Annotated in this window: 55 protein-coding genes and 2 tRNA genes (1 of these 57 cut by a window edge); 32 read left to right on the plus strand and 25 right to left on the minus strand. The window is 63.7% G+C overall.

The annotated features are described in order from the left end of the window. The coding region (locus QZ501_RS02710) for an aminotransferase class III-fold pyridoxal phosphate-dependent enzyme (protein WP_295716949.1) at positions 1 to 798 on the plus strand (798 nt) is incomplete at its 5' end. Between the two features lie 27 nt (positions 799 to 825). Continuing rightward, entirely contained in the window at positions 826 to 1,746 is a 921-nt protein-coding gene (gene argF, locus QZ501_RS02715) for an ornithine carbamoyltransferase (RefSeq protein WP_151441321.1), read from the plus strand. Positions 1,747 to 1,753: 7 nt separating this feature from the next. Here argF and glpK read toward each other — a convergent pair whose 3' ends face one another. From glpK to QZ501_RS02745, 6 genes are all read right to left on the minus strand, one after another. Continuing rightward, positions 1,754 to 3,235 carry a glycerol kinase GlpK gene (glpK, locus tag QZ501_RS02720; protein WP_295716952.1) on the minus strand — a complete coding sequence of 494 codons (1,482 nt, stop codon included), beginning with the start codon at positions 3,233 to 3,235 and terminating at the stop codon, positions 1,754 to 1,756. After that, entirely contained in the window at positions 3,232 to 4,824 is a 1,593-nt protein-coding gene (locus QZ501_RS02725) for an ATP-binding protein (protein ID WP_151441323.1), read from the minus strand. The genes glpK and QZ501_RS02725 overlap by 4 nt, the downstream gene beginning before the upstream one ends. Before the next feature lie 6 nt (positions 4,825 to 4,830). Next, positions 4,831 to 5,601: a response regulator gene (locus tag QZ501_RS02730; protein ID WP_192497387.1), complete on the minus strand. Its 771-nt coding sequence runs from the start codon at positions 5,599 to 5,601 to the stop codon at positions 4,831 to 4,833. Between the two features lie 105 nt (positions 5,602 to 5,706). Beyond that, positions 5,707 to 6,165 carry a peptidylprolyl isomerase gene (locus tag QZ501_RS02735; protein WP_151441324.1) on the minus strand — a complete coding sequence of 153 codons (459 nt, stop codon included), beginning with the start codon at positions 6,163 to 6,165 and terminating at the stop codon, positions 5,707 to 5,709. A gap of 26 nt (positions 6,166 to 6,191) precedes the next feature. Then, positions 6,192 to 8,384, minus strand: coding sequence for an acetyl-CoA hydrolase/transferase C-terminal domain-containing protein (locus QZ501_RS02740; RefSeq protein WP_295716957.1), 2,193 nt, complete (start codon positions 8,382 to 8,384; stop codon positions 6,192 to 6,194). 7 nt (positions 8,385 to 8,391) lie between these two features. After that, positions 8,392 to 9,426, minus strand: coding sequence for an NADP(H)-dependent aldo-keto reductase (locus tag QZ501_RS02745; RefSeq protein ID WP_295716960.1), 1,035 nt, complete (start codon positions 9,424 to 9,426; stop codon positions 8,392 to 8,394). A gap of 155 nt (positions 9,427 to 9,581) precedes the next feature. Between QZ501_RS02745 and QZ501_RS02750 the strand changes: the two genes are divergently transcribed. Further along, entirely contained in the window at positions 9,582 to 10,772 is a 1,191-nt protein-coding gene (locus QZ501_RS02750; protein ID WP_295716963.1) for a glycosyltransferase family 1 protein, read from the plus strand. After that, a complete protein-coding gene (locus tag QZ501_RS02755; RefSeq protein ID WP_151441328.1) occupies positions 10,732 to 11,307 on the plus strand; it encodes a phosphatase PAP2 family protein in 576 nt (191 codons plus the stop codon). Before QZ501_RS02750 ends, QZ501_RS02755 begins: the two co-directional genes overlap by 41 nt. On the opposite strand, the gene dinB is transcribed toward QZ501_RS02755, so the two are convergent. Further along, positions 11,206 to 12,405 (minus strand): DNA polymerase IV, encoded by a 1,200-nt coding sequence (gene dinB, locus QZ501_RS02760; RefSeq protein ID WP_151441329.1) that lies wholly within the window; start codon positions 12,403 to 12,405, stop codon positions 11,206 to 11,208. The two genes, QZ501_RS02755 and dinB, sit on opposite strands and share 102 nt — an antisense overlap. Before the next feature lie 98 nt (positions 12,406 to 12,503). Here dinB and minC point away from each other — a divergent pair, with 98 nt between their 5' ends. From minC to QZ501_RS02790, 6 genes are all read left to right on the plus strand, one after another. After that, positions 12,504 to 13,259, plus strand: coding sequence for a septum site-determining protein MinC (gene minC, locus QZ501_RS02765; protein WP_151441330.1), 756 nt, complete (start codon positions 12,504 to 12,506; stop codon positions 13,257 to 13,259). A gap of 33 nt (positions 13,260 to 13,292) precedes the next feature. Continuing rightward, on the plus strand, positions 13,293 to 14,102 hold the full coding sequence (minD, locus tag QZ501_RS02770) for a septum site-determining protein MinD (protein ID WP_151441331.1): 810 nt from the start codon (positions 13,293 to 13,295) through the stop codon (positions 14,100 to 14,102). Position 14,103: 1 nt separating this feature from the next. After that, positions 14,104 to 14,370: a cell division topological specificity factor MinE gene (minE, locus tag QZ501_RS02775; protein ID WP_095617666.1), complete on the plus strand. Its 267-nt coding sequence runs from the start codon at positions 14,104 to 14,106 to the stop codon at positions 14,368 to 14,370. Between the two features lie 104 nt (positions 14,371 to 14,474). Next, positions 14,475 to 15,218, plus strand: a complete 744-nt coding sequence (locus QZ501_RS02780; RefSeq protein WP_160898562.1) for an START domain-containing protein — start codon at positions 14,475 to 14,477, stop codon at positions 15,216 to 15,218. A gap of 3 nt (positions 15,219 to 15,221) precedes the next feature. Then, positions 15,222 to 15,731: a CBS domain-containing protein gene (locus QZ501_RS02785; RefSeq protein ID WP_151441333.1), complete on the plus strand. Its 510-nt coding sequence runs from the start codon at positions 15,222 to 15,224 to the stop codon at positions 15,729 to 15,731. Between the two features lie 33 nt (positions 15,732 to 15,764). Then, positions 15,765 to 17,150, plus strand: a complete 1,386-nt coding sequence (locus QZ501_RS02790) for a PhoH family protein (RefSeq protein ID WP_151441334.1) — start codon at positions 15,765 to 15,767, stop codon at positions 17,148 to 17,150. A gap of 10 nt (positions 17,151 to 17,160) precedes the next feature. Here the strand turns inward: QZ501_RS02790 and QZ501_RS02795 are convergent, their stop codons facing one another. From QZ501_RS02795 to QZ501_RS02815, 5 genes are read right to left on the minus strand one after another with little or no spacing between them, the layout of a single operon-like run. Then, on the minus strand, positions 17,161 to 18,255 hold the full coding sequence (locus tag QZ501_RS02795) for a succinylglutamate desuccinylase/aspartoacylase family protein (RefSeq protein WP_095617662.1): 1,095 nt from the start codon (positions 18,253 to 18,255) through the stop codon (positions 17,161 to 17,163). A 2-nt stretch (positions 18,256 to 18,257) separates the two neighbouring features. Beyond that, the gene (gene rimK / locus QZ501_RS02800) at positions 18,258 to 19,166 is read right to left on the minus strand and encodes a 30S ribosomal protein S6--L-glutamate ligase (RefSeq protein WP_095617661.1); all 909 of its coding nucleotides are present in this window, start codon (positions 19,164 to 19,166) and stop codon (positions 18,258 to 18,260) included. 3 nt (positions 19,167 to 19,169) lie between these two features. After that, positions 19,170 to 19,628 (minus strand): ATP-dependent zinc protease, encoded by a 459-nt coding sequence (locus QZ501_RS02805; RefSeq protein ID WP_151441335.1) that lies wholly within the window; start codon positions 19,626 to 19,628, stop codon positions 19,170 to 19,172. Beyond that, positions 19,625 to 20,455, minus strand: coding sequence for a mechanosensitive ion channel family protein (locus QZ501_RS02810; protein WP_295716973.1), 831 nt, complete (start codon positions 20,453 to 20,455; stop codon positions 19,625 to 19,627). Before QZ501_RS02810 ends, QZ501_RS02805 begins: the two co-directional genes overlap by 4 nt. An 8-nt stretch (positions 20,456 to 20,463) precedes the next feature. Next, positions 20,464 to 21,300 carry a hypothetical protein gene (locus QZ501_RS02815; protein WP_295716975.1) on the minus strand — a complete coding sequence of 279 codons (837 nt, stop codon included), beginning with the start codon at positions 21,298 to 21,300 and terminating at the stop codon, positions 20,464 to 20,466. 93 nt (positions 21,301 to 21,393) lie between these two features. On the opposite strand from QZ501_RS02815, the gene QZ501_RS02820 reads away from it, so the two are divergent. Then, complete coding sequence (locus QZ501_RS02820) at positions 21,394 to 22,785, plus strand: FAD-binding domain-containing protein (RefSeq protein ID WP_295716976.1); 1,392 nt, start codon at positions 21,394 to 21,396, stop codon at positions 22,783 to 22,785. Between the two features lie 15 nt (positions 22,786 to 22,800). On the opposite strand, the gene moeB is transcribed toward QZ501_RS02820, so the two are convergent. The 4 genes from moeB to hemA are packed head-to-tail and all read right to left on the minus strand — an operon-like array spanning position 22,801 to position 26,840. Continuing rightward, entirely contained in the window at positions 22,801 to 23,553 is a 753-nt protein-coding gene (gene moeB, locus QZ501_RS02825; protein WP_295716979.1) for a molybdopterin-synthase adenylyltransferase MoeB, read from the minus strand. 4 nt (positions 23,554 to 23,557) lie between these two features. Next, positions 23,558 to 24,406: a peptide chain release factor N(5)-glutamine methyltransferase gene (prmC, locus tag QZ501_RS02830; RefSeq protein WP_295716981.1), complete on the minus strand. Its 849-nt coding sequence runs from the start codon at positions 24,404 to 24,406 to the stop codon at positions 23,558 to 23,560. Then, the gene (gene prfA / locus QZ501_RS02835) at positions 24,403 to 25,494 is read right to left on the minus strand and encodes a peptide chain release factor 1 (RefSeq protein WP_095617655.1); all 1,092 of its coding nucleotides are present in this window, start codon (positions 25,492 to 25,494) and stop codon (positions 24,403 to 24,405) included. Before prfA ends, prmC begins: the two co-directional genes overlap by 4 nt. Then, positions 25,491 to 26,840, minus strand: coding sequence for a glutamyl-tRNA reductase (gene hemA, locus QZ501_RS02840; protein ID WP_295716983.1), 1,350 nt, complete (start codon positions 26,838 to 26,840; stop codon positions 25,491 to 25,493). Before hemA ends, prfA begins: the two co-directional genes overlap by 4 nt. Positions 26,841 to 26,984: 144 nt before the next feature. Between hemA and QZ501_RS02845 the strand changes: the two genes are divergently transcribed. The 18 genes from QZ501_RS02845 (at position 26,985) to QZ501_RS02930 (ending at position 43,720) form a co-directional block, all read left to right on the plus strand. Further along, positions 26,985 to 28,793, plus strand: a complete 1,809-nt coding sequence (locus QZ501_RS02845; RefSeq protein WP_295716985.1) for a tetratricopeptide repeat protein — start codon at positions 26,985 to 26,987, stop codon at positions 28,791 to 28,793. Further along, entirely contained in the window at positions 28,793 to 29,428 is a 636-nt protein-coding gene (lolB, locus tag QZ501_RS02850) for a lipoprotein insertase outer membrane protein LolB (protein WP_160898570.1), read from the plus strand. The genes QZ501_RS02845 and lolB overlap by 1 nt, the downstream gene beginning before the upstream one ends. After that, the gene (gene ispE / locus QZ501_RS02855; protein WP_295716988.1) at positions 29,425 to 30,273 is read left to right on the plus strand and encodes a 4-(cytidine 5'-diphospho)-2-C-methyl-D-erythritol kinase; all 849 of its coding nucleotides are present in this window, start codon (positions 29,425 to 29,427) and stop codon (positions 30,271 to 30,273) included. The genes lolB and ispE overlap by 4 nt, the downstream gene beginning before the upstream one ends. A gap of 19 nt (positions 30,274 to 30,292) precedes the next feature. Further along, positions 30,293 to 30,367, plus strand: a tRNA-Gln gene (locus QZ501_RS02860). A gap of 55 nt (positions 30,368 to 30,422) precedes the next feature. Beyond that, entirely contained in the window at positions 30,423 to 31,379 is a 957-nt protein-coding gene (locus QZ501_RS02865; RefSeq protein WP_151441344.1) for a ribose-phosphate pyrophosphokinase, read from the plus strand. Positions 31,380 to 31,492: 113 nt separating this feature from the next. Then, on the plus strand, positions 31,493 to 32,149 hold the full coding sequence (locus tag QZ501_RS02870; protein WP_295716991.1) for a 50S ribosomal protein L25/general stress protein Ctc: 657 nt from the start codon (positions 31,493 to 31,495) through the stop codon (positions 32,147 to 32,149). A 21-nt stretch (positions 32,150 to 32,170) separates the two neighbouring features. After that, on the plus strand, positions 32,171 to 32,761 hold the full coding sequence (pth, locus tag QZ501_RS02875; RefSeq protein ID WP_151441346.1) for an aminoacyl-tRNA hydrolase: 591 nt from the start codon (positions 32,171 to 32,173) through the stop codon (positions 32,759 to 32,761). Between the two features lie 38 nt (positions 32,762 to 32,799). Then, positions 32,800 to 33,891, plus strand: coding sequence for a redox-regulated ATPase YchF (gene ychF, locus QZ501_RS02880; protein ID WP_295716993.1), 1,092 nt, complete (start codon positions 32,800 to 32,802; stop codon positions 33,889 to 33,891). 185 nt (positions 33,892 to 34,076) lie between these two features. Further along, positions 34,077 to 35,192 (plus strand): alanine dehydrogenase, encoded by a 1,116-nt coding sequence (gene ald, locus QZ501_RS02885; protein WP_295716995.1) that lies wholly within the window; start codon positions 34,077 to 34,079, stop codon positions 35,190 to 35,192. 40 nt (positions 35,193 to 35,232) lie between these two features. Beyond that, positions 35,233 to 36,588, plus strand: coding sequence for a sodium:alanine symporter family protein (locus QZ501_RS02890; RefSeq protein WP_151441349.1), 1,356 nt, complete (start codon positions 35,233 to 35,235; stop codon positions 36,586 to 36,588). Positions 36,589 to 36,690: 102 nt separating this feature from the next. Further along, positions 36,691 to 36,767 (plus strand) — tRNA-Met (locus QZ501_RS02895). 53 nt (positions 36,768 to 36,820) lie between these two features. Continuing rightward, positions 36,821 to 37,618 (plus strand): undecaprenyl-diphosphate phosphatase, encoded by a 798-nt coding sequence (locus tag QZ501_RS02900; protein ID WP_160898692.1) that lies wholly within the window; start codon positions 36,821 to 36,823, stop codon positions 37,616 to 37,618. A 97-nt stretch (positions 37,619 to 37,715) separates the two neighbouring features. Continuing rightward, the gene (locus tag QZ501_RS02905; protein WP_160898574.1) at positions 37,716 to 39,365 is read left to right on the plus strand and encodes a fatty acid--CoA ligase; all 1,650 of its coding nucleotides are present in this window, start codon (positions 37,716 to 37,718) and stop codon (positions 39,363 to 39,365) included. A gap of 71 nt (positions 39,366 to 39,436) precedes the next feature. Continuing rightward, entirely contained in the window at positions 39,437 to 40,237 is an 801-nt protein-coding gene (locus tag QZ501_RS02910; protein WP_151441676.1) for a dienelactone hydrolase family protein, read from the plus strand. A gap of 23 nt (positions 40,238 to 40,260) precedes the next feature. Then, positions 40,261 to 41,382, plus strand: a complete 1,122-nt coding sequence (locus QZ501_RS02915; RefSeq protein WP_160898575.1) for an MlaE family lipid ABC transporter permease subunit — start codon at positions 40,261 to 40,263, stop codon at positions 41,380 to 41,382. Then, positions 41,376 to 42,173 (plus strand): ATP-binding cassette domain-containing protein, encoded by a 798-nt coding sequence (locus QZ501_RS02920; protein WP_192497413.1) that lies wholly within the window; start codon positions 41,376 to 41,378, stop codon positions 42,171 to 42,173. Before QZ501_RS02915 ends, QZ501_RS02920 begins: the two co-directional genes overlap by 7 nt. After that, entirely contained in the window at positions 42,174 to 43,115 is a 942-nt protein-coding gene (locus tag QZ501_RS02925; protein ID WP_295717003.1) for an MlaD family protein, read from the plus strand. Then, positions 43,112 to 43,720, plus strand: coding sequence for an ABC-type transport auxiliary lipoprotein family protein (locus QZ501_RS02930; protein WP_295717006.1), 609 nt, complete (start codon positions 43,112 to 43,114; stop codon positions 43,718 to 43,720). The genes QZ501_RS02925 and QZ501_RS02930 overlap by 4 nt, the downstream gene beginning before the upstream one ends. Here the strand turns inward: QZ501_RS02930 and QZ501_RS02935 are convergent. From QZ501_RS02935 to dauA, 4 genes are all read right to left on the minus strand, one after another. Next, positions 43,717 to 44,799, minus strand: coding sequence for a hypothetical protein (locus QZ501_RS02935; protein ID WP_151441680.1), 1,083 nt, complete (start codon positions 44,797 to 44,799; stop codon positions 43,717 to 43,719). The two genes, QZ501_RS02930 and QZ501_RS02935, sit on opposite strands and share 4 nt — an antisense overlap. Before the next feature lie 7 nt (positions 44,800 to 44,806). Beyond that, entirely contained in the window at positions 44,807 to 45,244 is a 438-nt protein-coding gene (locus QZ501_RS02940) for a DUF488 domain-containing protein (RefSeq protein ID WP_295717009.1), read from the minus strand. Continuing rightward, positions 45,241 to 45,912 carry an META domain-containing protein gene (locus QZ501_RS02945; RefSeq protein WP_295717011.1) on the minus strand — a complete coding sequence of 224 codons (672 nt, stop codon included), beginning with the start codon at positions 45,910 to 45,912 and terminating at the stop codon, positions 45,241 to 45,243. Before QZ501_RS02945 ends, QZ501_RS02940 begins: the two co-directional genes overlap by 4 nt. A 68-nt stretch (positions 45,913 to 45,980) precedes the next feature. Beyond that, on the minus strand, positions 45,981 to 47,723 hold the full coding sequence (gene dauA, locus QZ501_RS02950) for a C4-dicarboxylic acid transporter DauA (RefSeq protein WP_151441683.1): 1,743 nt from the start codon (positions 47,721 to 47,723) through the stop codon (positions 45,981 to 45,983). A gap of 147 nt (positions 47,724 to 47,870) precedes the next feature. On the opposite strand from dauA, the gene QZ501_RS02955 reads away from it, so the two are divergent. Beyond that, complete coding sequence (locus tag QZ501_RS02955) at positions 47,871 to 48,101, plus strand: hypothetical protein (protein WP_151441684.1); 231 nt, start codon at positions 47,871 to 47,873, stop codon at positions 48,099 to 48,101. Between the two features lies 1 nt (position 48,102). Here the strand turns inward: QZ501_RS02955 and QZ501_RS02960 are convergent, their stop codons facing one another. From QZ501_RS02960 to QZ501_RS02970, 3 genes are all read right to left on the minus strand, one after another. Beyond that, entirely contained in the window at positions 48,103 to 48,288 is a 186-nt protein-coding gene (locus tag QZ501_RS02960; RefSeq protein WP_095617633.1) for a ribbon-helix-helix protein, CopG family, read from the minus strand. 119 nt (positions 48,289 to 48,407) lie between these two features. Then, positions 48,408 to 50,114 carry a diguanylate cyclase gene (locus tag QZ501_RS02965; protein WP_295717014.1) on the minus strand — a complete coding sequence of 569 codons (1,707 nt, stop codon included), beginning with the start codon at positions 50,112 to 50,114 and terminating at the stop codon, positions 48,408 to 48,410. A 291-nt stretch (positions 50,115 to 50,405) separates the two neighbouring features. Then, the gene (locus QZ501_RS02970; protein ID WP_295717016.1) at positions 50,406 to 51,284 is read right to left on the minus strand and encodes an alpha/beta hydrolase; all 879 of its coding nucleotides are present in this window, start codon (positions 51,282 to 51,284) and stop codon (positions 50,406 to 50,408) included. Between the two features lie 317 nt (positions 51,285 to 51,601). On the opposite strand from QZ501_RS02970, the gene QZ501_RS02975 reads away from it, so the two are divergent. Then, entirely contained in the window at positions 51,602 to 53,320 is a 1,719-nt protein-coding gene (locus tag QZ501_RS02975) for a diguanylate cyclase (protein WP_295717019.1), read from the plus strand. Positions 53,321 to 53,350: 30 nt separating this feature from the next. Here QZ501_RS02975 and QZ501_RS02980 read toward each other — a convergent pair whose 3' ends face one another. Beyond that, positions 53,351 to 54,376: a Fe(3+) ABC transporter substrate-binding protein gene (locus tag QZ501_RS02980; RefSeq protein ID WP_160898583.1), complete on the minus strand. Its 1,026-nt coding sequence runs from the start codon at positions 54,374 to 54,376 to the stop codon at positions 53,351 to 53,353. A gap of 188 nt (positions 54,377 to 54,564) precedes the next feature. Here QZ501_RS02980 and QZ501_RS02985 point away from each other — a divergent pair, with 188 nt between their 5' ends. Further along, on the plus strand, positions 54,565 to 55,710 hold the full coding sequence (locus QZ501_RS02985) for an ABC transporter ATP-binding protein (RefSeq protein WP_237416516.1): 1,146 nt from the start codon (positions 54,565 to 54,567) through the stop codon (positions 55,708 to 55,710). 20 nt (positions 55,711 to 55,730) lie between these two features. Here the strand turns inward: QZ501_RS02985 and QZ501_RS02990 are convergent, their stop codons facing one another. Then, positions 55,731 to 56,422: the 3' portion of an iron ABC transporter permease gene (locus QZ501_RS02990; protein WP_295717028.1), read on the minus strand. The gene runs 958 nt beyond the window's last position; 692 of the gene's 1,650 nt are visible here — the last part of the coding sequence; its start codon lies beyond the right edge, outside the window; its stop codon occupies positions 55,731 to 55,733.

Genomic DNA, 56,422 nt, shown 5'->3' on the forward strand with positions numbered 1-56,422 from the left:
GCGACCCTGACAGCCACCGGTAACCGCCGCGTCCAGGCCGGCTTCGAGCCACTGGTCAGCGGCTTCGTGCGCGCCCCTTTCAATGATCTGGCAGCAATCGAGGCCATTGCAGAGGCCAACCATGATGTCGTCGCCATTCTGGTCGAGCCCGTTCAGGGCGAAGGCGGCGTGACCATTCCGGACCCGGACTACCTGCCCGGACTCCGTGACATCTGTGACCGCAACAACTGGCTGCTGATGCTGGACGAAGTCCAGACCGGCAACGCCCGCACCGGCACCTACCTGGCCTGCCAGCAGGCAGGGGTTGAGCCGGATGTGGTCACACTGGCCAAGGGTTTTGGCAACGGTTACCCGATCGGCGCCTGTCTGGCCCGGGGCGACGCCGCCCGGGTTTTCGGCCCCGGCAGCCACGGCTCCACCTTCGGTGGCAACCCCCTGGGCTGTGCCGCCGCCCTCGCCGTGCTGGATGCGATTGAACAGGATGCGCTCACGGATCGCGCCCGCGTTCTGGGTCAGCGGCTGCTCGACCGTTTCCGGGAACACCTGGAAGGAGCCGAATACATACACGACATCCGGGGCCAGGGACTGATGCTGGGCATTGAGCTCACCGAACCCTGCTCGGAACTGGTGCTGCTGGCCAAAGTCCAGGGCATCCTGCTCAACATCACCCGGGAGCGGGTGATCCGGCTGCTGCCACCACTGACCATGACCGACGACGAAGCGGATTACCTGGCGGACCAGGTCATCCGGATCATCAAGCTGTACGCCGCCGATGACCGTGACCGCCCGCGCCAGTAACGCTGCCTGCTATAAAGGGAAAACAGCATGACCGTCCGACACTTCCTGACACTGCTGGATCTGGACAACGATGAACTGACGCGTGTACTGGATCACGCCTCGGCCCTGCGCCGGGAGCGTGACCAGGGCATCCACCGGGACACCCTGCACAATCGCAGTCTGGGGATGATTTTCGAGAAATCCTCCACCCGGACCCGTGTCTCCTTCGAAGCGGGCATGACCCAGCTCGGCGGAGGTTCCATCTTCCTCTCGCCCCGGGATACCCAGCTGGGCCGCGGTGAGCCCGTGGAGGACAGCGCCCGTGTGATCTCGCGCATGGTGGATGCGGTCATGATCCGCACCTTCAGTCACGAGACGCTCGAGCGCTTTGCCACCTTCTCCCGTACGCCGGTCATCAACGCGCTGACCGACGATTTCCATCCCTGTCAGCTCCTGGCGGACATGCAGACATGGCGCGAGCACCGGGGCTCCATCCAGGGCGCAAAAGTCGTCTGGGTAGGCGATGGCAACAACATGTGCAACTCCTACATCAACGCGGCACTGCAGTTCGATTTCGAGCTGGTGGTGGCCTGCCCGGAGGGCTATGAGCCCAACAGCGCCCTGGTGGCAGCCAACCAGGACCGGGTGCGGATCGTGAACGACCCGCAAGAGGCCGTACGCGACGCCAACCTGGTGGTGACCGACGTCTGGGCCTCCATGGGCCAGGAAGAGGAACAGCAGAAACGCATCAGGGACTTCAGCAGCTACCAGGTGTCACCGGAGCTGATGGAGCACGCCGACCGGGATGCGCTCTTCATGCACTGCCTGCCGGCCCACCGTGGCGAGGAGATCTCGGAACACATGCTGGAGCACCGCAGCAGCGTGGTCTGGGACGAGGCGGAAAACCGGCTGCATGCCCAGAAGGCACTGCTTGAGGGGCTGATCCTCGGCTTCGACCGGCTCGACTGAGCACCACTCAGCGCGAGCGCGTCACCTTCTCAACCGCATCCAGCCAGCCCTGGTAGGCGCGCTCACGCACCGCCGGGGCCATGGCCGGTTCGAACCGGCGGTCCACATGCCAGCGCTCGCGGATGCGGTCCAGCCCGTCGTACACACCGGTCTGGAGCCCGGCCAGACAGGCCGCGCCCAGCGCTGTGGTTTCGGTGATCGCGGGCCTGTCCACAGCCACGTTGAGGATATCGGCCAGGAACTGCATCAACCAGTTGTTCACCACCATGCCCCCATCCACGCGCAGCTCCTCCAACGGCGCGCCGTCGTTCTGGATGGCCCGGACCAGGTCCTTGGTCTGGTAGCACACCGACTGCAGGCCGGCGGTCACGATGTCCTCGATGCCCGTATCCCGGGTCAGCCCCAGAATGGCGCCGCGGGCGTGGGGATCCCAGTAGGGCGCGCCCAGCCCGGTGAAGGCGGGCACCAGGTAGACCGGATTCTCCACGCCCACGGATTCCGCCATGGGTTCGCACTCGTCCGCACTCTGGATCAGCTTGATGCCATCCCGCAGCCACTGGATGGCCGCACCGGCCACAAAGATACTGCCCTCCATGGCGTAGGTGGTCTGCCCTTCCAGCCGGTAGCCGACGGTCGTCAGAAGCCGGTTCTCGGAACGGATCGCCTCGCTGCCGGTATTGAGCATCAGGAAACAGCCGGTGCCGTAGGTGCTCTTGGCCATACCGCGCTCAAAGCAGGTCTGGCCGAAGAGTGAGGCCTGCTGGTCCCCGGCGATGCCGCCCACCGTCACCGCCTCGCCCAGCACCTGTGGATCCGTGCGCCCGAAGTCCGAGGCGCTGTCCTGTACGTCCGGCAGCAGCGCGGCGGGGATGCGGAAAAGCTCCAGAAGACGCTCATCCCATTTCTGCTCGTGGATGTTGAAAAGCGCCGTGCGCGAGGCATTGGTGGCATCAGTGGCGTGCACACGGCCATTGGTCAGCTTCCAGAGAACCCAGGTGTCGATGGTGCCCAACGCCAGTTCACCACGTTCAGCCCGCGTCCGCGCCCCCTCTACATGATCCAGGATCCAGCCCAGCTTGGTGGCCGAGAAATAGGGATCCATCAGAAGACCAGTCCGTTCCACCAGCGTGGATTCCCAGCCCTGGCGTTTGAGGGTCTCGCACTGGGGCGTGGTGCGACGGTCCTGCCAGACAATGGCGCGATGGATGGGCTCGCCTGTGGCCCTGTCCCAGACGATGGTGGTCTCGCGCTGGTTGGTGATGCCGATACCGGCGACCTCACGGGCCGTAATGCCCTCCTGCTGCAGCACTTCCAGGCAGGCCCTGTGGGTGGTATTCCAGATCTCCATCGGATCGTGCTCCACCCAGCCGTCTCCAGGATAGAACTGCTGGAATTCATGCTGGGCGATCTGGCGGGGCTGACCATCCTCATCGAACAGGATAGCCCGCGAACTGGTGGTGCCCTGGTCAATGGCAAGTATTCGGGTCATGACGGATCCTCCGTGCGCGCGCTGCCCTCATGCTGATCCCGGGGCTGATGACGGGGCCAGACCAGCGTGAAGCAGGCCCCGCCCAGGGTCTCCGAACGCCCCACGAACGCCTGGCCACCGTGCCAGTACAGGATGCGCCGGACAATCGACAGGCCCAGACCATAACCCCCGGAGCTGCGCGTGCGACTGTCATCCAGCCGGGCAAAGGCGGTGAACACCTTGTCCCAGTCCTCCTCGGGAATGCCCTTGCCGTCATCCTGGACATCTATACGCATGGTCTGGTCATCGAAATGGCAGGCCACCAGAACCCGCTCACTGGCGTAGCGGGCGGCATTGCCCACCAGGTTCTGGATGGCCCTGTGTATGTAGCGGGGTTCCGCATCCGCCTCCGCGTGGGACCGCGAATCCCCTGGAATATCGGACTCGATGCGCAGCTCTGGACGGATACTCTGCTGTTCCTCGATCACCTGATCCACGACGTCAGCAATATCGAGCCGCTGCACCGCCATGATGGGACCGCCCTGCTCCAGGCGGGCATAGGTCAGGATCTCATCAATGAGCTCGTCCAGCTCCTGGATATCCCCGTCTATGGCACCCAGCTGAGAGCGCAGCATCTCAGGGTCCTCACAGTCCTCGATCATCTGGACCCCGAAGCGGATCCGGGCCACGGGCGTGCGCAGTTCATGGGAGACGCCGTGGATCATTTCACTCTGGACGCTGACCAGCCGCTGGATATGCTCCGCCATGCGGTTGAAGGCACCCGCCAGCCGCCTGCCCATGTAATCGCCTTCCTCACTGACGCGGGCGTCCAGTTCACCACGGGCAATACGCGACACCGCCCCTTCAATGCCACGCAGACGCCGGTGCAGGCCAGCCAGAAGGAAATAGACCACCGCCCCCAGAACCGCGGCCACCAGCCCTGCCAGCACCAGTGCCAAGGACCAGGACCAGTAACGGAACGGCGGCGGATGGGCGATCGAGACCAGAGTGCCGTCACCCAGCGCTGCGTAGCTGTAAGCGGGCTCACGGGGATGGGGCTGATGGTAGACAATGCCACCGCGGGCAATCCGGTCCAGCGCCGATGGCCCCGGCAGCTGCTCAGGAGTCTCCAGCGGAGTTGCGTGCACACCCAGAGCGGCCCCCATCGCGACGGGGTCTGAACCGCGTGAGCGCGCCGCCACATGCACCAGCGTGCTGGCCGCCAGTTCCGCCACATGCCGGTACGGGTCCTCGGCGCGCAGCTCCAACACCCCGGCATTCGGGGCCAGACGGTAGAAATAGACCGCGTCCCCCCGACGCTGGGCCAGCACCTGCCCGTACTCAAGGCGCTCCCGGGCCACGTCGTTCAGGGAGACCGCCTGCCTGGGCAGCAGGCGCAATCGGGAAGAGTCCGTTCTGGCGTTGACGGGATCAACCGACCGGGGATGCTGGGCGAGCCAGTCCAGAACCGGCTGGGGATGGTGTTCGAGAAACGCCTGCTTCCGCACACCGTTGATGGTCACCACCAATGCGGCACCCACCAGAGTGACGCCGAGCGCCACCAGGATCAGGGCACCGTAGACGCGGAGGTAGTAGCGCCCCAGAGACATTGATGCCTAGACGTCGCGAACGAACAGGTAACCCTTGCTGCGCACCGTCTTGATGCGGCGCGGGTGCACCGGATCGTCGCCGATCTTGGGCCGGATGCGCGATACCCGTACGTCAATGGAACGGTCCTGGCCGTCATACTCAATGCCGCGCAGGGACGTGAAGATCTCCTCACGGCTGAGCACACGCCCCGCGCTGCTGGCCAGCAGCCAGAGCAGGTCGAACTCGGCGCTGGTCAGGTCGATGCTCTCATCGTCCAGCCAGGCCTCACGCATGGAATGATCCACCACCAGATTGTTGAAGACCAGGCGCTCCGGCGCACTGTCGGACCCTGACTGGGTCGAGCCACCACCGGCCTGGGCAGACGGCTCACTGATGCGGCGCAGCAGCGCCCGGATCCGGGCCAGCAGGACCCGGGGGCGCACCGGCTTGGACATGTAGTCATCCGCCCCCATCTCCAGCCCCAGAACCTGATCCAGGTCATCCGTGCGGGCAGTCAGCATCAGTATGGGCCCGTTGTAGAACGGGCGAACACGGCGGCAGATGGCCAGGCCATCCTCCCCCGGGAGCATCAGGTCGAGAACCACCAGATCCGGGGTTTCATCCCGTATCCGCTCTACCGCGTGGGCGCCGTTGGTTTCCAGCGACACCACCAGGCCGTTCTTCTCCAGAAAATCCCGGGTCAGCTCCGCCAGCCGCTCATCGTCCTCAACGATGAGAACGCGGGAGGCTTCACTGGTCTGTTCCACGGCATCCGTCTCGTTCGTTATTGTTTCCATTGTCAGTCCTGTCGCGGGATTGAGGCGCAGGCGCCGGGTCGTACATCAAACATTGTGTAACACAAGTATACACACTGAATGCGAGTTTGCATGTCAGCGCTGACTTCAGGCCAGCGGCTCTCCAGCCTCGATTTCCTCCGGGGTAGCATCCCGGGCTTCCAGTATTTCCAGATCGAAATAGAGGGTGATTCCGGCCAGAGGATGATTGGCATCCACCAGCACCTGCTCGTCCTCGAAGCCCACCACTTTCACCACCTGGGCCTCATCGCCGGAATCCGTCTGGAACTTCATGCCCTCTTCGAGCTTTTCAACGCCCTGGAACATACTGCGCGGCATTTTCCGGACCTTCTCGGGCTGGTGTTCACCATAGGCCAACGCCGGGGGAATGGTCACTTCCAGGCACTCGCCCACCTCACGCCCATCCACGGCGCGCTCAATGCCCTCGATCATCTGCCCGCAGCCACTGACAAAGTGCAGCGGTTCCGCTCCCACGGAACTGTCCACAACCTCGCCTTCACGATTCTTCAGCTGATACCCCAGTCGATAAACCCTTTGTTCCGCCATGCTGTCGTGCTTTACCCCTGTTTCGATCATTGTGTACGGGTCACCCCTGTGACCCGCAGTGCATGTATGACAAGCCGCTGTTCCAGCCGTTCACGCCATCCGCCGGGCTGCGTCAGCCCCATGCGCTCCAGCGCCGGCCTTTCCGCCGCCCCGGGGGCGGACTGACGCAGGGCGCGCCAGAGTACTGCCAGCAGACCACGTCTTGAGCCGGTCGCATCGCGCAGCCACTGGAGAGCCTGGACCAGTCCCTGCTCCACCTCAGTGAAGTCCGTACCAAAGGGGAACGCCGGGAACAGCTGGTGATGATCCCGCAGCGGCGCCATGGCTTCCGCGATGCGCTGCGGGTAATTGTTGCGGTGTGCCCGCGGGACTTTCCAGTCCTTCGGGATCTTGCCGGCTTTCTTCGCCTCACGCATGAGCTCGTTCTGGAAGCGTGAATCCGCAATGCAGATCAGCCGCTTGTAGACTTCGACATCGGGCTGCCCACGCACATCGGCCACGCCGTATTCGGTCACCACGATATCGCGCAGATGGCGCGGTATGGTGCAGTGGCCATAGCTGAAGCGGATGTTGGACTCCGGTCGGCCCGCGCTGATGCGTGTTGCCCGAAGCGTCAGTATGGAACGCCCCTCGGGCAGCTCATGGGCCATGGCCACGAAGTTGTACTGACCACCCACACCGCTGACCACACGGCCATCCTCAAGCCCATCGGATACGGCGGCCCCGTTCAGGGTCTGCATCATCACCGAGTTGATGAAACGGCTGCGGCGGCGCTGGGCGATCTTCAGTGCCTGATCGCCCAGCGGATGATCGTAGAGATGGTTCACGAACCCAACGCTGGTCATGTCAAAGCGGGCCCGCTGCGCGTCATCCAGCTCCCGCAACCCCTGGTAGAAGCGTTCCGGCCCCAGGAAGAAGCCACCATGCATGACCACGCCGCCGTCAAGCTGTTCCTTCAGGGCATACTGCTCAATCAGCGCGCGCGCCTGGTCATCAGCGAGGTCCGGGCGCACCGCCTCGTCGCCCAGAGCCAGGCGCCCGCCCTTGAGTTCGCATGCGTCATCAAGGAAACCGAAGCGCACCAGCCACTGCACGTCCCGCGCCTTCAGAACGGTCTCGATACAACCCGCCTCGCACAGCCGATCCAGCGCGGAGATATCAAGCGGATCCGGAATGACGCCGTCATCCAGAAGCTGCTGCAGGGCCCGGTCGGCCACCACCTGACGCTTGAGGATGCCCGCCTGATAGAGGTGCAGGAAGCCCTCCACCATCATTTCGCTACAGCCGTAGAGGCCTTCCTCGAAACGCCCCGTACCGCCGATCGCCGCCAGCTCCGGAAAGCGCGAATGGGCATCCAGGCGCCGGGAAAGCTCATTGAACAGCCCGTTGTCCCGGTGCCGGAAGAGGATGTTGTACACGACCGCCGAGCCCAGGGCGCCGATACCCACCTGCAGGGTGCCGCCGTCACGGACCAGATTGGCGGCGTAGAACCCGATCAGGTAATCCGCCGGTTCCACCGGCAGATCCGGCACCGGAAACAGGCGCATGGGCTGGTTGTGGGGCTCGAGAACGAGGTCAAAGGTGTCGCGGTCCAGCGCGGCGTCATTACCGAACCAGGGCAGCTCCGGGTTGAGTTCCCCGGCGATCACAACCGCTTGCCCGGAATCGCGCTGCTTCTCCAGTTCCGGCAGGATGTCGAGTGTGAGGTCCGGATTGCAGCTCAGACTCACCTGTCGGCCATCGCCGTCCGGCGCCAGCATCTGCCCCACCGCATTGACCCCGAGCGCCAGAAGATCCCGCACCACATGGGTGTAGTTGGTCAGCACCACCCGCTGCTGCTGGTCCGGATTGCCCAGGCGGCTGCCCGCCTTGAAGAAAAACTCGGTGACGGTGACATTGTCCGGCAGCTCGCCCCGGCTCACCGCCTGGGCGTACGCCAGCTCGGGCACGCCCTCAAAGACCCGTTCCACGAACGGCTCCATCAGGCGCTTCTGCAGAGAGTTCCCGCCTCCCGGCTTCTCCAGCGACAGCGCCGTCATGATGTGCAGCCGGATTTTCGGATCCTCACAGGCACGCCGGTAGAGCGCGTTGATCAGATGCACCGGCTTGCCCAACCCCAATGGCAGGGCAATCCGGACATCGCCGTCCAGGCGGCGGATCAACTCCTCGGCACACCGTTCCGCCTGGCGGAAATGCGCGCCTGTGCGTTCCTCACTCATGGGCAGCTCACGGGCAGGGGTAGGTGTAGCGTTGGTGCAGCGCCTCAATCCGATCGAGCAGCTCTTCGGAGAGCTGGATGCTGGCACTGCCGATGTTCTCGGAAAGCTGCTCTATCGTGGTGGCCCCCACCAGGTTGCTGGTCAGGAAGGACCGCGAATTCACCCATGCCAGCGCCATCTGCGCGGGGGACAGCCCATGCTCGCCCGCCAGATTCACGTACGCCTGGGTCGCCTCCTGGGCCTGCTCCGAGGTGTAGCGGGTAAAACGCGAGAACTCCGTGAGCCGCGCTCCGGCCGGCTTCTGCCCGCCCAGGTACTTGCCGCTCAGGGCCCCGAAGGCCAGGGGCGAATAGGCCAGCAACCCGCAATCCTCGCGCAGCGAGACCTCGGCAAGGCCCACCTCGTAGGAGCGGTTCAGCAGGCTGTAGGGGTTCTGGATGCTCACCGGGCGCGTCCAGCCCCGGCGCTCCGCTTCCTTCAGCCAGGTCATGGCGCCCCAGGCGGTCTCGTTGGAAAGCCCGATGTGCCGGATCTTGCCGGCTTCCACCAGTTCATTAAGGGCTTCCAGAGTCTCCTCGATGGGGACTGCATCCGAGTCGTCCACGGGGTTATAGCCGAGCTTGCCGAAGAAGTTGGCCTTACGCTCGGGCCAGTGCACCTGGTAGAGATCAATGTAATCCGTCTGGAGGCGCTTCAGGCTGTCGTTCACCGCCTGGTGGATCTGCTCCCGGGTCAGGCGTGGCCCACCCCGGATGTAGTCCATATCACTGCGCCCGGTCACCTTGGTGGCGATCACCAGGTCATCCCGCTTTCCACGGTTTTTCAGCCAGTTGCCCAGATAGGTCTCGGTCAGCCCCTGGGTTTCGGCACGTGGTGGTACCGGGTACATCTCGGCGGCATCAATCAGGTTGATGCCCTGATCCACCGCGTAATCCAGCTGCTCAAAGGCCTCCTGTTCTGTGTTCTGTTCCCCCCAGGTCATGGTCCCGAGGCCGATCACACTCACCTCGATGCCCGTCCGGCCTAGCTGGCGTTTCTCCATTACAGTCACCTCCTGCTGGTTGTCCCTGCATGCTAAGTCCATCCCGGGGTCACCGCAATGCCACACGCTGTCATCAGAACATCACACCCGTGTCAGAAAACGGTAACGCTCCCGGGGGAGACTGACCCTGTCCGCCCAGCCCCGGAGAATCAAGCATGCAGGAACAGCACATCGCACTGGTTACCGAGACCTTTCCGCCCGAGATCAACGGCGTCGCGGGCACCCTGGGCAACCTCTGCCGTGAACTCGCACGGCGCGGGCACCGGCTGACCCTCATCCGACCCCACCAGCGCGATGAACCCCCTGGCGGCCACAACCCACTGTTCGGGGAACGCACCCTGCGCGTGCGGGGCCTGCCCCTGCCCGGCTACCCCACGCTGCGCTTCGGCCTGGGGGCGCGCCGGCGGCTCCGCAGGCTCTGGCGCCAGAAGCCGCCGGATGCAATCTACGTGGCCACCCAGGGACCGCTGGGCTGGAGCGCGGTGGCCGCCGCACGGGAACTGGGCCTCCCCTGCCTGTCCGGCTTTCACACCAACTTCCACCAGTACAGCAGCTACTATGGCGCCGGTTTCATGGAGCCCCTGATCCGGAGCTACCTCGTTGCCTTCCACAACCGCACCGGCGCTACCCTGGCCCCCACCACCCGCATCTGCGACCAGCTCTCCGGCTGGGGTGTCCACACCACCCGCTGCTGGAGCCGTGGCGTGGACAGCCAGCTCTTCAGCCCCGATCGGCGCAGCCGGGTCCTGCGGGCACAGTGGAACGCGGGCAACGCGCCTGTGGTGCTCTATGTAGGGCGCCTCGCGGCTGAAAAGAACCTGATGCAGGCCGTCAGCACCTTTGAGCGCCTGCGCGACTGTCACCCGTCCGCCCGGTTCGTGCTGGTCGGTGACGGGCCACTGAGACAGACCCTGGAACGGGCCCACCCGGAGTTCATCTTCCGGGGTACCCGTCGCGGTGTGGATCTGGCCCGCCACTATGCCTCGGCGGATATCTTCCTGTTTCCCAGTGAGTCGGACACCTTCGGCAACGTCGTGACGGAAGCACTGGCCTCGGGCCTGGCCGTAGTGGCATTTGACCAGGCGGCCGCCCGCGAGCACATCCGCCACCGGGTCCATGGCATGAAGGCGCCCCCCGGCGACACCGAGGGCTTCACCGCTGCCGCCCTTGAGCTCGCCGACAGACCCGGATTCCGACGCCAGATTGGCGGGAACGCCAGGGAGCACGCGCAGACACTGGACTGGTCCGTACTCGCGGAACGGTTCGAACAGCTCCTTCTGGAGCCCACCGAGGAGGCCGCTCAGCATGACGCCACACCGCCTGTCGCGGGTCTTCACCCGTATTGATCACGGCGAAGGGCGCTGGTGCCTGCGCCTGAACCGCAGCCTCGCCTTTCCAGCGGTCACGCCCTTCTTCCGGATCGTAAGCCGGCTCGGGGATGGCTGGCTCTGGTACGCCCTCATCCTGGCGCTGCCGGCCATCAATGGCCTCAAGGGGTGGGCCCTGGCGGCGTTGATGACGCTCACAGGCGCCGCCTGCACCCTGCTGTACAAGCTGCTCAAGACCTGCCTGGTGCGCGAGCGCCCTTTCATCAGCTTCCCGGCAATCCATTGCGGTTCGCCACCGCTGGACCGGGGCAGCTTCCCCTCCGGCCACAGCCTGCACGCGGTGTGCTTCACGATGCTGCTGTTCCATGGCATGCCGTTGCTGGGATGGGCCGTACTGCCGTTCACCGTAGCGGTGCTGGCCTCGCGCGTGGTGCTGGGGCTGCACTACCCCTCAGACGTCCTCGCCGGCAGCCTCATCGGGGCTGGATGCGCTTTCATCGCCCTGCACTTCGCCCCCGCGCTCATTGCCCTGCTGCCGCTGCTGCCTGCCTGAAGCGGGTGTAACAGGCCGGCCGCCGGCATCGAACAGGGCCAGCTGGTGGCCGCCACGCCTGACCTCGGGCAGCCGCACGCCCAGCCCGAGCAGCCGCACGGGGCGCGGCACATCGCCATAAAGCGTATCCAGCAGGGGCGTAAAGTCAGCGGCGCCCGGATGCTCAGGGCGGCGCCACACCATCTCACGCGTATGGGTTTCGAAATCGGAAAACCGCAGCTTAACGAACAGCTTCTCAAACTGGCCCGCGTCGGCGCTGTCCAGGCCCTTGCGGCGCATGCGCCTCTCAAGGTCCGAGACCAGCCCCTCAAGAGCCCGCCGGCACTCGGCCAGGGTGGCCAGATCCTGGCTGTAGGTGTTCTCCACGCTGATCGACTTGCGCGGGCGGGTTACCTGTACCGGCCGATCGTCCTCGCCCCGGGCCAGCCCGTAAAGGCGCGCCCCGTAGCGCCCGAAACGCTCCCGCAGGGCCAGTTCCGACCACTCCCTCAGGTCCCCGCAGGTATTGATTCCCAGTCCATGCAGTTTTTCTGCGGTCCGGGGCCCCACGCCGTGCAGCGTTGTCACCGGCAGCCGGGGCACGAAATCCGCCACCTCCTCCGGAGTGATCACACAGAGCCCGTCCGGCTTGTGCCAGTCACTGGCGATCTTGGCCAGGAACTTGTTCGGCGCCACACCTGCAGAAACCGTAATCCCCAGTTCATCCCGCACCCGTGCCCGGATATGCTCGGCCATGCGCGTGGCACTGCCCTGGAAGTGGTCAATGCCGGTAACATCCAGATAGGCCTCGTCCAGCGAGAGCGGCTCCAGGACCGGCGAGGTCTCGCGCAGGATGGCCATGAAGTCGCGCGAAACCGCCTGGTAACGGGGCATGTCTGTGGGCAGCAACTCCAGGTGCGGGCACAGGCGCAGCGCCTCCGAAACCGGCATGGCGGAACGCACGCCAAAGGCCCGTGCCTCGTAGCTGCAGGTGGCCACAACACCGCGCCCGGTGGCCCCGCCCACGGCAATGGGGCGGCCCGCCAGCGCCGGATTGTCCCGTATTTCCACCGCCGCGTAGAAGCAGTCCGCGTCGCAATGGATGATCTTGCGGGTCAAAGGGCATCTCCGGAGTTGCCGTGGATTCAGTGCAGGCTGTATCTTAGGGCGCCATAGAGCCCGTGTCAGGACAGCGATACCCGAAAAAGGATAGCCCGATGAGCGAACCCGCCGCCACGGCAACCGAGAACCGCGCCTGCTTTGAACTGCGCGGTGCCAGCCAGACGCTGACCGTGATGGAACTCCACCATTTCGACCCGGATGCTCTGGAGCGGGATCTGCGCGACAAGATCCGACAGGCCCCGAATTTCTTCCGCGACCTGCCACTGGTGATCGGGCTGGATCATTACGAGGGCAACGTGGCCGATCTGGACTTCTTCCAGCTCATTGGCATCTGCCGCACGCACTCCATCCAGGTCCTGGGCGTGCGTGGGGGTGACGACGATATCCGGCGCCTGGCCCGCAACGCCGCCCTGGCCTGGCTCCCCGGCGGCCAGGCCAGCGCCCCCAGGCCCGTGCCCGAACCTGAACAGGACACCGCAGAGAGCACAGAGGAAAGCGCCCCGGAAACCACCAGCACCGGTGCCGGCCGATTGGTTACACAGCCGGTACGCTCCGGCCAGCAGGTCTATGCCCCCGAAGGTGATCTCATTATCATGGCGCCGGTTGGCGCCGGGGCGGAAGTGCTCGCGGCCGGCCATATCCACATCTATGGCCCACTCCGCGGGCGGGCGCTCGCCGGCGTGCACGGCGACACCAGCGCGAGCATCTTCTGTCAGTCACTGGAAGCGGAGCTTGTGTCCGTGGCTGGGCACTATAAAATCTCCGAGGATCTGCAGGGCGATGACTGGCGGACGCCGGCCAGGATCCGCCTCGAGGGCGACGTACTGACAGTGGACCCGCTGACCCGTTAACGGAACGACAGAACAGCAAACAGGACAACAACCTTGGCACGAATCATAGTAGTGACATCCGGCAAGGGCGGGGTGGGCAAGACCACCACCAGCGCCTCCATCAGCACCGGCCTTGCGCAGCGCGGCTACAAGACAGCCGTCATCGACTTCGACGTGGGCCTGCGCAACCTGGACCTGATCATGAACTGCGAACGTCGCGTGGTGTACGACTTCGTCAACGTCATCCAGGGCGAGGCCACGCTCAACCAGGCACTGATCCGCGACAAGCGGGTCGACAACCTCTTCATCCTTCCCGCCTCCCAGACCCGGGACAAGGAAGCGCTCACGGCGGAGGGCGTGCAGAAGGTTCTGGACGAGATGAGCGAGACCTTTGACTATCTCGTCTGCGACTCCCCGGCGGGCATTGAACACGGCGCCCTGATGGCGCTCTACCACGCGGACGAAGCCATCGTGGTCACCAACCCGGAGGTCTCCTCGGTACGCGACTCGGATCGCATCCTGGGCATCCTCCAGAGCAAATCCCGCCGTGCCGAACAGGGCATGGACCCGGTCAAGGAGCACCTGCTGCTCACGCGCTACAACAGTGAGCGTGTGGAACGCGGTGAGATGCTGTCCCTCGAGGACGTGAACGACATCCTGAGCATCTCACTGCTGGGCGTGATTCCGGAGTCACAGGCGGTGCTCAACGCTTCCAACCAGGGTTCTCCCGTGATTCTGGAAGACGAAAGCGAGGCCGGTGGGGCCTACGCGGACGCCGTAGCCAGGCTGCTGGGCGAGGAACGCCCCCTGCGGTTCCTCGACGGGCAGAAGAAAGGCTTCCTCAAGCGCATGTTCGGAGGCTGAGATGAGTTTCTTTGACTACTTCAAGACCAAGAAAAAGTCGTCCGCGTCCGTTGCCAAGGAACGGCTTCAGATCATCGTGGCACACGAGCGCAACACCCGGGAGCAGCCGGATTACCTGCCCGAGCTCCAACAGGAGCTGCTGGCTGTGATCCGACGCTACGTTGAGATCGAGGACGACCAGGTCCAGGTCCAGCTTGATCGTAATGACAGCTGCTCGGTACTGGAACTCAACGTCACCCTTCCCGAGGAGGTGGCCGACCCCCAGTAGGGAGGCACACGGGGCACCGCCTGGCCATGCTGCGGAGGAATCGGCAGATCCGGTCCGGCGCCCCTGTCACCATGAGGGTTCCTTCTCACTGTCCGGATGCGCCCATGCGAACCGTATTGACCGCTCTTCAGACACTGGTCCTCCTGCTGACCACCGTCAGCCTGCACGCGGAAGTCCCGACCGACGACGAGAACTGGGAAAAAGCCGTGGATTCGGACGGAATCGAGGTCCACACCCGCAACCTGGAGAATTCGCGGATCGATGCCTTCCGCGCGGAAACAGTGCTGGATGCCCCTCTGGAAGCCGTCATGGCAGTGATGGCCAACCCGGAATCCTGCATGGAATGGGTCCACCAGTGCTCGCACGCCGAGAACCTGGAAGGCGGCAGCTTCCGGGACCGCTACGCCTATTCCATCAATGATATGCCCTGGCCGGTCAGTGACCGGGACTATGTCCTGCACATCACGACCCACACCGGCGAAAGCCGGGACCATATCATCATTGAGATGGAATCCGTGGACGGCCGTGTCGGGAAGAAGGATGGCTATGTGCGCATGCCCGAATCCTCCACGGTCTATGAATTCTCCCGTGAAGGTGAGAACCGCACCCGGATCGTCTGGTACCAGCATGCCGCCCCCGGAGGTTCCCTGCCCAACTGGCTGGTGAACCAACTGGCCACGGATATCCCCTACGAATCCCTGCGCACGCTCAACGACGTGGTCCAGAAAGAGCGCTACCAGGGCCACGAGCTGGCGTTCGATAAAGAAGGCCGGCTCGTGGACGTCATCCCCCCGGAGGAAAACGTAACCCCGGACAGCGAACCCACTCCCGATGCGGAGGGAGGCTGAATCATGGCCGTAACCGCGCAGGACATCATGACCCCCAGCGTGAAAGCCGTCCCCCAGGACTGGACCATGCAGCAACTGGCGGCGTTCCTCACGGAGAACGAGATCACCGGCAGCCCGGTGTGCGACGACAATGAACGCATCATCGGCATCGTCACCCTCAAGGACATTGCCGAATTCCGCTGGAACCAGGTCAGCGGTGAGCCGGAGAAGGAGCTTTCGGACGAAGAGAAACAGGAAGCACGTCAGATCCGGCAGATGATGCTGGAGGGCATGACTCGCATGCCCGTGGAAGTTCGTGACATCATGACTCCCAGCGTGATGTCCGTGGACGCCGATACCAGCGTCCGGACCATCGCCGACATCATGATGGCGGAGCACCTGCACCGCATCTTCGTGACGGAAAAGGAGGCCATCACCGGCATCATCACCACCTATGACATGCTCAAGCTGGTGGCGGAACCGGAGCTGACCCGGCGTTGTCTCGAGGCCGACGACTCCGGTACCCCCACCTGACGCCCAGCAACCGGCTCTGAGGTAACCAAGCCCATGCCCCGGGAAGACCAGTCCCAGATCAAGACCTACGTCGTCGACACCAATGTTCTGATCCACGATCCCACCGCCGTCCTCAACTTCGAAGAGCACCACGTGGTCATTCCCATGACCGTGCTCGAGGAGCTGGACCAGCTGAAGAACGGCAAGCAGGCCGTGGCCGCCGACTGCCGCCAGGCCATACGGACCATCGACCGGCTGATCGGCGACGCGGACCCACACGACATCGACAATGGCGTGCCCATCCGCCGCGGCGAGAAATCGGAACCCCTGGGCACCCTCTCCATTGCCATGGGCGGTCAGGACGACGTTGAACACGGGCTGCCGGATCACCTTAACGACAACCGCATCATCAACCTCCTCGCCCGGCTTCAGCGCCAGCACCGCGACAGGCCCATCATCCTGGTGAGCAAGGACATCAACATGCGCCTCAAGGCGCGTGGCTGCGGCCTGGAAGCTGAGGATTACCAGACCGACCAGCTGGTGGACGACGTGCGCTACCTGCCCACCGGCTACCACGAGTTCGAGGGATCCTTCTGGGATGGCATCGAGAAGGTGGAAACCGTCCAGCGCGAGGGCATCACCGAGCACCTGATCCCACGCACCGAGGCCATGGCGGACTACCAGATCAACGAGTTCATCCTCGACCATCAGGGGTTCATCGGCCGGATCACGGAGACCGAGCCGGAGCGGCTGGTGGTGGAGGATCTATTCCAGGACGACCTCATGCACCAGCAGGTCTGGGGCCTGTCACCCCGCGACATCTACCAGGGGCTGGCGCTGGAACTGCTGATGGATCCGAATGTGCACCTGGTTAACCTCACCGGCTCCGCCGGCTCCGGCAAGACCATCCTGGCCCTGGCGGCCGCCATCGAGCTAACCGTTGCGAGCAAGACCTACAAGCGCATCATCACCACCCGCAGTACCCAGGGTCTGGATGAGGACATCGGCTTTCTGCCGGGGACCGAATCCGAGAAGATGGAACCCTGGCTGGGCGCGATCGTGGACAACCTCGAGGCGCTGCACGAGGATGACGAGAACATGACCAGCAGCGTGGACTACATCCTCAGCAAGGTTCCCATGCAGTTCAAGTCACTGAACTACATCCGGGGCCGCAGCTTCCAGCACAGCCTGATCATCATCGATGAAAGCCAGAACCTGACCCCGCACCAGCTCAAGACGATCATCACGCGGGCGGGCACGGGCAGCAAGGTGGTATGCCTGGGCAACCTCTCCCAGATTGATACCGCCTACCTCAACCCCCTGAGTTCCGGCCTGACCTACATGACCGAACGTTTCAAGGGCTTCAAGCACGGCGGCCACATCCACCTGCAGGGCGTTCCCCGCTCGCCGCTGGCCGAGTACGCCGAGGAACACCTGTAACCGCCCTGGATCAGGAGTCGCTGTTATTCGTCTCCTGGCCCAGATCGTTATCCCAGGGATGGTCCGCCATGGGCTCCTCGCCCTGGAGCGGCTTGTAGCGGTCGCGGAACGCATCCATGGTCTTCATGGCCTCATCCAGCTCATCGAACAGCGCCACGTGGTAGAGGGCTTCCCCCTCATTGACCATGGGCAGGTTGTTCATACCGATGACGATGCCATTGACGCTGCTGGTCACAGAGGACTCCAGCCGACCAAAGGGATCCGCAACCACCGCCAGTCTCTGCCCTTCCTTCACCCGGTGGCCAATGCCCGCAATGGGGCGCATGATGCCGTCGGTCTCCGCGCGCATCCAGGTGGAGTTTGAAGCCACTTCAGAGCGCTTCGCGGGCCGGTGCCGGCCACGCCGGCGGCTGGGCAGCATCTCCAGCATGCGCATCACACGCAGTATGCCGCGCACCCCCGTATTGATGGCCACCTCGTCGAAGCGCAGCGCCTCACCAGCCTCATAGGTGATCACGGGAACGTCGGCGGCATCCGCACAGGCCCTGAGGCTGCCCTCGCGCAGGGAGGCGTTGATCACGATGGGAGCCGCAAAGATCTCCGCCATGTCCGCCGTCACTGGATTACGCAGCTCCGCACGGATCTGCGGCAGGTTGAAACGGTGGCTGGCCCCTGTATGCAGGTCTATCACATGGGTGGCCTTTTCCAGCACCTGGGTCCGGAACAGGTAGGCAATGCGCCCGGCCAGTGAGCCCTTCTCGGTCCCCGGGAAGCACCGGTTCAGATCCCGCCGGTCCGGCATGTAGCGGGACTGGTGCAGGAACCCGAACACATTGACGATGGGCACCACCAGCAGCGTTCCGCGCAGCCGCTTGAGCCCTGTGCTCCGCAGCAGCCGGCGGGCGATTTCCACGCCATTGATCTCGTCCCCATGGATGGCGCCACAGACCAGCAGCGTGGGCCCGGGGCGACGGCCGTGGATCACCTCCACCGGAATGTGCAGCGGCGTCTGGGTGTAAAGGCGCCCTATGGGCACCTCCACCTGGAGGCGCTCACCCGCCGGAATCCGTTCATCACCCAGACGGAAGGGCGCACGTTTCGCCATGTTCAGCCCCTTGCGCCTTTGGTGGCGGTACGCCAGGGCCGGGCCCGTTTCTCGATGAAGTCGATGATCATGCCGGCCACATTCTTGTTGGTGGCCGCTTCAATGCCCTGAAGGCCCGGCGAGGAATTCACCTCCATGATCAGCGGCCCACGACTGGAACGCAGCAGGTCCACACCCGCCACATTCAGCCCCATGGCCTTGGCCGCCATCACCGCCGTCTTGCGTTCGGTGGGCGTAATACGCACCAGCGAAGCCTGTCCGCCCCGATGGAGGTTGGAACGGAATTCGCCTTCGTTGGCCTGGCGTTTCATGGCCGCGATCACCTTGTCGCCAATCACGAAGCAGCGGATGTCCGCGCCCGCCGCCTCCTTGATGTACTCCTGCACCAGGATGTCCGCCTTCAGACCCATGAAGGCCTCGATCACGCTTTCCGCCGCCTTGCGCGTCTCGGCCAGCACTACGCCGATACCCTGGGTGCCTTCCAGCAGCTTGATCACCACCGGTGTACCACCCACCATCCGGATCAGGTCGGGCACGTCGTCCGGCTTGCTGGCAAAGCCCGTGATCGGCATACCCAGACCTTTGCGCCCCAGAAGCTGCAGCGAGCGCAGCTTGTCCCGGGAGCGGGTGATGGCCACCGACTCGTTCGCCGGGAACACGCCCATCATCTCGAACTGGCGCAATACAGCAGCACCGTAGAAGGTCACCGAGGCACCAATCCGAGGGATCACCACGTCGAACTCAGGCAGTTTCTCACCCCGGTAATGCATGGTCGGGCTGGCCGGCGTGATGTTCATATAACAGTGCAGGAAGTCCAGTACCTGCACCTCGTGATCGCGTTTCTTCGCCTCCTCCACCAGGCGGCGGGTGGAATAGAGGCGCTTGTTGCGCGACATGATTGCAATTCTCATTGATTACTCCTCACGCGGTTTACCGGCCAGGAAAGAAGCTGATGGGTCCACCAACAGGCGCTCCTTCATGGCAGTGCGACCGATCAGCATACGAAAGCGCATTGTATCGCGATTGGTAAGCGTCATCTCCACGGGCCAGCACCAGGGCCCCATGCGCATCTGCGTCAGGATGACATAGCGCATTTCCCGGTGTCCCCCGGAATCCGTAACAACACGCTCGTCCAGCAGTGGCGCGTCACAGTGGATCACCCGGTTCAGGTTACGGCGGCTCGGGTGGATCGAAAACGCCACCCGGCGCTCGCCCTGGTGTTCATAGGCCTCCAGGTCAAAGGTGTGGAGGCAGGAAGTTCTTGCCCCGGTGTCGACCTTGGCCCGCAGGCGTGGAATGCCAAGCTCCGGCAGACTCACCCACTCGCGCCAGCCGACCCAGTGTAAGCCCGGCGTCTCCGCCCTGTCCGTCATGGTTTGTCCTGATGTTGATGAATGGCAACCGGTATCGGTGCTGAATGCTGCCCAGCGTAGAGGCTCGTATGGGGGAAGGGAATCTCGATGCCCTCGCGGTCGAAAGCCGCCTTGACGGCAAACATCACATCACTGCGGACCCGCCGGAGATCAAGGCCCCGCACCCAGAACGACAGCTGCAGGTCCACGGATGAGGCCCCGAACTGCTGCAGGTAAATGAACGGCTCGGGCTCCTCCAGGCAGTCCGGGTTCTCATCCACCAGCGCCAGCAGTACCGCATTCACCTTTTCAAGGTCTTCCCCGTAGGCCACACCAATGGGCAGATCCAGGCGCCTGACCGGAAAACGGGTGAAGTTGGTCACCCGGGTCTTGATGAGCGTTTCGTTGGGCACCCGTATGTAGAGATTGTCGAGGCTGCGCAGCTTGACGCTCAGCAGGTCGATCCCGACCACCTCGCCGCGCACACCATCCACTTCGATAAAGTGCCCCAGCTCGAACGGCCGCTCGGCCAGCAGGAAAAGGCCACTGATCACGTTACTGGCCGATGTCTGGGAAGCAAAACCCAACGCCACCGTCAGAATACCGGCCGCGCCCAGCAGCACCCCGATCTGGAAACCGGACTGCTGCAGCGCCAGCGCCACGGCAACCCCCAGCACCGTATAGAACACCAGACGCCGGAACAGCACGGCCTGGTGCCGTGTCAGGCGCCCCTGCCCGAACCGCTCCACCATGCGCCCGAGCATCGTGGCCAGGAACAGCCCGAGAGCCATCCATACCAGCGGCCGCAGCCACTGCCCGAGGGTCTCCAGTGTCATCCATTCCGGCATCGTGGCTCCTATCCGAAAATCCGGTCCATGGTGCGCACCAGATGGTTGCGTTCAACCGGTTGGCGCGCCGGTGCCAGGGCCGTACAGGGCCCAGCCTCGGGCGGTGGCGTCGCTTCCACCTTCAGCGACGCGGTGGTCAGGTCCCGCTCGCACCGGATGCTCAGCGTCGGCGTCCAGAGCGAGTGCGCACCGTCCACTCCCGGTTCACTCTGGCGGAACAGGGGCATGATGGGCGCCGGAAAGCTGAAACGGTCCAGCGTCAGGTAGTCGTCGCCCTCATGGCGCAGCCGTACCGCGGACATGGCCCGCCATGGGCGGCGTGGCAGATTGTCCGGCTCCAGGCGGGCCGCGGTAAGGCTGGCATAGCAGAGCTCGCCCTCCATGGTGTCCGCCCCCATCCAGGTCCAGGAGGGCTGGCGTACCGGCACTTCCATCAGCCTGCGGTCCTCGCCCACTATAAGCTGGAGCCAGACCAGGGTACTCATATAGATGGTTGTATCCGTGCCTGGCGGCAGGTGCAGAGGATGGTTGGGGCGTACAATCAGGGGCAGGTCCGCCAGCGCCGGCCGCAGTGCGACGCGGGGAGCCTCATTGCCCCGTGCGAACCGTTCCAGTCCCTCATCATGCTCCGGCAGGGCACTGTCACACCACTGGTGCCAGGCCGTCTCCTCCCGGGCCCCGGGGTGGCGCGCCACACGCACCTGCCACTCATGGGCCAGCAGGGTCACGGAGAGTGTCATGTCACTGAGGCCATTCCGCAGGGTGTCGCCCGGTGAAAGGGGCACAGACTCGCCCCATGCCGCGATGGGACCATCCGTACCAGAGGAGGACTGGGGTTGAGCCATAATGATTCCTGAACTCGGATTGCGGATTACTATAATCCAAAGCGCGCGGTTCAGCGAACAACCCAGCAGTACAGACAATCATACGGGGTGCCCGTGACCGAACTCATCTGGTTCCGCAATGATCTCCGCCTGGGCGACAATCCTGCCCTCACCGCCGCCTGCGCCGGCAATGCCGCCGTGGAAGCCTGCTTCCTGCCCGCACCTGGCCAGTGGGCGGACCATGACTGGTCCCCCAACCGCACCGACCTGCTGCTTCGCAGCCTGGACCAGCTCGGACAGGACCTGGCGGCGCTGGGCATTCCCCTTCACATCCGCTCGATTGACCGCTTTACGGATACCGATACAGAACTTCTGGCGCTGTGCCGGGAGCGTGGCATCACGCGGATCCATGCCAACGAGGAATACGCCTTCAACGAGCGCATCCGGGATCACCGACTGACCGGGGCACTGATCCACCAGGGCATCGCGCTCCACATCTACCGCGACCAGACCGTGGTGCCGGTGGATCAGCTGAAAACCGGCAATGGCACGCCCTACACCGTCTTCACGCCCTATTCCCGGCAGTGGTGGCGCTGGGTGGAAAGTCACCCGCCCCGGCTGTATCCCGCACCGGCAGCCAGAGGCGCGCCCCTGCCTCCCCCCGCGCTCCCTGAGCTGACCGCGTGGCGCAGCGAACACGTGGACTGGCTGGCCGGCGGTGAAGGCGCGGCCCACAGGGCCCTGGAAGGATTCATCGACCAGCGCCTCGGGGCCTATGCGGATCAGCGGAACTACCCGGCAGTTCCGGCCACCAGCCTGATCTCGCCCTACCTGGCGCTGGGCGTGCTCTCGCCCCGCCAGTGCCTGGTCGCGGTGCAGCAGCGAACGGGCGCGGAATCCCCGGCCAGCGCCGCCCACACCTGGCTCAACGAAATCGCCTGGCGGGACTTCTACATCCAGCTGCTCTACCAGTTCCCGCGCCTGTCCCGTCACCAGGCGTTCAAGCCGGAAACGGAGGCCCTGCCCTGGGAGCCAGCGGGCGCCAACCTGGAAGCCTGGAAAGCCGGCCGCACCGGCATCCCCCTGGTGGACGCGGCCATGCGCCAGCTCAACACCACCGGCTGGATGCACAACCGCCTGCGCATGGTCACCGCCATGTTCCTGACCAAGAACCTGTTCGTGGACTGGCGACTGGGCGAGCAATACTTCATGCAGCAGCTGGTGGACGGCTACCTGCCCTCGAACAACGGCGGCTGGCAGTGGAGTGCCTCAACCGGCACGGACGCAGCGCCCTACTTCCGCATCTTCAACCCGGTGACCCAGAGCGAGCGCTTTGACCCGGAGGGCACCTTCATCCGGCACTGGGTGCCGGAAATCGCCCATCTGCAGGGGAAGAAACTGTTCAATCCGAATGGCACGGTTGCGGGTTATCCGGCACCCATTGTGGACCTGAAGCAAAGCCGGCAGCGGGCGATCGAGCGCTTCAAGGCCCTGGGCAAAGGCTGAGGCGCCGCTCCCGGGTCAGTCGCCGCAGATGGGGCAGGCGGGATCCCTGGGAACGCGCATCTCCCGCCACTGCATGCGCCAGGCATCCAGCAGCAGAAGCCGGCCAGTGAGGGACTCGCCCACGCCCGCCAGAAGCTTGATGGCCTCCATGGCCTGGACAGCCCCGATCATGCCCACCAGGGGCCCGATCACGCCGGCCTCGGAACAGCTCAGGGTGGCCTCGCCCACATCCGCGTACAGGCACTGGTAGCAGGGGGCGCCCGTCCGGCCACTGTCAAACACCGCCACCTGGCCCTCGGCGCGGATGGCGGCGCCGGAGACCAGTGGCACGGAGGCGTCCACACAGGCCTGGTTCACGGCGAACCGGGTCTGGAAATTGTCCGTAGCGTCCAGAACCAGGTGGTTGCGGGTCGCAGCGCGGGAAAGCCAGCGCTGTCTGGCGCGGCTCTGGATCGGCTCGACGGTGACCCCCGGGTTCAGGGCCATGGCACGTTCAGCCAGCGCCTCCGCCTTGGAACGACCGATATCCGCCTCGGTGAACGCGATCTGGCGCTGGAGGTTGGCCAGCTCCACGTGATCGTCATCCACGACTTCAATGTGGCCGACTCCGGCGGCCGCCAGATAGAGCACCACCGGGCAGCCCAACCCGCCGGCGCCCACCACCAGGACGCGACTGTGCGCCAGTGACTGCTGGCCGGCCACGTCGAACTCGGGCATCAGGATCTGGCGGCTGTAGCGCTCCAGGTCCCTGTCGCTCAGTGGATCCATACCGTCACTCCTCCCAGCGTCCGCCGCTCACCCGGGGATTACCCGTCAGGTCGCGCTGCATGAAACAGTCCCGGAAGCCCGCTCCCGCGAGCAGCTCCGCCACGGCCTCCGCCTGGTCGTAACCGTGCTCCAGAAGCAGCCAGCCGCCCGGGTTGAGCCGGTCGGGCCCCCGCGCAATCAGTGGCCGGATCACATCCAATCCATCCGCGCCAGCGGCCAACGCCCCCCGGGGTTCATAACGCAGATCCCCCTGGGCGAGATGCGGATCATCCTCAGGGATGTACGGCGGATTGGACACGATCAGGTCCCAGTATTCGCCCTCGAAAGGCGCCAACCCCTCCCCTTCCACGAAGGCCAGGTTCAGCCCAAGGGCCCGGGCATTGGTTGCTGCCACCGCCATGGCCTCACTGGAAGTCTCACTGGCCGTGACCTGCCAGCCTGGGCGCTCCCGGGCCAGCGCCAGGGCCACAGCACCGCTGCCGGTACCCACGTCCAGAACCCGCGCCGACTCCGGCAGCGGGCAGGCCAGCGCTGCCTCCACCAGGGTTTCGGTATCCGGCCTGGGGATCAGGGTATCCGGGGTAACCGTCAGGGGCAGAGACCAGAATTCACGTTCGCCGGTGATGTAGGCCAGGGGCCTGCCACCGGCACGGGCCGCCACCAGGCTGCGGAAGGTCTCGGCATCGTCGTCCCCGACCAGGGCCTCGGGCCAGATGCGGAAACGGCTTGGACTGCAGTCGAGCTGGTGAGCCAGCAACATGCGGGCCTCGCCCCACGCATTGGGAAGGCCGGCGGCTTCAAGGCGGCACGCGCCATCATCCAGCAGCGCGTCGACCCGATCCGCCCCGTTCATGCCGATTCGGCTCCAAGGGCCGCCAGCTGGTCGGCCTGGTGTTCCTGCTGGAGGGCTCCAATGACCTCCCTCAGGTTGCCCTGGATCACCTCGTCCAGCCGGTACAGGGTCAGGTTGATGCGGTGATCGGTCACCCTGCCCTGGGGAAAGTTGTAGGTGCGGATGCGTTCCGAACGATCCCCGCTGCCCACCAGATTGCGCCGGGTATCGGCCTCCTCGGCGGCACGCCGGTCCTGCTCCATCTGCTGGAGGCGGGACTGGAGAAAGCTCATGGCCCGGTCCCGGTTCTTGTGCTGGGAGCGCTCTTCCTGGCACTCGACCACCAGCCCGGTGGGCAGGTGGGTGATACGGATGGCCGAGTCCGTGGTGTTCACGTGCTGACCGCCGGCACCGGAGCTGCGGAAGGTATCCACCCGAAGGTCGTTCTTGTCCAGGGTCACGTCCTCGGGCTCGTCCACCTCGGGAAGCACGGCCACGGTACACGCCGAGGTGTGGATGCGGCCCTGGGATTCGGTCTCGGGCACGCGCTGGACGCGATGACCACCGGATTCAAAACGCAGCTGCCCGTAGACGCCCTCACCTTCCACCAGAGCGATCAATTCCTTGTAGCCGCCATGCTCGCCCGGGCTCTGGCTGAGCACACTCACCCGCCAGCCCTGGTTCTCCGCGTAACGCGAATACATGCGGAACAGGTCACCGGCAAACAGAGCCGCCTCGTCACCGCCGGCACCGGCACGGATCTCCAGGTAGGCATTGTTGCGCTCATTGGGGTCGCGGGGGAGCATCAGGGTCTGCAGGGAGGTCTCGAGCTCTTCCAGCCGCTCGCGCCCACGGCGCAGCTCGTCTTCCGCCATTTCGCGCATGTCCGGGTCACCGTCGTTCTGCAGTGCCTCGGCTTCGGCCATGTTCTCCTTAACCTGCCGGTATTCCCGGTAGGTCTCGACAACCGGCTCGATCTCCGCGTATTCACGGGAAAGGTTACGGAACTGCTTCTGGTCACCAATGGTGGCCGGGTCCGCCAGCAGCGCACTGATCTCCTCGTGGCGCTCCACCAGCTGGTCGAGGCGCCGCGCGATGGATTCCTTCATGATGGGTTCCGGGTGCTGGACTCGGTTGGAGAAACAGACGTGTCCTGGGGTGACCGTTCACCGGCGTCGGCGTCCCCGGTCTCCCCGGAGATGGGCTCCATGCCGTGAAGTTCACGCAGCCAATCGGTCACCTCAACACGCCCTTCGGCGGTGGCCTTGCGAACCTGCACGGTGGGATGGTGCAGGAACTTGTTGGTCAGTGTCCGTGCCATGCTGCGCAGCAGGGTTTCAGGATCACCCCCGGAGGCCAGTGATCGCAGGGCCTTGTCCAGCTCCGCGTCACGCACCGACTCCACCTCGCCACGGAACTGCTTGAGCGTGGCCACGGCATCCAGGGCCCGCAGCTGATACATGAACCCCGAAGCACCCTCCTGCACCAGGTGTTCCGCCTCCTGCGCCGCCCCTTCACGGGAGCGCCGGTTCTCCTCGATCACGCTGTGCAGGTCGTCCACGGTGTAGAGGAAGATGTCATCCAGCTCGCCCACCTCCGGTTCAATGTCCCGGGGTACGGCCAGATCCACCATGAAAATGGGCTTGTGCTTGCGCCGGCGGATCGCATGCTCCACCGCGCCCTTGCCGAGAATGGGCAACTGGCTGCCGGTGGAAGCGATCACGATATCCGCGCCCGGAAGCTCATCCGGCACAGCGGAGAGGGAAACCGCTTTACCCTCAAAACGTGATGCCAGCTGTTCCGCCCGCTCGATGGACCGGTTGGCCACGGTCAGATCCCGGATGCCGGCCTGGGCAAGATGCTGCGCCACCAGCTCCACGGTCTCGCCGGCGCCAATCAGCAGGGCCGACTTGCGCCGCAGGTCGGAAAAGATGTGACGTGACATGGATACTGCCGCGTAAGCCACCGATACCGGGTTCTCACCGATCGCGGTATCCGTGCGCACACGCTTGGCCACCGAGAAGGCATGCTCAAACAGCCGGGAAAGGATGGTGCCCGTGGTACCGGCGGCGTAGGCCTGGTTGTAGGCCTCCTTGAGCTGGCCCAGAACCTGGGGCTCACCCAGCACCATGGAGTCCAGCCCACAGGCAACCCGCATCACATGCTGGGCGGCGTGCTGCTCCTCGTGAACGTAGACGCACTCCTCGAAGCTGGCCGGCTCCACGTCCAGCCAGGCGCCCCACCACTCCACCAGTGCCTGGCGGGTGATGTGCTCGTCGCCGACCACGTAGAACTCGGTGCGGTTGCAGGTGGACATGACCGCGAGCTCATGCACCCCGGGCAGCTGCAGTGCATTCTGCAGCGCCGGTGCCATTTCACTCTCCGGAAAGGACACACGCTCACGCTTTTCCACACTTGCCGTGCGGTGGTTGATGCCCAGGACCCACAACGCCATAGACTGGTATTCAGCCCCCTCTGAATGTACGCTGCCCAGTGTAACGATCGACGGGCCTCAGTGCTACTGATACGCCTGTACGCACTTGGGCGTAGAGGCCGGGCTGTGCCATTATTGGAAGCCTTTCACCGCAGTGGATTAGAGATGCAGAAACTCGCCTGGTTCCATGTCCCCGCCCTTGCACTGACCCTCATCCTCGGGGGCTGCTCCGGCCTGGCCACCGATCCCGGAGAGGGGGACACTTCCCGCGAAGAGCAACCCGCCGACTCCCCTGACAGTGGTACGGATGACACCACAGAGGAATCCGTGGAATCCGCGGTCATGGATTCCGAGGAGATCGAGTACCGGGATTTTCCGCCCGATGTGCTCTTCGCCCTGCTGAGTGCCGAGCTGGCCGCCCAGCGTGGCCGTTACGACGTCACGCTGATGAACTACGCCCAGTCCGCTGCTGATACCCAGGACCCCGCGGTGATCCGCCGGGCCATGCAGATCGCCCAGGCGCTGGATGCCACCAACGCCCAGCGCCAGATCGCCGAGGTCTGGCTCAAGAAGGAACCCAACCACCCCCAGGCCCTGCGCATTGCCGCACTGGCGGAACTGCGCGAAGGCAACCTGGAGCAGGCGCTGTCCTACATGGAAAAGCTCCATCAGCAGGGCGGCGAAGCCCAGTTCGACACCCTTGCCAACCAGGCGCGCGCGCTCCCGGCCGAACAGCAGCAACAGATGCTGGATCTCTACGGGCGGATGCACGAACGCCACCCCGACGCCACCGCCATCACCTACAGCCTGGCACTGCTCAACGACAACACCGGCAACAGCAAGCGTGCCCTGGCGCTGACGGAATCCCTGGTAGCGCAAGAGAGCAACTACCAGCCCGCCGTGACCCTCAAGGGCAAACTGCTCTATGACCTGGATCGGGGCGAGGAGGCAATCGACTACCTGCGCGAGCAGGCCCGGCGCTTCCCGGACAACCGTCGGCTGGGCACCCTCTACGCCCGTGTTCTGGTCAACGAAGGCAAGCTGCAGGCCGCGGAGGACGAATTCGAGGCCCTGATGGATCGGTTCCCCGAAGCCACTGGCCTCAAGCTCTCACGGGCCCTCGTGGCACTGGAGAACGATCACCCCGATACCGCTGAAACACTGCTCAATGAACTCCTGGCGGAAGGGGTTCACACCAACCAGGCTCACTTCTATCTGGGCCGGCTGGCGGACAGGCGCGACAACCCCAACGAAGCGCTGCACCATTACGCCCAGGTGCAGGGCGGCAACCATTTCTTCCAGGCTCTCGCCCGCGCCAGCTACATCCGGGCCGAACAGGGTGAGCTGGAGGCGGTGCGCAGCAACCTGGAGAACCTCCGCTCACGCCTGCCGGGCCAGAGCGCCCGACTGTGGCAGATGGAGATCAACCTCCTGCTGGATCTGGGGGCGCCGGAAAAGGCTCTGGACGTTGCCAGTGATGCCCTCGAACAGACCCCGGACAACACCGAAATCCGCTACACCCGCGCCATGCTGCGCGAGCGCACCGGCGACATCGAGGGCATGGAAGCCGACCTCCGCCAGGTGCTCGAGGCGGAACCGGAGAATGCCGTGGCCATGAATGCGCTCGGCTACACCCTGACAGTGCACACCGAGCGTTATGAAGAGGCGGAAAAGCTCATCATGCAGGCGCTCGAAATGGATCCCGACAACCCGGCCATCCTCGACAGCGCCGGCTGGATCCACTACCACCGGGGCCAGCACGAGAAAGCCCTGGACTATCTGGGCAGGGCCTATGAGCGCCTCCAGGACCCGGAGATCGCCGCTCACCTCGGTCGGGTGCTGTGGGCCGTGGACCGCCGGGAAGAAGCCCGCACCCTGTGGCGCCGCACCCTGGAGGAAACGGACAGCACGGAGGCACTGAAGCCGCTCCTCGACATTCTTGAGGAACTGGACCTCGAACCGGAGACCCTGTAATGAAACAGGCCCAACGCCTGCTCGGCATGGTGGTTCTGGGGGGTCTTCTCCAGGGCTGCATGACCGCGCCGCCGGCGCCAGCCCCTGATGACAGCCTGACCCGCGCACAGCCGGAAGGCTGGCAGGCCCGCCAGGCCGAACTGCGCACGCTCAACCAATGGACACTCCAGGGCAAGGTGGCGGTGCGCCATGAGCAGGGCAACGACTCCGCGTTCATCCGCGAGTGGGTCCAGAACGGTGACCAGTTCCTGATCGAGATGTCCTCCGCCTTCATGGGCATGGGCAGCGTGCGCCTGGAAGGTTCCCCCACCTTCCTCACCATCACGGACTCCGATGGGCAACAGTACCTCTCCGACGACCCGGACGCCCTGATCCGCGAAACCCTGGGCTGGTCGCTGCCGGTGGAAGCCCTGTACATCTGGGTGCGCGGCCTGCCACTGCAGGACAGCCCGGCCGATGTCTTCTTTGATCAACAGGGCCGGATCAGTCATCTGCGCCAACAGGGCTGGGAAATCCATTACAGCAACTATGCCACCCTGGCCGGCGTTGAGGCAGTACCACACAGCCTCACGGCGACGCGTAACGACCTGCGCCTGCGGCTGGTCATCACCCGGTGGACGCCTGAAACCCCATGACCCCCCTGGACCTGCCCGCCCCGGCCAAACTCAACCTCTTCCTGCACATTACCGGGCGCCGGAATGACGGCTATCACGAACTCCAGACCCTGTTCCAGTTCCTGGACCACAGTGACCGGCTGCGGATCACCCCCCGTAATGACGGCCTGATCCGGGTGCATGGCCCGGAGTGGCTGCCGCCCGGTGATAACCTCATCACGCGCGCCGCGGAACGCCTCCGGGCACGCACCGGCACTGGCCTGGGCGCCGAGATCGAACTGACCAAGATCCTGCCCGCCGGCGGTGGTCTGGGCGGCGGCAGCTCCGATGCGGCCACCGCCCTGGTGGGCCTCAACCACCTCTGGGAAACCGGACTGAGCCGGCCACAACTGGCCACCCTGGGTCTGGAGCTGGGGGCCGACGTGCCCGTGTTCATTCATGGTGTTGCCGCCTGGGGCGAAGGCGTGGGCGAACAGCTCACCCCGGTTGTGCCCCCCGAACACTGGTATCTCGTGCTGGTTCCGGAGGTCGAAATCAGTACCGCAAAAATCTTTGGTCATCCCGACTTGACACGGGACACCCCGAAACGCAGAATACGCACCGCTTTTGAGGGTAGCGACGGGTTCCGAAACGACTGCGAACCCATCGTGCGTCAGCTTTACCCGGCCGTGGACCAGGCTCTTGAATGGCTTGGGGAATACGGTGAAGCCCGGCTCACGGGCACAGGGGGTTGCGTTTTCTGTCCTTTCGAGACACAATCCGCAGCCATTGACGCACACGCGGAGAAACCCTCAGGCATCAACGGTTTCATCGCCCAGAGCAGAAACCGGTCTCCACTGTACACGCAACTGGGTGAACTGGATTGATGCCGGATAAACGATCAGATGGGGTGTCGCCAAGTGGTAAGGCAGCGGGTTTTGATCCCGTCATTCGCAGGTTCGAATCCTGCCACCCCAGCCATCTTCCCCCTTCCGAACCGCACGAACGCTCAGACGAACCGCAGAGGGATTCAATCGTGTCCAACCTGATGGTGTTCGCGGGGAATGCCAATCCCCGACTGGCCCGCAATGTCTCAAAACGCCTGAATATCCCGCTCGGTGACGCCACCGTCGCGAAGTTCAGTGATGGCGAAACCACGGTCGAGCTCAACGAGAATGTACGTGGCCGTGACGTCTTCATCCTGCAGTCCACCTGCGCCCCGACCAACGACAACCTGATGGAACTGCTGGTCATGGTGGACGCCCTGCGCCGCGCCTCGGCAGCACGCATCACGGCCGTTGTGCCCTACTTCGGGTACGCGCGCCAGGATCGCCGCCCACGTTCCAGCCGGGTCTCCATCACCGCCAAGCTGGTGGCGGACATGGTCACCAGCGCCGGTATCGACCGCGTTCTGACGGTCGACCTGCACGCGGACCAGATCCAGGGCTTCTTCGACATCCCGGTGGACAACATCTACGCCACGCCGGTGCTGCTGGACGACATTGAGCGCCAGCACATCAACGAGGACTACGTGATCGTTTCCCCGGACGTTGGCGGCGTGGTGCGGGCCCGTGCCATCGCCAAGCTGCTGGACGCGGACCTGGCGATCATCGACAAGCGCCGTCCGCGCGCCAACGACTCCCAGGTCATGCACATCATCGGTGATGTAAAGGACAAGACCTGCATCCTGGTCGACGACATCGTCGACACCGCCGGCACCCTGTGCAAGGCCGCCAACGCCCTCAAGGAGCATGGCGCCAACAGCGTGCGCTCCTACATCGTGCACCCGGTTCTCTCCGGTCCCGCCATCGACAACATCCAGTCCTCGCGCCTGGATGAACTCGTCGTCACGGACACGATTCCGCTGAGTGACAAAGGCGCTCAGTGTGATAAAATCCGCTCCCTCGATATGTCGGGCCTGCTTGCGGAGTCCATCCGCCGGGTCTGCAACGAGGAATCCATCAGCGCCATGTTCGACTACAACATCGAGTGAATCGGTGCCGTGGTCGCGCGGCGTTATTGACTGTTAACCAGCCCCAAGGGCTGATTCGAACCGTCCACGGACCAGAGCCTGGTCGCGGGCCCCGTGGATGCCCAGGAGGAACCATGGCACAAGAATTTGAACTTGAAGCATTCCAGCGCGACGTCAAAGGGAAGGGTGCGAGCCGCCGCCTGCGTCGCGTTGAGCGCAAGATCCCGGCCATCGTCTACGGCGGCGAAGGCAAGGATCCGATGCCGATCACGCTCTGGCACAATGACCTGAAAAAGGCGATCGAGAACGAAGCCTTCTTCACGCATATCATTTCCCTGAGCATCGACGGCAAGAAGGAAGACGTGATCATCAAGGATCTTCAGCGTCATCCCTACAAGCCGATCCTGACCCACGCGGACTTCCAGCGCGTCGAGAAGGGCCACAAGATCAACGTCACGGTCCCGGTCCACTTCCTCAATGAGGAAAGCGCGCCGGCGATCAAGCTTGAGGGCGGTGTCGTCTCCCACGACGCCATGGAAGTCGAAGTGACCTGCCTGCCGGACGATCTGCCCGAGTACCTCGAGGTGGACATGAACGAGGTGGCACTCGAGGAGATCGTGCACCTGTCGGACCTCAAGCTGCCCAAGGGCGTCGAGATCGTTGCCCTGCAGCATGGCGAAGACCACGACCAGCCGGTTGTCTCCGTGCACAAGCCCAAGGGCAAGAAGGCCGAGGAAGCCGGCGGTGGCGGCTCTGCCGACAGCGACGAAGAGGAAGGCGGCGAGGAATAAGCCGCCCGTTCAGGCCCCGCTATGGCATCCGACGTGGTCAGGCTCATTGCCGGGCTCGGCAACCCCGGGCCCAAATACGCCGGAACCCGCCACAACGCCGGGGCCTGGCTTGTGGAGATGCTCGCCCGGGAAGCCGGGCAGCCCCTGCGTGAAGAGCGTAAGTTCCTGGGTTACCACAGCAAGGTGATCTGGCAGGGGCAGGATCTCCACCTGCTTTTCCCCACGACCTACATGAACCACAGCGGCCGTTCCCTGAAGGCGCTGAGTGACTTCTTCCGTATCCCACCCGAATCCATACTGGTTGCCCATGACGAGCTCGACCTGCCCCCCGGCACGGCACGGTTCAAGAAAGGCGGTGGCCATGGTGGCCATAACGGGCTGCGGGACATCATCAGCCATCTGGGCAGCTCGGACTTCCACAGGCTGCGCGTGGGCGTGGGTCATCCCGGCGACAGCAAGCAGGTCATCAACTACGTGCTCAGTAACGCCGGCAAGCGGGAAATGAACGCGATCGAGGCGGCACTGGACGAAACCGTGCGCGCCCTGCCGGACGCCCTCCGGGGAGACTGGAGCACGGCCATGAACCGCCTGCACGCGTTCCGTCACGAGTAACCATCATTCATCACGAACTCCGTTAAGGATCACAGGCTATGGGATTCAAATGCGGCATCGTTGGGCTGCCCAACGTGGGCAAGTCCACGCTTTTCAACGCGCTGACCAGCGCCGGCATCGACGCCGAAAACTTCCCCTTCTGCACCATTGAGCCCAACGCCGGTGTGGTCTCCGTCCCCGACCCGCGTCTCTACCGCATCGCGGAGATCGTCAAGCCGGAGAAGACGATTCCCACGACCATGGAATTCGTCGACATCGCGGGTCTGGTCTCCGGCGCTTCCAAGGGTGAAGGACTGGGCAACCAGTTCCTGGCCAACATCCGCGAGACCGAAGCCATTGCCCACGTGGTGCGGTGCTTTGAGGACGAAGACATCATGCACGTCTCCAACAGCATCGACCCGGCATCGGACATCGAAGTGATCAACACCGAGCTGGCACTGGCGGATCTGGCGACCATCGAGAACACCACCAAGAAGACAGAGCGCGCCGCCAAGGGTGGCGACAAGACCGCCAAGGCCCAGCTGGAACTCTTCGAGCGCATCAAGCCGGTACTCAACGAGGGCGATCCGGTACGCTCCATGGATCTGTCCGAGGACGACCAGGCGCTGATCCGCGAACTGCACCTGCTCACGGCCAAACCCACCGTCTACATCGCCAACGTCAACGAGGACGGCTTCCAGGACAACCCGCACCTTGATGCGGTGAACGCCATTGCTGAACGCGAAGGCGCCGGGGTGGTCGCCATCTGCAACAAGATCGAGTCCGAGATTGCCGAGCTTGAGGATGAGGAAAAGACCGAATTCCTCTCGGAGATGGGCATGGAGGAACCGGGCCTGGACCGCGTGATCCGCGCCGGATACAACCTGCTCGGCCTGGAGACCTACTTCACCGCCGGTCCCAAGGAAGTCCGCGCCTGGACCTTCCCCACCGGCTCCACGGCGCCCCAGGCCGCCGGCGTGATCCACACCGACTTCGAGCGTGGCTTCATCCGGGCCGAGGTTGTCAGCTACGACGACTTCATCGCCTACAACGGCGAGCACGGTGCCAAGGAAGCCGGCAAATGGCGGCTGGAGGGCAAGGAGTACATCGTCCAGGATGGTGATGTCATCCACTTCCGCTTTAACGTCTAGCCCCGTCCACCGGGTCTGACAGCATACTCGCTGTCAGACCCGGTAAACGCCCCCCTGCCAGTCAGCCTTTTCTTTTCCGCCATTCCTTGCATTCCCCATCGCTATAAGCTTGATTTGGCAGAGACATTGCTTATGCAGATGCACTAGCATGAACGCTCGCACACAAGCCATCCGAGGACGACGACATGCAGATTGGGGTCCCGAAGGAGATCAAGAGCCAGGAGTTTCGGGTTGGGCTGACACCGGAGGCGGTCGGGGAACTGGCAGCAAACGGGCATTCCGTGTACGTGGAGACCGGCGCCGGCCAGGGTATTGACGCCAGCGACGAGCACTACCAGCAGGCAGGCGCCCATATACTGCCCCATGCTGAGGCAGTATTCAGCAAGGCGGAACTCATCGTTAAGGTCAAAGAGCCCCAACCCAGCGAATGTGAGCTGCTGGGACCACAGCACATACTGTTCACCTATCTCCACCTGGCACCGGATAAGGCGTTGACCGACGCCCTCATGAACTCTGGTGCCACCTGTATCGCCTATGAAACCGTTACGGATGACCAGGGCCGCTTACCACTCCTGCGCCCAATGTCACAGGTAGCCGGTCGGCTGTCCGCCCAGGCGGGAGCACAGGCTCTGGAGAGCATCTTCGGGGGCCGTGGCCTGCTTATGGGAGGTGTTCCCGGGGTGATGCCAGCCCGGGTAACCGTCATTGGCGGGGGCGTGGTTGGGCAGAACGCCATCCAGATCGCGCTGGGCATGGGCGCGGACGTCACGGTTCTGGATCGCAGTCCGGACGTCCTCGAGCGCCTGTCCCATCAATTCGGGCCAGCCCTGAAAACGCTCTATGCCACAGGAACCAGCCTGGAAGGGGCTGTTGTGGACAGTGACCTGGTAATCGGCGCTGTCCTTGTCAGTGGCGCCGGCGCTCCCAAGCTTGTTACGCGTGATATGGTCAAGCGGATGAACAGCGGTGCGGTGTTGGTGGACGTCGCCATCGATCAGGGCGGCTGCTTCGAGACCAGTCAGCCCACGACCCATGCCGACCCCACCTACGTGGTGGATGGTGTCGTCCATTACTGTGTGGCCAATATGCCAGGCGCCGTTCCCAGAACGTCCACACTGGCTCTCACCAATGCCACATTGCCACATGTCCTCAGCCTCGCTGACCAGGGCTGGCGCGAGGCATTGCGGGCGGACTCCAACCTGCGCAATGGCCTGAACGTAGCGGATGGCGTACTGACCTGCGTTCCGGTGGCACAAAGTCAGGGGCGGAGCGCCACCTCCCCTGAAGACATACTCGGCTGAAGCCGTCATTCCCATAGAAAAACCAGAACTGGAGGACTGCATGGAAACACTAATGAGCGCACTGGAGAGCATAAGCAGCGTCGTGTGGGGACCCGCGATGCTGGTTCTGCTGCTCGGCACCGGCCTCTTTCTGACGCTGGGGCTGCGCGGCATGCCCATACGCCGCATCGGTTACGGCTTCAAGCAAATGTTCCTGGGCCGGAGCTCCCAGGAAGAAGGCGAGATCACCCCTTTCCAGGCCCTTTCCACCAGCCTGTCCGCAACCATTGGTACCGGTAACATCGGCGGTGTGGCCACAGCCATTGCACTGGGCGGACCGGGCGCCGTGTTCTGGATGTGGATGACGGCGCTGGTGGGCATGGCCACGAAGTACGCGGAGGCCCTCCTCGCCGTTAAGTACCGCGAGGTTGATGAAGACGGGCGCTACGTCGGCGGGCCCATGTACTACATCAAGAACGGCCTGGGGGCGCGCTGGCACTGGCTGGGTGTCCTGTTCGCCTTCTTTGCCATGGTGGCGGCTTTCGGGATCGGTAACACTGTGCAGGCCAACGCCGTGGCGGATGTGGTCGAAGCCAACCTGTCGGTACCCCCATGGGTGACCGGAGTGGTACTGGCCGTGTTGGTGTTCCTCGTGATCATCGGTGGTATACGCCGCATCGCCCACCTCACCGAAAAGGTGGTTCCGCTGATGGCCGTGATCTACATCCTGGGCGCGCTTGCCGTCATCCTCTGGAACCTGCCCGAGGTTCCCGGCGCACTGGCAAACATCGTCACCGGCGCGTTCACTGGAACGGCGGCCACTGGCGGGTTCGCAGGTGCTGCTGTATGGGCAGCGCTGCGCTTCGGTGTGGCACGTGGCGTGTTCTCCAATGAGGCCGGCCTTGGCTCCGCCCCCATCGCGCATGCGGCGGCACAGACCAACAGCCCGGTACGCCAGGGCACCGTGGGCATGATGGGGACCTTCATCGACACCATTGTGGTGTGCACCATGACGGCCCTCGTGATTGTGCTTACCGGGGCATGGGAAACCGGCGAGTCAGGCGCGGCCCTGACCTCCATGGCCTTCAACCAGGGCATCCCTGGCGGTAACTGGGTGGTCACCTTCGGCATGATCTTCTTCGCCTTTACCACCATCGTGGCCTGGAGCTATTACGGCGAGCGCAGTGCCGAGTTCCTGTTCGGCGTCAAGGTGATCATGCCTTACCGTTACCTGTGGGTTGTCCTGCTGGTGCTGGGCGCCGTGGCCAACCTGGAGCTGATCTGGCTGATCGCTGATGTGCTCAACGCCCTGATGGCCATCCCCAACCTGATCGCACTGCTCGCCCTCTCCGGCACGGTATTCGCTGTTACCCGGGAGTACTTCGCCAAAGAGGGTGCTGAAGGTCATTCAGGCTGATCGGCCGTTCTGGCCACAATTCCCGGGGTGCCTTGACACCCCGGGGAAAAATCCAGAGAATACGCGCCTCAACGCCGAAGGTCAGGCGTTGGACGGGTTTGCGGCAAGGTAGCTCAGTTGGTTAGAGCACGGCACTCATAATGCCGGGGTCGGCGGTTCGAATCCGCCCCTTGCTACCAGTATTCAGAAAGCCGCAGTGAACGCTGCGGCTTTTTTTATGGGTCATCACGCCATGGACCTCTGGCAGATCATCGTACTGGCCATTATCCAGGGCCTGACGGAATTCCTTCCGATCAGCAGCTCGGCCCATCTCATTCTCCCCTCAGCGGTGCTCAACTGGCAGGATCAGGGCCTGGCCTTCGACGTGGCCGTGCACGTGGGCTCACTCTGTGCCGTGCTCAGCTATTTCCGCCGGGATGTGTTCCGCATGGGTAACGCCTGGGTACGGGATACCGCCCAGCGGACCGTCACCGAAGACAGCCGGCTGGCCTGGGCGGTCATCCTGGGCACCATTCCCGCGGGCCTGGCCGGTCTGCTGCTCAACGATTTTGTTGAGGACGAACTCCGCTCAGGCTGGGTCATCGCCGCCACCACCATCGGCTTCGGCCTGCTGCTCTGGTGGTCGGATGCCGCCGGTTCGCGCCGGCGCCAACTGAGCAGCGTTACGCTCAGGGATGCCCTGCTCATTGGTCTCGCCCAGGCCCTGGCACTGATCCCGGGGACCTCGCGCTCCGGCATCACCATCACCGCCGCCCTCTTCCTGGGCCTGCGGCGGGAAGATGCGGCGCGCTTCTCCTTCTGGCTCTCCATCCCGCTGATCACGGCCGCCGGTGCCCTCAAGACCCTGGAGCTCATCGAACAGGGCGGCGCCACGGACTGGCACGCCATCGCCTCGGGCACGCTGCTCTCGTTCATCAGTGCCCTGCTGTGCATTCACCTGTTCCTGCGCTTCCTGGAGCGGATCGGGCTCATGCCCTACGTCATCTACCGGCTGGCCCTGGGAGCGCTGCTGATCCTGGTTCTCTGGTGATGGATTCCGATTAAGATCCCTAAATGGGGGTGAATACGCGGCGTTTTGTATTAGGCTTGTCGGGTGCACATCCAACAACAAGCAAGAGAGGTGCCCAATGGCACAGCCCAAGACCCTGCCCGCCGCCGAGAACGCGCACAGCTACCCCCTGCTCATCAAACAGCTGCTGCTTTCCGGCCCGCGCTACAACCCGGACCAGGAGATCATCTACGCCAACCGCAGCCGCTACACCTACACCGACCTGGTCGAGCGCATCCACCGCCTCGCCCATGTGCTCACGGATGCAGGAGTTAAGCCAGGCGACACAGTGGCAGTACTGGACTGGGACACCCCGCGCTACCTGGAATGCTTCTTCGCCATTCCCATGATCGGCGCTGTGCTGCACACCGTGAACGTACGCCTTTCACCGGAACAGATCCTCTACACCATGAACCACGCCGAGGATGACCTGGTTCTGATCCACGATGATTTCCTGCCCCTGGTGGAGGAAGTCAGCGACCAGCTGGAAACCGTCAAGGGCACCATCCAGCTCACGGACAACAACGCCGCGAAGAAAACCCAGCTGGAAACCCACGGCGAATACGAAGCCCTGCTGGGCAAGGCCAAGCCCTGCTTCGAATTCCCGGATTTCGACGAAAACGCCATCGCCACCACCTTCTACACCACCGGCACCACCGGCAACCCCAAGGGCGTGTTCTTCACCCACCGCCAGCTGGTACTGCACACGCTGGTGGCCACCGGCACCCTGTCACATTTTGATGAACAGCCCCTGCTGCGCTCCAGCGACGTCTACATGCCGATCACACCCATGTTCCATGTGCATGCCTGGGGGGTGCCCTACGCCGCCACCATGATGGGTGTAAAGCAGGTCTACCCCGGCCGTTATGAGCCAGAGCTTCTGGTGGAGCTTCTGAAGACCCACAACGTCACCTTCTCCCACTGCGTGCCCACCATCATGCAGATGCTCATGGCCACTGACGGCATCAAGACCGCGGACCTGAGCAACTGGCATGTTCTGATCGGCGGCAGCGCCCTGCCCAAGGGGCTGTGTGATGCAGCGGCCAGGATGGGCATCAGCATGTACACCGGCTACGGCATGTCCGAGACCGGCCCACTGCTGACCGCCACCCACCTCAAACCCGAGGACCTGGACCTGCCGCCGGAACAGCAGACGGAGAAGCGCATCAAGACCGGTGTACCGGTGCCCATGGCCGAGATCGAAATCCACGACGAAGACGGCAACCCACTGCCGAAAGACGGCGTGGCCCAGGGCGAAGTCGTGGCCAGGTCACCCTGGCTGACCGCCAGCTACCTCAAGAATCCCGAAAAGGGCGAGGAACTGTGGGCCGGGGGCTGGCTGCACACCGGCGACGTTGCCAGCATCGAGCCGGACAACACCCTGGTGATCAAGGACCGCATCAAGGACGTGATCAAGACCGGCGGTGAATGGATCTCCTCGCTGGACCTGGAGAATCTGATCAGCCAGCATCCGGCCGTGGCCGCCGCCGCGGTTGTGGGCCTGCCGGACGAGAAATGGGGTGAACGCCCGCACGCCCTGGTGGTCCTGAATCCCGGCCAGGATGCCGACGCCGAGACCATCAAGAGCCATCTCCAGGGCTTCGTGGACAACGGCACCATCAACAAGTGGGCCATCCCGCAGGGGATTGACTTCGTTGAGGACATCCCCAAGACCAGCGTCGGCAAGGTGAACAAGAAACTGATCCGGGACCAGCTCAGCAACGGCTGAGACAGGACTGGTCGGCAACCCCCGACCTGGCGTATGGTTTCGAACACAAGCCCAAACCAAGGGAGTTGAACATGACAGGCACATTGACCCGTGTGGGTATTCCGCTTGCTCTAACCGCATTAATCGCCGTGCCGGCAACAGCGGCCGTCCAGACCCAGGAGATTGAGTACAGCGTCCAGGGTCAGACCCACACAGGCTACATGGCCTGGGATGACAGCGTCAGCGGGGAACGCCCCGGTGTTCTGGTGGTTCATGAGTGGTGGGGCCACGGTGAGTTCAGCCGCAACCAGGCGGAGAAGCTGGCGGAAGAAGGCTATACCGCTCTGGCGCTGGATATGTACGGCGAAGGCAAACACGCCGAGCATCCCGAGAAGGCCAAGGAGTTCATGGAGCAGGCCAGCAGCAACATGGACCTGATGCAGGCCCGCTTCCGAACCGCCATGCAGCAGCTGCAGGAACACGACACTGTCGATCCTGACCAGATCGCCGCCCAGGGTTACTGCTTCGGGGGCGCCGTGGTCCTGAACATGGCCCGCCTGGGCATGGACCTGGAGGGCGTGGTGAGTTTCCACGGCAGCCTGGGCAGCCCCATCGAGGCGGAATCCGGTGAGGTGGAAGCAGCCGTGCGGGCCTATACCGGCGGCGCCGACCAGTTCGTCCCCTCTGAACAGGTTTCCGGCTTCGTTCAGGAAATGCACAGCGCTGACGTGGACTACGCGCTGCGCAGCTTCCCGGGCGTCCAGCACTCGTTCATGAACCCGAAGGCGGATCAGTACGCCAGGGAGTTCGACATGCCAGTGGGCTATGACGAACACGCGGCGGAAACAGCCTGGGAAGGGACCCTGCGTTTCTATGACGGGATCTTCGACTGACCAGCCATGGCCCCGGAGCCCCCATGGCGGGGACTGAACCGGGGCAGCTCCAGCGCGCCGACGACGGGCAGACGCTCCGGGCCACGGGTGACTGGACCCTGACCCATTACAGCGCCCTGCGCCGAAGCACAAGGGCCATCAGCAGCGCCCCCACCCAGGTGGTGCTCGACGGCATCCAGCATCTGGATACAGCGGGGGCCACCCTGCTGGCGGAACTGGTGGGCGGCGAGCGCCTGCGCCAGATCGCCGGGAACAGCCCGGAACTCCCGGAAGCCCGCCGGGCCCTGCTGATCACCGTGGCGAATGCCATGGCCGACTGTGGCACCCTGCCACCGGAGACCCGTTGGGGCCCCCTGGAGCTGCTGGCACGCATGGGCAAGGCACTGACCGATGCCACCGCCAAGGCGCGGCTGCTGATCGGGTTCATCGGGGCCGTTATCGCCTGTGCCGGGCGCTGCCTGATCTCGCCCCGGCGCTGGCGGTTCACCGCGCTGCTGCACCACATGGAGACCACCGGCCTCAACGCCGTGCCGATTGTTGCCCTGCTCACCTTCGCCGTGGGCGCGGTCATCGCCTACCTGGGTGCCACGGTTCTGGGCCAGTTCGGCGCCAGCGTCTACACCATCGACCTGGTCGCCTACTCCTTCCTGCGGGAATTCGGTGTTCTGATCACCGCCATTGTCATGGCCGGGCGCACCGCCAGCGCCTTCACCGCCCATATCGGGGCCATGAACGCCAACGAGGAACTGGACGCCCTGCGCGCCCAGGGCCTGGACCCAGTGGAGCTGGAGGTTCTGCCACGGGTACTGGCCGTGGTGCTGGTACTGCCCATGCTCAGCTTCATCGCCGTACTCGCCGGTCTTGGCGGCGGTGGTCTCATTGCCCTGACCGTGGTGGATATTCCGGTTTCGCGCTTCATAACGGCCATCAGTGAAGTCCCGCTCAACCATTTCCTTGCGGGCCTGGTCAAAGCCCCCTTCTTCGCTTTCCTGATCGCCGTCATCGGTTGCCTGGAAGGCTTCAAAGCCGGGGGCAGCGCCCGCTCCGTCGGGGTACACACCACTTCCAGCGTGGTACAGTCGATTTTTGTGGTGATCCTTCTGGATGCCCTGGCGGCCATGTATTTCATGGAGATCGGATGGTGATGGATACCGCGCGCGGCGCCCTTATCGAGGTCAGCGGACTGAGTAACCGTTTCGGGGATCACAGGGTCCATGAGAATCTGGATCTGAGCCTGAACAAGGGGGAGATCCTGGGCGTGGTCGGCGGCTCCGGCTCCGGCAAGTCGGTACTGCTGCGCAGCATCATCGGCCTGCATGAACCCAATAACGGCCGCATCAACCTCGAGGGCGCCCCCCTGGACCACCGGGGCGCGCCGGATCCACGCCTGACCCGTCGTACGGGGGTGCTGTTCCAGCGTGGGGCTCTCTATTCCTCTCTGACCCTGTGCGAGAACATCTCGTTGCCCCTGCGGGAGAAGGCGGGCCTCGGAAAGGCCGATGCCGAAGCACTGGCGCTTACCCGGATCCGGCTCACCGGCCTGGAGGCCAAGACCGCAAGGCTCTACCCGGAAGCCCTCTCCGGCGGCATGGTCAAGCGCGCCGCCCTGGCCCGGGCGCTGGCGCTGGATCCGGATCTGCTCTTTCTCGATGAGCCCACGGCTGGCCTTGATCCCATCAGCGCCGCCGCTTTCGACGAACTGATCCTGACCCTGCGCGACGCCCTGGGCCTGACCGTGTTCCTGGTGACCCATGATCTGGACACACTCCACCGCGTATGTGATCGGGTAGCCGTGCTCGGCCAGGGGCACGTAATGACCATAGGTACCCTTGACGAGGTTGCCAACATGGACGATGAGTGGATCCGGGCCTACTTCCACGGGGCACGTGGCCGGGCGGCCATGCGCCAATCATCCACCAACCGGGAGAGTGCCTGAATGGAGACCCGTGCCCATCACATCCTGATCGGGCTCTTTGCCATCCTGATGGTGGCCGGTCTGCTGCTGTTCGGCTGGTGGTTGTCGGAAGGCGGTCTCCATCAGAAGCAGGCGGAATACCGCATCATCTTCAATGAGGCCGTCTCAGGGCTCACCGTTGGCAGTAACGTCAAATACAACGGCATTACGGTTGGTCAGGTCACCTCGCTTGAACTCGATCCGCGCGACCCACGCCGGGTGCTTTCCCGCATCGAGGTGGATCCAAGCACGCCCGTCAAACAGAACACCCATGCCCAGATCCAGCCCACGGGCCTGCTCTCCGGAACCGCCCATATCCGGCTCAGTGGTGGCACACCGAACAGCCTGGCCCTGGTGTCGGAACCCGGCACCACGCCGGAGATCCCGGCCCGTCCGTCGCCGTTCTCACAGCTGCGCGAACAGAGCGGCGACATCCTCGCCAACATCAACCAGCTGGTGCAGCGCATGGAATCCCTGCTCTCCAGACGCAACCTGGAGCACATCGACCGGACCCTGGACGGCATGGCGGAACTGACCCGCAACCTGAACAACCAGCAGGAACGGATCAGCAGGACCCTGGAGACCTGGAACCGGACCGGCCAGCAAGCGCAGACAACCCTGAGCGAAGCACGGGCTCTGATCACGGATACCCGGCAGATGCTGAAGAAAGACGCGTCGCAGGCCCTGGCGGATACCGCGGAAGCCGCACGAGCCACACGCCGGGCGGTTACGGAGGTCGAGGCACTGGTCAGCGGCAACAGGGAAGCCCTGGAAAAGGCCATGCAGGGGTCCGCCAGCCTGGGCCCGACCCTGGAGGAAATGCGCCGGACCCTGGGCGCACTGCGTGATCTCAGCCAGCGGCTGGAATCCGATGCGGCCGGCACCCTCTTCAATCGGGACAAACTCGAGGAATACCAGCCATGAAGCACACGGCCCATCTGCCGGCACGGCTTGTGATACTGCTTGCCGTCACCCTTGTGGGGGCCTGCAGCGTGCTGCCGGAACCCAACCGCTATGAGCTCTACCGGCTGCCGCCCTCCAGCCTGAACGAACAGCCCGTGGAGCCCAGCGCCACGTCACTGGAGATCCGGGCCCCCAGGGCAGACGACCTCACCAGCAGCAACCGGGTGGTCGTACTCCGCGAGGGGCAGCGCCTGAGCGCCTGGTCAGGCATCCGCTGGAGCGCGCCGGCTCCGGAACTCTGGCGGGATCAGGTTCTGGACGCCTTCCACAACACCGGCGCCTTCCGCACACTGGGCATCCGTGATGACAACCTGAACGCGGACCTGGGCCTGAGCGGCCATCTACGCGCCTTCCTGGTGGACCAGACCGGGGCAACGCCACGAGCCGTGATCCGGTTCGATGCGCAGCTGGTCGACAGACGGGAAGACGGCACCAGAGCCACCCGCCGGTTCAATGTCTCCGAACCGCTGGCGAAAAACACGCCCACGGCCGCAGCCCGCGCCATGGGCACGGCTACCGACCGCATGGCCGAACAGCTACTGGACTGGATGGCGTCCGAACGCTAGCGCCCGAAGCCGAACGCCTCCCCGAAGCTGGAGCAGCGTTCATACCGGACCACCTCACCGCTTTCCAGTTCCAGCGCCACCCGGTGATGGGTTCCGGTGTGGGGCCCGAAGCGCACCTCGCCATTACGCTCGGCACTGATGGCCACAACGCCACTGGCAGAGCAGGGGGCCTGTTGCTCCACCAGCCCCGTGCCGGTGGCGATATCCACCCAGCCCCCGAGCTCGGAACTGAACAGGCGCCCCTCAATCGTGGTCACGAAACGCGTGTTGAAGGAGGCGAAGTCACTGTCGCCCTCCCCTTCCTCCGGGGTGATCTCATCACGCACCCCCCTGAGAGCGGTATAGGTTTCGCCCAGCACCATCTCCATACGCTCGGTACTGCGCACCACACCGCCCTCAGCCGGGCGCAGGACCCGCTGCTCACCACGCAGAGCGATCGGCTGACGCTGGCTGCCTTCTCCCTGGTAGCCATGGACATCGAAGGACTCAATCACCTGCTCACGCCCTACCAGGGGGCGGAAGTCTCGCCGGTAATAACCGTTGAGCGATAGCATGGGGCCATCCCCAAAGTGACCACGGCACTGATCAAACTGGTAGAGCAGCTCCCTGGAGCCCGAGCGCTCGCCGTCCGGCCCCTGCCATTCCAGGTGGAAAACACCGCCGTCCGGGCAACGCCGGGTTTCACGGTCACCGCCTGAACCACCCAGATTCACGGTACCCTGAACATGGCTGGCCACGGGCGCCATGAAGGCCCGCGAGCGCATACGGTAGAACGCCGCCAGTGCGCGGCCCAGCGCCTCCGGCTCATCCAGCTGCGCGGGCCGGGAGACCTGCTCGCGTTGTTCAGCGAAGGAAGGTTTTGTCTCCCTGCTGCTATCGTCCGCGCCATCGCTGTTTTCCGCGGAGGCCGGTTCACTGGCGGCCTCATCCGCGGATTGGTGGGATTGTTGGCTCTGTTGGGCCACCTCGCCCACCCGCACAACCTTGGGGTCAACATCCGGCGGGCGAAGGCTGCAGCCTGTCAGGCCCACCAGCACCAGCGCTGCCAGCGCCAGTGCCCGACTTCCATCTGCTTTCAACAAAGATTCAACCTCGGTCGGCACCGGTGTCGGGGACCTGGTCCGCGTAACACACCGGTGAACTGGATTCGTTGGGGCCCATGGTCTCAGCCCACTCCTGTGCCAGAACCTCCGCCAATACCACCGCCTGGTTGTGCTCGCGGTCGCGGGCGGCATACAGGAGGGTCACGCAGCCCTTTTCCATCTGTTCCATAAGCTGGGAGAGCGCTTCAGGGCACTGGGCCAGCTCATCCCGGTAGGCCTCCCGGAACCCCTGCCAGCGTTCCGGGTCATGCCCAAACCATTTGCGCAGTTCCGTGGAAGGTGCCAGCTCACGGCACCATTCATCCAGTGCCGCTGCCTGCTTGCTGATGCCCCGGGGCCAGACCCGGTCCACCAGCACGCGGTAACCATCGTCGTCGGAGACGGAATCATGGATCCGCCGGGTCCTGATCCGGTCTGTCATTCCGGGCCTCCTTCCGCGGATGCCGAGGCCCTGATCAACCCGTTGTCCTCACGACCAACGAGCACCAGGGTTCCATCCGCTTCCATGCGAGCGTTTTCAACCCGGCTCAAAGCCCCGATAAACCGTTGCTCGAAGCCCATGACAGAAGGCGGACAGGCCATCCGGGTGGTGGCTGCCCGCTCAATGATCAAGCGATCCCCGACACGTTCCCAGGCCGCCATGAAGTGGTTGCAGCCGGACCGCCCCGCAAGACGGCCCTCCGGCATGAAGTTCAGGGTGACCGGCCGTGCCTGTTCCGGTACCGACGCGTCCTCCACCGCGAACACACGCCATTCGGGGGACTCCAGGCTCGCACGGTCCGTATGCCTGCACTCGGGAAGACGCTCCCCGGCCAGGGTTACGGTAACCCGCTCGCCCTTGCTCCAGAACTCGGTGTCGCCGGAACGGCTGCGATACAGGGCTCCAGTGGCACTTTCCTCGCGCCTGAGTTCCCGCCTGCCGTCCTCCATGTGCAGCTGCAGCCGGTCTCCGGCAACACTGTACCCCAGAGTGCGGTCACCACAGCTCAGCTGGTGATCCGCCGCCTCAGCCCCGTCCGGCATCAACTGACAGGCCGGCAACGCCAGCGTCAGAACCAGAAGAGCAGGAACAGCCACGGGTATTCGCATGCACGGACTCCGGCAACCGCCTTTCAGAATTTGAAAACAGTATAAAGGCTTGATCGCCGGTTGTGGGATTACCTGTGCGAGTAACACCACCGCAGCGCCAGTGAGCGCGCGGCCGGAAGGCCGGAACAGTAACCGAGCCGCCCCTGCACGCTGTGCAACCCTGCACGGCGGAGCTTCAGGATGATGCGTGCGGGCAGCCCGGCCAGGATCAGGGAGACGCCATCGTGGTGCATTTCCCGGATCAGGGTTTCCAGCGCCACAATGGCCGTGCCGTCCATGCTGGGCACATCGTGCATGTCCAGGATCACGATACGGATTCTCGGGTCCACCAGACGCAGGGAGGTCACGGCCTTCTCGGCCGCACCGAAGAACATCGGCCCATCCACATCATAGACGGCCACCTCCGCAGGCAGCCCCTCCACCAGGGCATGGTCCTCAGCACTGACCTGCTCTACTTCCGTGAGCAGTGCCATGCGGCGGATGAACAGAGCGGCGGCCAGACCCACTCCCACGGCCACCGCCAGCACCATGTCGAACACCACGGTCAGGGTGAAGCAGACCAGCAGAATGGTCACATCCCCCGCCGGCGCGGAGCGCAGTGTGCGCACGAAAAGCCGTGCCTCGCTCATGTTCCAGGCAACCACGAACAGAAGTGCCGCCAGGGCCGCCATGGGCACCATTCCCAGAACGCCGGCCAATGCCACCACCGCAAGCAGCACCACCAACGCGTGCACTACCGCCGCGATCGGCGAGCGGGCACCGCTGCGGATGTTGGTCGCCGTGCGGGCAATGGCCGCCGTGGCGGTAATACCACCGAAAAGTGGCGCGGCAATATTCCCCAGCCCCTGGCCAATCAGCTCCGCATTCGGATCATGCCGGGTCCGGGTCATACCATCCGCCACCACCGAACACAGCAGGGACTCGATAGCGCCCAGCATGGCAATGGCCAGAGCTGGTCCGATCAGCGCCTGGATCAGCTGGAAATCCACCGTCAGCGGCTGGCCATCAGGGCCCGGCAGGGACCACGGCGCCGCCAGCGTGGGCGCAATGGGCGGGATCCCGGTGCCGCTTTCGCCTCCCGCCTCCCAGGTGAAGCGCGAGGCAATGGTTTCCACTCCCGCACCACCGGCGAACCAGTGATTGATGGCATAGGCCGCAGTCGCCCCGGCAACCAGCCCCATCAGGGGCGCAGGCACCGGCAGCTTCAGGCGTGGCCACATCAGCAGTACCGAGAGCGTCAGCACACCAATCCCCAGCTCGACCGGGTCAAAACGCGGCAGGGCCCCCAGTATGCGCCCCAGGTTGGCGAGAAAATGCTCTCCCATACTCACGCTGAGCCCCAGAAAGTCCGGCACCTGCAGTACCGCGATCACCACCGCGATACCAGCGGTAAACCCGAGGATCACCGGATAGGGAACAAACTCGATCAGCCGCCCCAACCGGGCCATGCCCAGTGCCACAAGCATGACGCCGGCCATCATGGTCGCGATGAGCAGCCCACCCAGCCCGTATTCCTGAACGATCGGGAAAAGAATCACCACGAAAGCCGCGGTAGGGCCGGACACGTTGAAGCGTGAACCTCCGGTCAGAGCAATCAGAACGCCGGCAACAATCGCTGTATAGAGACCGTGCTGGGGCGCCACGCCCGTAGCAATCGCCAAAGCCATGGACAGAGGCACGGCCACGGTCCCAATGGTGATTCCAGCCATCACGTCGTGGCGCAGATCGGAAAGGCCATAACCCTGTGCCCAGGCGGCACGCAGGCCAGTGGCAATGCCGGGAACATTCCTCAGGAAGGATCGATCAGTCATGGGAAAACAGACTCGCCTTTAGGGATTTCATTCAATGTTAATGGCATTAACATATAATACGCATACTATCACTGGAGAGCCGGAAATTCACCTCGCCACAGCGGCCACAGGCACCGAGACAAGCAACGAATACAACGGGGGAACCAGATGAAGCGCGAGGACATCATCGACCTGCACAGTCATCACAGGATTGATGCGGCACGGGTCATTCCCGCACCGTCGCAAAGTCGAAAGTGGATTCTTTTCTTTCTGGAAACAGAGGGGCGCAGTTATTTCCTGCTGAACGAGAACGACGACATCTGCCAGTTCCAGACCGTCGACGAGGCCATTGGGGAACTGCAGGCGCTCGGTTTCAAGTGGGCGGTGGTCCGCTTCTGAGCTACTTCTCCTCGCCGGAGACAGGAGTACGTGTGGGGTAATCCACACCATGGCGGGCGAGATAGTCCCGGATGAGCTGGCGCACCACCTGGGAGGTGGTCAGATCCTGGGAGGCGCACAGGTTTTCAAAGGCCTTCTTCTTTTCCGGATCCACCAGAACCGTCAGGCGTGCAGTCTTCGTTTCCATAACCATCTCCCGGCACAACGTATTTACATCGAATTATAATCCATTACCCATGCCATGTTCATCAACGCCCCGGTATGCCCCACCTGAACCCCATCCACTGGATAGGGCTTCTGGCCAACCTATCCGGCCACGACCCTGTTACGCCCCTGATGCTTGGCCGCGTACAGTGCCCTGTCAGCCCGGTCCTGCAGGGAGAAGAGATCTTCCCCCTGGCGCCACTGGGCTACGCCAAGGCTCATCGTGACCATGCCCGCGTCACCGAAAGGTTCATCACAGACAGCCGCCCGGACACGCTCCGCCAATTGGACACCCTGCTCAGCATCGGTTTCGGGCGCCAGAATCACAAACTCCTCACCACCCCAACGGGCCAGCGTATCAGCATCACGTAAAGTGCCTGCTACCCGCTGGGCGATGCTCCTGAGAACCGCATCTCCCTCGAGATGCCCAAAGCGGTCGTTCAGCGACTTGAAAGCATCCACATCCATCAGCACCAGGGTCACGTCCTGGTCATAGCGCGCTGCGCTTTTCAGGATGTTCTGCGCCAGCGCCTCAAACTTCCTGCGATTGAACAGGCCAGTGAGGAAATCGGTTTCCGCCTGCTTCAGCGTTGTTATATCCCTCACCACCGCATAGGCGCCGGCTACTTCACCATTACGCAGAATATGGGGCTCATACTGGGCATGAACGGTCTGATCACCACTGGCATAGGGGATTCGAGATTCATAGCTGACAGAGTTGCCGGACAGCGCAGCATCAAGATGGGGGCGGATGGTTTCATAAGCCTCATTACCCAGGACTTCCCATAAGTGCTTACCCCGGATGTCGGCGGCAGAAATGCCGAACCATTTTTCGTAAGCGGCATTCACTTCCTGGTAACGGCGGTCACGATCGATATAGGAGACGAGGATCGGTATCGCGTCCACCAGCAGGTTCCGCCGGCTGACTTCATCGTCAAAGGCTGCTGCGTTGAACAACGCTGATGCCAGAACGCCCGATGCCAGCTCAAGCAACTGGCAGTCTTCCTCGCCAAACGCGTGCGGTGTCGCCGAAAAGACCTTGAAAACACCATAACAACGGTGTTCATGAACCAGCGGCACCATAACCCCCGAAATAAACCCGATCCGCTGGGCCCCCTCCTTCAACCGGACCCGATCATCAGACCGCGAGTCTTCACAGAGCAGCACTTCCTGACGGCGGTAGCTCAGGCCGGAAAGGCTTTCATCGATCGGCAGACGCCAATGCAGTAATTCACCAGCGCGCCCCGCTACTGCGCGGTAAACCAGTTCATCGCCTTCCGCCTCTTCCACCGCGGCGGCATCGGCGTTGGTTATTTCCAGGGCTGTTTCGACAATCTTCTCGCGAACCCGCTGCAGATCCAGGCCACCCTGAGCAACCTCCCGCTGTATCCGGTTCACCGCTTCCAGCTGCTCTCTGCGACGCAATCGCGCGCGTCTGTCGGTAACATCACGCAGTGTCGCCAGATAATGAGTGACCGCACCGCTATCATCCTTGATGGGGTAAACGGACCATTCCATCAGAAAGGGCGTTCCATCCCTGCAATAGTTGTAAGTCTCTCCCGTAAACGTTTCTCCGCGCTTCAGCGCCCCCTTGAGACGCTTCAGTACAGCTTTTTCCGTTTTCTCCCCCTGCAGAACCCGCGGCGTAGCTCCCAGAATATCCTCACGGGCGTAGCCCGTCATGGTTTCAAAAGCGCGGTTAACATAGAGGATCCGGGGCCCAGGGGTATCCAGTTGAGGGTCCGTTATCATGATCGCGTCATTGCTCTTTTCCAGAGCCTCTCTGAAAAGTCCGGGTGGCAACTCCATGGACATATCTCACTCCAAAGTACGACGAAGCATTCCCTCTGGACAGGGCCGCTGCCCCGTTAAACGCTCTAATGTAGCAGTCTAATACGGAATCGGGGATCCTGATTGGTTCCTGTCACCCCTGCTTGCGGTACCTGTATGGCGTCACCCCCGTCCACTGCCGGATCGGTTCCTCCAGCTTCGCCGCCGAGAACCGCATGCGCGTCACCGGCTGCTCGCAATGCACCGGCAACGGATCATGAACGAATCTGTCACATCATGACCATTCCCGGTCCGTTTTGACCAGCAGGATCAGCCCCCTGAATCACCGTTGAGGGACGCATCCAGAAAGTCCACTGCTTCGGCGGTTGCCCCGTCATTGAACAGGAAACTCAGCACGTGCCCGCGCAGCCAGAGCCGGTAGAGCCGCACGTCCACATCCTTCGCCCTCAGTGCCTGCGCGAAGTCTTCAGCGTGATCAATGGGCACCAGCGCATCCCAGGTGCCGTGGAACAGGAAGAACGGCGGGGCGCCTTCGTGGGCATGATGGATGGGCGAGGCTTCGCGATGCGCCTCCGGATTGGCCTCGTAGGTCACCCCCAGAAGCTGCTCCAGCCGCCGCCCGCCCTCGAACTTATCGAAGTCCGCCGGCAGGCCTCCCGCCACAACCGCACCGGGTTCCAGCTCGGCGCCACCCCAGGGCTCGTTCAGCGGCGACTCCTTCCCGGAGACCAGGCCCAACATGCTCACCAGGTGCGCCCCTGAGGAAAAGCCCCAGGCCCCGACGCGCTCCGGGTCCAGGTCGTAATCACCGCCATTTTCCCGGAACCATCGCATCGCCACCTGGAGATCATGGAGTTGGGCAGGGAATTGGTATTCCGGCGCGAAGCGGTGATCGATGTTCATCACCACAAAGCCCTGCCGCGCCAGCGCATTCGCCGTATCACTCATGTCCGCGCGGGAGCGGTACTCCCAGCCGCCGCCATGTACCATCAGAACGCCGGCATGCTGTTTTTCCGCCTTGGTTTCGGGGTAATGGATGTCCGCCCTCAGGGTTTCAGGCCAGTCATCCGGCGTGAAAGGGATGGCCCGGGCAACGCCGACCGAGTAAGGGGGTTCATCAGGGTTACCCGGGGTACTGGCACAGGCCGCCAACAGCAGAGGCGCCAGTAGGACGGTGACAAAACGCATCGCAGCTCGCTTTTCCGCCGATTGATGTTCTGATTACGACAACCGTATGCAGCGGGATCAGCCCTTCCTACTCACCTGAAACCCGCCAGATGCCTGCACCGATCCAGGGCAAGGGCAAGGACAATGGCTGAAACGCGGGCCTGTAATGCCAAATGAACGAATGCATCCGCACTGGACGATGGTGGAATGGCGAATCCGATCAGGCGCATGGCGTTGTCGCGCAAGACGATAGCCTAAACACTTACTTGTTTTACAACATTTAGTGCCATGTCTAATCTGGTTTTTTATGGGTCAGAATATTTTGCTGGTGTACTCGAATGAGCTCGGACGGACACGATAAAGCCCTCTGGAAGGCCTGCCTGGAAAACATCGGGGAAGCAGTCCTTGTTACCGAACCCGACCTGCAACAGCCAGGACCCACCATCACCTACGCCAATGCGGCGTTCCAGACGCTCACCGGCTATGCCCCGGATGAGGTCATTGGCCAGACACCACGACTCCTCCAGGGGCCTGCCACCGAGCCCGATGAACTGGTGCGCCTGCGTTCCGAACTGGAAGCCGGTAGCACCTTCGAGGGCGAAACCATCAACTACCGTAAAGACGGCGCCACTTTTCACCTGAATTGGTCCGTAACCCCCTATCCCGGCGGCGACGAACCCACGACGCACTATATCGCGGTGCTTCGCGATGTCACCGAAATGCGTCAGCTCGAACACCGCCGCGCCCAGCTGACAACGCTGGTCAACATTCAGCGCACGGTTGTTACCACAGGGCTGAACCTCGAAGCATTGCGCAATAAAGTGGCTGAGATCACCCTCAGCGCCACGGAGGCCGATGGCGCCGCGGTTGAGGAAGTAGATGGCGAGGAAATGGTATACACCGCGGTCAGCGGCACAGCCCAGGGTATGCTGGGGATGAGACTGCCGGTTGCGAGCAGCCTCACCGGCACCTGCTACCGGATGAGGGAGCCGATCGAATGCGCCGATGTCCGGGAGGATGACCGTGTCGCTCAGGATGCCGCGGAGCGTGTGGGCTTTCGGTCCGGAGTGCTGGTTCCCCTGATCCACAGCGACCGCTGCTTCGGCGTCCTCAAGGTGTACGCCGCCCGACCCTCAGCCTTCGACAGCAGTCACACGGAGCTGCTGTCACTTGCAAGCAGCGCCCTGGCCGCCGAGTTGCACGACGCCCATCTCTACGAAAGCACGCAGCAGCGCCACCGCTCCTTCGCCGACAACCTGCCGGTCCTCGCTGCTTACATCGACCGGAACATGCATTATCAGGACGCCAACGCCTCCTATCTCGCCGCCGTGGGCTGCGCACGAGCCGATATCATCGGCCACCATGTAGCGGATGTGCTGAGCGAACCTGTTTTCAGTCGCGCCCGCCCGCACATTGAAGCCGCACTGAACGGCGAGCACGTGTCTTTCGAGCTCAGAATCCGCTTCAATGAGAACGCGGACCTCAGGCCAACGGAGACCGACCTGATCCCTCACCGGGGGCCAAGGGGCGCCACCGAAGGCATTTTCGTCATCGTGCGGGATATCACCGAACGCCGGGACGCCGAACATGATTACCTGACCGGCGCCTACAACCGGCGCGCGTTCGATGAACGTATGGATGCCCTGATGAGTACGGCCCAGCGGCACGGGCGCCAGTTGGGGCTGGTGTTACTGGACCTGGACCACTTCAAGGCTCTGAACGACCAATACGGGCACCCCGCGGGGGACGCCGTGCTCAAGAACGTCGGCCAGTGGTTGCGCGACCACATCCGAGCCGGCGATGTGGTCTGCCGCTGGGGTGGCGAGGAATTTGCCGTTCTGGCACCGGAATCCGGGATCAACGAAACGCAGCAACTCGCCAACAAGCTGAATCAGCTCATACGCAGCCAATCCATTGTGCCCGTTGGCAACGTTACCGCCAGTTTCGGCGTCACGGAACTCCAACCACAGGACTCCCCGGCCACGTTCATCAGCCGTGCGGATGGAAACCTCTACCGCGCGAAGAAGGAGGGCCGCGACCGGGTCGCCGTCGACTGAGATCGCGACACTCCTGGCTCGAAAGCGCGCTCAGCGCCAGCCCACCTCATCAAACAGCCGGACAGCCCGGGGATTATTGCGGCCAAGCACGCTGACATTAACGTCGTCCGTCTTGAAGTTGCCCCAGGATTCGAGAACCGGATCCGCGAAGGCGCTGTCCACCACCGGGAACTCATTGTTGCCGGAAGCAAAGATATTCTGGGCCTTGTCGGACGCCAGGAACTCCAGGAATTTCCGGGCCTCGTCCGCATTGGGGGCACCGGCTACCACACCCGCGCCACCAATATTGGCGTGGGCACCGCGACCTTCCTGGTTGGGGAAGATGATGCCGACCCGCCGGGCCGCCTTGCGGTCAGCGATCTTGTCGGATTTCAGAAGGCGCACGTAGTAATAGTGGTTCGCCACGCCAACACTGCACTCGCCCGCAGCGACAGCGCGGATCTGGTCCGTATCGCCACCAGCGGGGGACCGTGCCATGTTGTCAACGACGCCCTGGGCCCATTCCTTCGCCTTTTCCTCACCGTGATGGTGGATAAGACTGGCCAACAGGGACTGGTTGTAGATGTTGGAGGAAGACCGGATGCACACCTCGCCCTCAAGCTCGGCGCGGGTCAGGTCCTCGTAGCGCTGGACCAGCTCGGGATCGATGTTCTCCCGGTTGTAGAAGATCGCCCGAATGCGCTGGCTGAAACCAAACCACAGGCCCTCGGGATGGCGGAGTTGGTCGGGCAGGCGCTGCTGCAGGACCGATGACTCCACGGGCTGGAAGACACCCTCCTCCTCGGCACGCCACAGCCGCCCCGCATCCACGGTCATCAGGATGTCGGCCGGGCTGGCCGCGCCCTCGCGCTTGATCCGCTGGATCAACTGGTCCGAATCACCCTCCAGGGTGTTCACCTCAATGCCCGTCTCTTCGGTGAACGCGCTGTAGAGCGCCTCATCCGAGTCATAATGGCGCGCGGTGTAGATGTTGAGCTCTTCCGCGAGTCCAACACTGGGCAGGGAAAGTACGGTTAGAAACGGAGCCAGAACAAGGCTCTTTCGCCATGATGTCATTGCCGGTGCCCTCTTTCTCTGGTTGGTTCAGGGTTGATGTGATGGCTAGCATACCCGAACGAGAATGATTTGCATATCTGTTAATCGTCCTTCGCTGCCCCGGTACCGCGTCCAATAGGCGTTCTCACTTGAATTCATGTTATTCTGAGCTGTTTGGATTATTTCGCCGCATTGGTTGAGAAATCACTATGAACAGCCCGCGTGACGCTGCCTCCATGCCTTCCGATGCTCCCCCGGAAGCTGGGACTGCGACTGCCGCCACCGTACTTGCCCTGGAGGATGCCGGGTACGCAGCCGATGGTCACAGGATCGTCGAGCACGCCAACCTCGAAGTGCGGGCCGGTGAGGTCCTTTGCCTGCTGGGCCCCTCCGGGTGCGGCAAGACGTCGCTGCTGCGAACGGTTGCGGGTCTCCAGCCGCTTTCCGAGGGCCGGATCCTCATCGATGGCCACTGTGTTGCCGAGGCCGGTGGCGCCCACCAGCCGCCGGAGCACCGCCGTGTCGGGCTCGCATTCCAGGAGCCGGCGCTCTTTCCGCACCTCAGGGTCCTCGACAACGTCACCTTTGGGCTCAAGGGAACCAGCGAGAAGGAACGCCGCCAGCGTGCACTGCACCTTCTTGAACTCTTTGGAATGAGCGAATGGGCCCAGGCCTACCCCCACACGCTCTCCGGCGGCCAGCAGCAGCGCGTTGCGCTGGCACGGGCCCTGGCCCCCTCGCCCAAGATCATGCTGCTGGACGAGCCCTTTGCCAGTCTCGACGCGCGCCTGCGCGACCAGATCCGCGACGACACCCTCCACGTGCTCAAACGCCTTGGGGCCGCCACCATGCTGGTGACACACGACCCCGAGGAGGCCATGTTCATGGCCGACCGGATCGCGCTGATGCGTAACGGCCGAATCGTCCAGACAGGCACACCGCGACAGCTCTTCCGTGAGCCCAGCGAGCCCTTCGTGGTCTCGTTCTTCGGCGCCGCCAACGAATGGCAGGGTGAAGTGCGCAACGGGTGGGTTGAGACGCCGGTTGAGCCTGTCGCCGCAGGCAATCTCGCCGAGGGCACCCCGGTCCAGGTCATGGTGCGCCCCGAAGCCATACAGGTGACCCCTCTTCCAGAGCAACCGGGCGAAACCGACTCGAGCCACGTGCTGATGGCCCGTTTCCTGGGCCGGGGCAGCATGCTCCACATCTGCGCCCACGGCAGCGGCGACCAGGAGGCGCACGTGCATGCCCGCGTCCCCGGCCTGTTCCTGCCCCAGGAGGAGCAACCGGTTTCCCTGTCACTGGACCACGATCAGACCTTTGTCTTCCCGCTGCCCCAGGATCCCCCGCAGTAGGAGCCGGCGAGTCAGCCCCGTCAGCCCGTCCGGCGCTCTCCAGGGCGGGCGTGGCGCATGGCCCGGCTCAACAGGATAACCGGAATGATGCCCACGGCAACGATCACCAGTGATGCCGTGGCAGACTCCGCCAGACGTTCATCGGAGGCCAGGTTGTAGGCCCGGATCGCCAGCGTGTCGAAATTGAACGGCCGCAGGATGACCGTTGCCGGGAGCTCCTTCATCACATCCACGAACACCAGAATCCCCGCCGCCAGGAGGCTGCTTCGCATCATGGGCGTGTGGACGCGCCAGAGCGTGCCCAGCGGACTCTGCCCGAGCGTCCTGGCGACCGCATCCATGGTCGGCGTCACCTTGCCCAGGCTCGCCTCCAGCGTATTGAACGAGACCGCCAGGAAACGCACCGCGTAGGCATAGATCAACACAAAGGCACTGCCACTGAAGACCAGCCCCGCCGTCACGTCGAAGTACTCCCTGGTGAACAGGTTCAGGTGGTGGTCAAGCCAGGCGAGCGGAATCAGGATGCCCACCGCGATGACCGAGCCGGGAACCGCATAGCCACTGGCCGCCAGGCGCGTTGCCAGCCGGATCGGCTTCGTCGGGTTGAGACGGCTGCTGTAGCTGAGCATCAGCGCCAGCACCACGGCAACCACCGAGGCCACGGCGGCCAGCACCACACTGTTGAACGCGAATTCCAGAAAGCGCACCCCGA

Origin of the sequence: uncultured Halovibrio sp. (genome assembly GCF_913056445.1) — a bacterium.
GTDB lineage: Bacteria > Pseudomonadota > Gammaproteobacteria > Pseudomonadales > Oleiphilaceae > Halospina > Halospina utahensis_B.

What these genes read in the sequence shown, in the direction of transcription:
- argF (WP_151441321.1), top strand. Translation starts at nt 826, where the DNA reads ATGACCGTCCGACACTTCCTGACACTGCTGGATCTGGACAACGATGAA.
- glpK (WP_295716952.1), bottom strand. Translation starts at nt 3,235, where the DNA reads ATGACCCGAATACTTGCCATTGACCAGGGCACCACCAGTTCGCGGGCT.
- QZ501_RS02725 (WP_151441323.1), bottom strand. Translation starts at nt 4,824, where the DNA reads ATGTCTCTGGGGCGCTACTACCTCCGCGTCTACGGTGCCCTGATCCTG.
- QZ501_RS02730 (WP_192497387.1), bottom strand. Translation starts at nt 5,601, where the DNA reads ATGGAAACAATAACGAACGAGACGGATGCCGTGGAACAGACCAGTGAA.
- QZ501_RS02735 (WP_151441324.1), bottom strand. Translation starts at nt 6,165, where the DNA reads ATGGCGGAACAAAGGGTTTATCGACTGGGGTATCAGCTGAAGAATCGT.
- QZ501_RS02740 (WP_295716957.1), bottom strand. Translation starts at nt 8,384, where the DNA reads ATGAGTGAGGAACGCACAGGCGCGCATTTCCGCCAGGCGGAACGGTGT.
- QZ501_RS02745 (WP_295716960.1), bottom strand. Translation starts at nt 9,426, where the DNA reads ATGGAGAAACGCCAGCTAGGCCGGACGGGCATCGAGGTGAGTGTGATC.
- QZ501_RS02750 (WP_295716963.1), top strand. Translation starts at nt 9,582, where the DNA reads ATGCAGGAACAGCACATCGCACTGGTTACCGAGACCTTTCCGCCCGAG.
- QZ501_RS02755 (WP_151441328.1), top strand. Translation starts at nt 10,732, where the DNA reads ATGACGCCACACCGCCTGTCGCGGGTCTTCACCCGTATTGATCACGGC.
- minC (WP_151441330.1), top strand. Translation starts at nt 12,504, where the DNA reads ATGAGCGAACCCGCCGCCACGGCAACCGAGAACCGCGCCTGCTTTGAA.
- minE (WP_095617666.1), top strand. Translation starts at nt 14,104, where the DNA reads ATGAGTTTCTTTGACTACTTCAAGACCAAGAAAAAGTCGTCCGCGTCC.
- QZ501_RS02780 (WP_160898562.1), top strand. Translation starts at nt 14,475, where the DNA reads ATGCGAACCGTATTGACCGCTCTTCAGACACTGGTCCTCCTGCTGACC.
- QZ501_RS02785 (WP_151441333.1), top strand. Translation starts at nt 15,222, where the DNA reads ATGGCCGTAACCGCGCAGGACATCATGACCCCCAGCGTGAAAGCCGTC.
- QZ501_RS02790 (WP_151441334.1), top strand. Translation starts at nt 15,765, where the DNA reads ATGCCCCGGGAAGACCAGTCCCAGATCAAGACCTACGTCGTCGACACC.
- QZ501_RS02795 (WP_095617662.1), bottom strand. Translation starts at nt 18,255, where the DNA reads ATGGCGAAACGTGCGCCCTTCCGTCTGGGTGATGAACGGATTCCGGCG.
- rimK (WP_095617661.1), bottom strand. Translation starts at nt 19,166, where the DNA reads ATGAGAATTGCAATCATGTCGCGCAACAAGCGCCTCTATTCCACCCGC.
- QZ501_RS02805 (WP_151441335.1), bottom strand. Translation starts at nt 19,628, where the DNA reads ATGACGGACAGGGCGGAGACGCCGGGCTTACACTGGGTCGGCTGGCGC.
- QZ501_RS02810 (WP_295716973.1), bottom strand. Translation starts at nt 20,455, where the DNA reads ATGCCGGAATGGATGACACTGGAGACCCTCGGGCAGTGGCTGCGGCCG.
- QZ501_RS02815 (WP_295716975.1), bottom strand. Translation starts at nt 21,300, where the DNA reads ATGGCTCAACCCCAGTCCTCCTCTGGTACGGATGGTCCCATCGCGGCA.
- moeB (WP_295716979.1), bottom strand. Translation starts at nt 23,553, where the DNA reads ATGGATCCACTGAGCGACAGGGACCTGGAGCGCTACAGCCGCCAGATC.
- prmC (WP_295716981.1), bottom strand. Translation starts at nt 24,406, where the DNA reads ATGAACGGGGCGGATCGGGTCGACGCGCTGCTGGATGATGGCGCGTGC.
- prfA (WP_095617655.1), bottom strand. Translation starts at nt 25,494, where the DNA reads ATGAAGGAATCCATCGCGCGGCGCCTCGACCAGCTGGTGGAGCGCCAC.
- hemA (WP_295716983.1), bottom strand. Translation starts at nt 26,840, where the DNA reads ATGGCGTTGTGGGTCCTGGGCATCAACCACCGCACGGCAAGTGTGGAA.
- QZ501_RS02845 (WP_295716985.1), top strand. Translation starts at nt 26,985, where the DNA reads ATGCAGAAACTCGCCTGGTTCCATGTCCCCGCCCTTGCACTGACCCTC.
- lolB (WP_160898570.1), top strand. Translation starts at nt 28,793, where the DNA reads ATGAAACAGGCCCAACGCCTGCTCGGCATGGTGGTTCTGGGGGGTCTT.
- ispE (WP_295716988.1), top strand. Translation starts at nt 29,425, where the DNA reads ATGACCCCCCTGGACCTGCCCGCCCCGGCCAAACTCAACCTCTTCCTG.
- QZ501_RS02870 (WP_295716991.1), top strand. Translation starts at nt 31,493, where the DNA reads ATGGCACAAGAATTTGAACTTGAAGCATTCCAGCGCGACGTCAAAGGG.
- pth (WP_151441346.1), top strand. Translation starts at nt 32,171, where the DNA reads ATGGCATCCGACGTGGTCAGGCTCATTGCCGGGCTCGGCAACCCCGGG.
- ychF (WP_295716993.1), top strand. Translation starts at nt 32,800, where the DNA reads ATGGGATTCAAATGCGGCATCGTTGGGCTGCCCAACGTGGGCAAGTCC.
- ald (WP_295716995.1), top strand. Translation starts at nt 34,077, where the DNA reads ATGCAGATTGGGGTCCCGAAGGAGATCAAGAGCCAGGAGTTTCGGGTT.
- QZ501_RS02890 (WP_151441349.1), top strand. Translation starts at nt 35,233, where the DNA reads ATGGAAACACTAATGAGCGCACTGGAGAGCATAAGCAGCGTCGTGTGG.
- QZ501_RS02900 (WP_160898692.1), top strand. Translation starts at nt 36,821, where the DNA reads ATGGACCTCTGGCAGATCATCGTACTGGCCATTATCCAGGGCCTGACG.
- QZ501_RS02905 (WP_160898574.1), top strand. Translation starts at nt 37,716, where the DNA reads ATGGCACAGCCCAAGACCCTGCCCGCCGCCGAGAACGCGCACAGCTAC.
- QZ501_RS02910 (WP_151441676.1), top strand. Translation starts at nt 39,437, where the DNA reads ATGACAGGCACATTGACCCGTGTGGGTATTCCGCTTGCTCTAACCGCA.
- QZ501_RS02915 (WP_160898575.1), top strand. Translation starts at nt 40,261, where the DNA reads ATGGCGGGGACTGAACCGGGGCAGCTCCAGCGCGCCGACGACGGGCAG.
- QZ501_RS02920 (WP_192497413.1), top strand. Translation starts at nt 41,376, where the DNA reads ATGGTGATGGATACCGCGCGCGGCGCCCTTATCGAGGTCAGCGGACTG.
- QZ501_RS02925 (WP_295717003.1), top strand. Translation starts at nt 42,174, where the DNA reads ATGGAGACCCGTGCCCATCACATCCTGATCGGGCTCTTTGCCATCCTG.
- QZ501_RS02930 (WP_295717006.1), top strand. Translation starts at nt 43,112, where the DNA reads ATGAAGCACACGGCCCATCTGCCGGCACGGCTTGTGATACTGCTTGCC.
- QZ501_RS02940 (WP_295717009.1), bottom strand. Translation starts at nt 45,244, where the DNA reads ATGACAGACCGGATCAGGACCCGGCGGATCCATGATTCCGTCTCCGAC.
- QZ501_RS02945 (WP_295717011.1), bottom strand. Translation starts at nt 45,912, where the DNA reads ATGCGAATACCCGTGGCTGTTCCTGCTCTTCTGGTTCTGACGCTGGCG.
- dauA (WP_151441683.1), bottom strand. Translation starts at nt 47,723, where the DNA reads ATGACTGATCGATCCTTCCTGAGGAATGTTCCCGGCATTGCCACTGGC.
- QZ501_RS02955 (WP_151441684.1), top strand. Translation starts at nt 47,871, where the DNA reads ATGAAGCGCGAGGACATCATCGACCTGCACAGTCATCACAGGATTGAT.
- QZ501_RS02960 (WP_095617633.1), bottom strand. Translation starts at nt 48,288, where the DNA reads ATGGAAACGAAGACTGCACGCCTGACGGTTCTGGTGGATCCGGAAAAG.
- QZ501_RS02965 (WP_295717014.1), bottom strand. Translation starts at nt 50,114, where the DNA reads ATGGAGTTGCCACCCGGACTTTTCAGAGAGGCTCTGGAAAAGAGCAAT.
- QZ501_RS02970 (WP_295717016.1), bottom strand. Translation starts at nt 51,284, where the DNA reads ATGCGTTTTGTCACCGTCCTACTGGCGCCTCTGCTGTTGGCGGCCTGT.
- QZ501_RS02975 (WP_295717019.1), top strand. Translation starts at nt 51,602, where the DNA reads ATGAGCTCGGACGGACACGATAAAGCCCTCTGGAAGGCCTGCCTGGAA.
- QZ501_RS02980 (WP_160898583.1), bottom strand. Translation starts at nt 54,376, where the DNA reads ATGACATCATGGCGAAAGAGCCTTGTTCTGGCTCCGTTTCTAACCGTA.
- QZ501_RS02985 (WP_237416516.1), top strand. Translation starts at nt 54,565, where the DNA reads ATGAACAGCCCGCGTGACGCTGCCTCCATGCCTTCCGATGCTCCCCCG.